The 55,958-nt window shown below is 74.1% G+C and carries 49 protein-coding genes and 2 pseudogenes (1 of these 51 running past the window's edge); 22 read left to right on the top strand and 29 right to left on the bottom strand.

What is annotated here, in order from left to right:
* The 3 genes in view from QIS99_RS02735 to QIS99_RS02725 are tightly spaced (at most 2 nt apart) and all read right to left on the bottom strand, a layout consistent with a single transcriptional unit that may run on beyond the window.
* Window positions 1–817: the beginning of a xanthine dehydrogenase family protein molybdopterin-binding subunit gene (locus QIS99_RS02735; protein WP_282510011.1), read on the bottom strand. Its footprint begins 1,580 nt before the window's first position; the window shows 817 of its 2,397 coding nt (coding positions 1–817); its start codon is at window positions 815–817; the stop codon falls past the left edge of the window.
* Between the two features lie 2 nt (window positions 818–819).
* Window positions 820–1,416 carry a (2Fe-2S)-binding protein gene (locus tag QIS99_RS02730; RefSeq protein WP_282510009.1) on the bottom strand — a complete coding sequence of 199 codons (597 nt, stop codon included), beginning with the start codon at window positions 1,414–1,416 and terminating at the stop codon, window positions 820–822.
* A 2-nt stretch (window positions 1,417–1,418) separates the two neighbouring features.
* Window positions 1,419–2,315 (bottom strand): FAD binding domain-containing protein, encoded by an 897-nt coding sequence (locus QIS99_RS02725; protein WP_282510008.1) that lies wholly within the window; start codon window positions 2,313–2,315, stop codon window positions 1,419–1,421.
* 306 nt (window positions 2,316–2,621) lie between these two features.
* Here QIS99_RS02725 and QIS99_RS02720 point away from each other — a divergent pair, with 306 nt between their 5' ends.
* The 3 genes from QIS99_RS02720 (at window position 2,622) to QIS99_RS02710 (ending at window position 6,732) form a co-directional block, all read left to right on the top strand.
* Window positions 2,622–4,367 (top strand): PucR family transcriptional regulator, encoded by a 1,746-nt coding sequence (locus tag QIS99_RS02720; protein ID WP_282510007.1) that lies wholly within the window; start codon window positions 2,622–2,624, stop codon window positions 4,365–4,367.
* A 723-nt stretch (window positions 4,368–5,090) separates the two neighbouring features.
* Complete coding sequence (locus tag QIS99_RS02715) at window positions 5,091–5,918, top strand: hypothetical protein (protein ID WP_408909467.1); 828 nt, start codon at window positions 5,091–5,093, stop codon at window positions 5,916–5,918.
* Window positions 5,919–5,961: 43 nt separating this feature from the next.
* A complete protein-coding gene (locus QIS99_RS02710) occupies window positions 5,962–6,732 on the top strand; it encodes an SDR family NAD(P)-dependent oxidoreductase (RefSeq protein WP_282510001.1) in 771 nt (256 codons plus the stop codon).
* Window positions 6,733–6,751: 19 nt separating this feature from the next.
* Here the strand turns inward: QIS99_RS02710 and QIS99_RS02705 are convergent, their stop codons facing one another.
* On the bottom strand, window positions 6,752–7,477 hold the full coding sequence (locus tag QIS99_RS02705; RefSeq protein WP_282509999.1) for a GntR family transcriptional regulator: 726 nt from the start codon (window positions 7,475–7,477) through the stop codon (window positions 6,752–6,754).
* 163 nt (window positions 7,478–7,640) lie between these two features.
* Here QIS99_RS02705 and QIS99_RS02700 point away from each other — a divergent pair, with 163 nt between their 5' ends.
* Complete coding sequence (locus QIS99_RS02700; RefSeq protein WP_282509997.1) at window positions 7,641–8,516, top strand: (2Fe-2S)-binding protein; 876 nt, start codon at window positions 7,641–7,643, stop codon at window positions 8,514–8,516.
* A 240-nt stretch (window positions 8,517–8,756) separates the two neighbouring features.
* The gene (locus QIS99_RS02695; protein ID WP_282509995.1) at window positions 8,757–9,890 is read left to right on the top strand and encodes a DUF2637 domain-containing protein; all 1,134 of its coding nucleotides are present in this window, start codon (window positions 8,757–8,759) and stop codon (window positions 9,888–9,890) included.
* Window positions 9,891–10,004: 114 nt separating this feature from the next.
* Here the strand turns inward: QIS99_RS02695 and QIS99_RS02690 are convergent.
* The 3 genes and pseudogenes from QIS99_RS02690 to QIS99_RS02680 form a co-directional block, all read right to left on the bottom strand.
* A pseudogene (locus tag QIS99_RS02690) lies at window positions 10,005–10,427 on the bottom strand (ATP-binding protein); the annotation flags it as partial.
* A gap of 201 nt (window positions 10,428–10,628) precedes the next feature.
* Window positions 10,629–12,371 (bottom strand): pyruvate dehydrogenase, encoded by a 1,743-nt coding sequence (locus QIS99_RS02685; RefSeq protein WP_282509991.1) that lies wholly within the window; start codon window positions 12,369–12,371, stop codon window positions 10,629–10,631.
* Between the two features lie 125 nt (window positions 12,372–12,496).
* Window positions 12,497–14,080 (bottom strand): protein phosphatase 2C domain-containing protein, encoded by a 1,584-nt coding sequence (locus QIS99_RS02680; protein ID WP_282509990.1) that lies wholly within the window; start codon window positions 14,078–14,080, stop codon window positions 12,497–12,499.
* A 483-nt stretch (window positions 14,081–14,563) separates the two neighbouring features.
* Between QIS99_RS02680 and QIS99_RS02675 the strand changes: the two genes are divergently transcribed.
* Window positions 14,564–15,541 (top strand): helix-turn-helix domain-containing protein, encoded by a 978-nt coding sequence (locus QIS99_RS02675; protein WP_282509988.1) that lies wholly within the window; start codon window positions 14,564–14,566, stop codon window positions 15,539–15,541.
* Window positions 15,542–15,589: 48 nt separating this feature from the next.
* Window positions 15,590–16,072 (top strand): DUF456 domain-containing protein, encoded by a 483-nt coding sequence (locus QIS99_RS02670; RefSeq protein ID WP_282509986.1) that lies wholly within the window; start codon window positions 15,590–15,592, stop codon window positions 16,070–16,072.
* Window positions 16,073–16,157: 85 nt separating this feature from the next.
* Here the strand turns inward: QIS99_RS02670 and QIS99_RS02665 are convergent, their stop codons facing one another.
* Window positions 16,158–16,646, bottom strand: coding sequence for a methylated-DNA--[protein]-cysteine S-methyltransferase (locus QIS99_RS02665; protein WP_282509984.1), 489 nt, complete (start codon window positions 16,644–16,646; stop codon window positions 16,158–16,160).
* Entirely contained in the window at window positions 16,643–18,049 is a 1,407-nt protein-coding gene (locus QIS99_RS02660) for a bifunctional transcriptional activator/DNA repair enzyme AdaA (RefSeq protein ID WP_282510711.1), read from the bottom strand. Before QIS99_RS02660 ends, QIS99_RS02665 begins: the two co-directional genes overlap by 4 nt.
* 169 nt (window positions 18,050–18,218) lie before the next feature.
* On the opposite strand from QIS99_RS02660, the gene QIS99_RS02655 reads away from it, so the two are divergent.
* Window positions 18,219–18,710, top strand: coding sequence for a hypothetical protein (locus QIS99_RS02655; protein ID WP_282509982.1), 492 nt, complete (start codon window positions 18,219–18,221; stop codon window positions 18,708–18,710).
* 240 nt (window positions 18,711–18,950) lie between these two features.
* Here the strand turns inward: QIS99_RS02655 and rsgA are convergent, their stop codons facing one another.
* Entirely contained in the window at window positions 18,951–20,018 is a 1,068-nt protein-coding gene (rsgA, locus tag QIS99_RS02650; RefSeq protein ID WP_282509980.1) for a ribosome small subunit-dependent GTPase A, read from the bottom strand.
* Window positions 20,019–20,509: 491 nt separating this feature from the next.
* Between rsgA and QIS99_RS02645 the strand changes: the two genes are divergently transcribed.
* On the top strand, window positions 20,510–22,123 hold the full coding sequence (locus tag QIS99_RS02645; RefSeq protein ID WP_282509978.1) for a hypothetical protein: 1,614 nt from the start codon (window positions 20,510–20,512) through the stop codon (window positions 22,121–22,123).
* 16 nt (window positions 22,124–22,139) lie between these two features.
* On the opposite strand, the gene dgoD is transcribed toward QIS99_RS02645, so the two are convergent.
* The 3 genes from dgoD to QIS99_RS02630 are packed head-to-tail and all read right to left on the bottom strand — an operon-like array spanning window position 22,140 to window position 25,053.
* Window positions 22,140–23,288: a galactonate dehydratase gene (gene dgoD / locus QIS99_RS02640; protein WP_282509976.1), complete on the bottom strand. Its 1,149-nt coding sequence runs from the start codon at window positions 23,286–23,288 to the stop codon at window positions 22,140–22,142.
* A complete protein-coding gene (locus QIS99_RS02635) occupies window positions 23,285–23,992 on the bottom strand; it encodes a 2-dehydro-3-deoxy-6-phosphogalactonate aldolase (protein ID WP_282509974.1) in 708 nt (235 codons plus the stop codon). The genes dgoD and QIS99_RS02635 overlap by 4 nt, the downstream gene beginning before the upstream one ends.
* Window positions 23,989–25,053, bottom strand: a complete 1,065-nt coding sequence (locus tag QIS99_RS02630) for a 2-dehydro-3-deoxygalactonokinase (RefSeq protein WP_282509972.1) — start codon at window positions 25,051–25,053, stop codon at window positions 23,989–23,991. Before QIS99_RS02630 ends, QIS99_RS02635 begins: the two co-directional genes overlap by 4 nt.
* Window positions 25,054–25,131: 78 nt before the next feature.
* On the opposite strand from QIS99_RS02630, the gene QIS99_RS02625 reads away from it, so the two are divergent.
* Window positions 25,132–25,896: an IclR family transcriptional regulator gene (locus QIS99_RS02625; RefSeq protein ID WP_282509970.1), complete on the top strand. Its 765-nt coding sequence runs from the start codon at window positions 25,132–25,134 to the stop codon at window positions 25,894–25,896.
* Window positions 25,897–25,948: 52 nt separating this feature from the next.
* Here QIS99_RS02625 and QIS99_RS02620 read toward each other — a convergent pair whose 3' ends face one another.
* Entirely contained in the window at window positions 25,949–27,157 is a 1,209-nt protein-coding gene (locus QIS99_RS02620; protein WP_282509968.1) for a D-alanyl-D-alanine carboxypeptidase family protein, read from the bottom strand.
* A 202-nt stretch (window positions 27,158–27,359) separates the two neighbouring features.
* On the opposite strand from QIS99_RS02620, the gene QIS99_RS02615 reads away from it, so the two are divergent.
* Window positions 27,360–28,862: a SulP family inorganic anion transporter gene (locus QIS99_RS02615; RefSeq protein WP_282509967.1), complete on the top strand. Its 1,503-nt coding sequence runs from the start codon at window positions 27,360–27,362 to the stop codon at window positions 28,860–28,862.
* A gap of 111 nt (window positions 28,863–28,973) precedes the next feature.
* Here the strand turns inward: QIS99_RS02615 and QIS99_RS02610 are convergent, their stop codons facing one another.
* The gene (locus QIS99_RS02610) at window positions 28,974–30,284 is read right to left on the bottom strand and encodes a hypothetical protein (RefSeq protein WP_282510709.1); all 1,311 of its coding nucleotides are present in this window, start codon (window positions 30,282–30,284) and stop codon (window positions 28,974–28,976) included.
* Between the two features lie 281 nt (window positions 30,285–30,565).
* On the opposite strand from QIS99_RS02610, the gene QIS99_RS02605 reads away from it, so the two are divergent.
* Together QIS99_RS02605 and QIS99_RS02600 are read left to right on the top strand one after the other, a co-directional pair.
* Window positions 30,566–31,831, top strand: a complete 1,266-nt coding sequence (locus tag QIS99_RS02605) for a molybdopterin-dependent oxidoreductase (RefSeq protein WP_282509965.1) — start codon at window positions 30,566–30,568, stop codon at window positions 31,829–31,831.
* Window positions 31,831–32,361, top strand: coding sequence for a hypothetical protein (locus tag QIS99_RS02600; RefSeq protein WP_282509963.1), 531 nt, complete (start codon window positions 31,831–31,833; stop codon window positions 32,359–32,361). Before QIS99_RS02605 ends, QIS99_RS02600 begins: the two co-directional genes overlap by 1 nt.
* A gap of 182 nt (window positions 32,362–32,543) precedes the next feature.
* Here the strand turns inward: QIS99_RS02600 and QIS99_RS32260 are convergent.
* The 3 genes and pseudogenes from QIS99_RS32260 to QIS99_RS02585 all read right to left on the bottom strand — a co-directional run.
* Window positions 32,544–32,771: pseudogene (locus QIS99_RS32260) on the bottom strand (methyltransferase domain-containing protein); the annotation flags it as partial.
* Window positions 32,772–33,046: 275 nt separating this feature from the next.
* Entirely contained in the window at window positions 33,047–33,685 is a 639-nt protein-coding gene (locus QIS99_RS02590; protein WP_282509962.1) for a TIGR04282 family arsenosugar biosynthesis glycosyltransferase, read from the bottom strand.
* A complete protein-coding gene (locus QIS99_RS02585; protein ID WP_282510707.1) occupies window positions 33,682–34,356 on the bottom strand; it encodes a glycosyltransferase family 2 protein in 675 nt (224 codons plus the stop codon). Before QIS99_RS02585 ends, QIS99_RS02590 begins: the two co-directional genes overlap by 4 nt.
* 234 nt (window positions 34,357–34,590) lie before the next feature.
* On the opposite strand from QIS99_RS02585, the gene QIS99_RS02580 reads away from it, so the two are divergent.
* Together QIS99_RS02580 and QIS99_RS02575 are read left to right on the top strand one after the other, a co-directional pair.
* Window positions 34,591–35,529 (top strand): response regulator transcription factor, encoded by a 939-nt coding sequence (locus QIS99_RS02580; protein WP_282509961.1) that lies wholly within the window; start codon window positions 34,591–34,593, stop codon window positions 35,527–35,529.
* Entirely contained in the window at window positions 35,529–36,641 is a 1,113-nt protein-coding gene (locus QIS99_RS02575; RefSeq protein WP_282509960.1) for a sensor histidine kinase, read from the top strand. Before QIS99_RS02580 ends, QIS99_RS02575 begins: the two co-directional genes overlap by 1 nt.
* An 88-nt stretch (window positions 36,642–36,729) precedes the next feature.
* Here the strand turns inward: QIS99_RS02575 and QIS99_RS02570 are convergent, their stop codons facing one another.
* Window positions 36,730–37,734 (bottom strand): NAD-dependent epimerase/dehydratase family protein, encoded by a 1,005-nt coding sequence (locus tag QIS99_RS02570; RefSeq protein WP_282509959.1) that lies wholly within the window; start codon window positions 37,732–37,734, stop codon window positions 36,730–36,732.
* A 254-nt stretch (window positions 37,735–37,988) separates the two neighbouring features.
* Here QIS99_RS02570 and QIS99_RS02565 point away from each other — a divergent pair, with 254 nt between their 5' ends.
* Entirely contained in the window at window positions 37,989–39,035 is a 1,047-nt protein-coding gene (locus QIS99_RS02565; protein WP_282509957.1) for a slipin family protein, read from the top strand.
* 42 nt (window positions 39,036–39,077) lie between these two features.
* Here the strand turns inward: QIS99_RS02565 and QIS99_RS02560 are convergent, their stop codons facing one another.
* On the bottom strand, window positions 39,078–39,980 hold the full coding sequence (locus tag QIS99_RS02560; protein WP_282509955.1) for a hypothetical protein: 903 nt from the start codon (window positions 39,978–39,980) through the stop codon (window positions 39,078–39,080).
* A gap of 158 nt (window positions 39,981–40,138) precedes the next feature.
* Between QIS99_RS02560 and QIS99_RS02555 the strand changes: the two genes are divergently transcribed.
* The 3 genes from QIS99_RS02555 to fes all read left to right on the top strand — a co-directional run bounded on the left by QIS99_RS02555 (window position 40,139) and on the right by fes (window position 42,326).
* Complete coding sequence (locus QIS99_RS02555; RefSeq protein WP_282509953.1) at window positions 40,139–40,354, top strand: hypothetical protein; 216 nt, start codon at window positions 40,139–40,141, stop codon at window positions 40,352–40,354.
* Window positions 40,355–40,456: 102 nt separating this feature from the next.
* Window positions 40,457–40,906, top strand: coding sequence for a VOC family protein (locus tag QIS99_RS02550; protein WP_282509952.1), 450 nt, complete (start codon window positions 40,457–40,459; stop codon window positions 40,904–40,906).
* A 166-nt stretch (window positions 40,907–41,072) separates the two neighbouring features.
* On the top strand, window positions 41,073–42,326 hold the full coding sequence (fes, locus tag QIS99_RS02545) for an enterochelin esterase (RefSeq protein WP_282509951.1): 1,254 nt from the start codon (window positions 41,073–41,075) through the stop codon (window positions 42,324–42,326).
* Here the strand turns inward: fes and QIS99_RS02540 are convergent.
* The 9 genes from QIS99_RS02540 to QIS99_RS02500 all read right to left on the bottom strand — a co-directional run bounded on the left by QIS99_RS02540 (window position 42,310) and on the right by QIS99_RS02500 (window position 52,867).
* Window positions 42,310–43,083 carry a 4'-phosphopantetheinyl transferase family protein gene (locus tag QIS99_RS02540; protein WP_282509949.1) on the bottom strand — a complete coding sequence of 258 codons (774 nt, stop codon included), beginning with the start codon at window positions 43,081–43,083 and terminating at the stop codon, window positions 42,310–42,312. The two genes, fes and QIS99_RS02540, sit on opposite strands and share 17 nt — an antisense overlap.
* A complete protein-coding gene (locus QIS99_RS02535) occupies window positions 43,080–43,283 on the bottom strand; it encodes an MbtH family NRPS accessory protein (RefSeq protein ID WP_282509947.1) in 204 nt (67 codons plus the stop codon). Before QIS99_RS02535 ends, QIS99_RS02540 begins: the two co-directional genes overlap by 4 nt.
* The gene (locus QIS99_RS02530) at window positions 43,280–47,248 is read right to left on the bottom strand and encodes an amino acid adenylation domain-containing protein (RefSeq protein WP_282509945.1); all 3,969 of its coding nucleotides are present in this window, start codon (window positions 47,246–47,248) and stop codon (window positions 43,280–43,282) included. The genes QIS99_RS02535 and QIS99_RS02530 overlap by 4 nt, the downstream gene beginning before the upstream one ends.
* The gene (locus QIS99_RS02525) at window positions 47,245–47,484 is read right to left on the bottom strand and encodes a phosphopantetheine-binding protein (protein ID WP_282509943.1); all 240 of its coding nucleotides are present in this window, start codon (window positions 47,482–47,484) and stop codon (window positions 47,245–47,247) included. The genes QIS99_RS02530 and QIS99_RS02525 overlap by 4 nt, the downstream gene beginning before the upstream one ends.
* Before the next feature lie 5 nt (window positions 47,485–47,489).
* Window positions 47,490–48,122, bottom strand: a complete 633-nt coding sequence (locus tag QIS99_RS02520) for an isochorismatase family protein (protein WP_282509941.1) — start codon at window positions 48,120–48,122, stop codon at window positions 47,490–47,492.
* Window positions 48,123–48,142: 20 nt separating this feature from the next.
* The gene (locus tag QIS99_RS02515) at window positions 48,143–49,771 is read right to left on the bottom strand and encodes a (2,3-dihydroxybenzoyl)adenylate synthase (RefSeq protein WP_282509939.1); all 1,629 of its coding nucleotides are present in this window, start codon (window positions 49,769–49,771) and stop codon (window positions 48,143–48,145) included.
* Window positions 49,768–50,955: an isochorismate synthase DhbC gene (gene dhbC / locus QIS99_RS02510; protein ID WP_282509937.1), complete on the bottom strand. Its 1,188-nt coding sequence runs from the start codon at window positions 50,953–50,955 to the stop codon at window positions 49,768–49,770. The genes QIS99_RS02515 and dhbC overlap by 4 nt, the downstream gene beginning before the upstream one ends.
* Window positions 50,956–51,101: 146 nt before the next feature.
* Complete coding sequence (locus tag QIS99_RS02505) at window positions 51,102–51,893, bottom strand: 2,3-dihydro-2,3-dihydroxybenzoate dehydrogenase (RefSeq protein ID WP_282509935.1); 792 nt, start codon at window positions 51,891–51,893, stop codon at window positions 51,102–51,104.
* On the bottom strand, window positions 51,890–52,867 hold the full coding sequence (locus QIS99_RS02500; RefSeq protein WP_282509933.1) for an ABC transporter substrate-binding protein: 978 nt from the start codon (window positions 52,865–52,867) through the stop codon (window positions 51,890–51,892). The genes QIS99_RS02505 and QIS99_RS02500 overlap by 4 nt, the downstream gene beginning before the upstream one ends.
* A 124-nt stretch (window positions 52,868–52,991) precedes the next feature.
* Here QIS99_RS02500 and QIS99_RS02495 point away from each other — a divergent pair, with 124 nt between their 5' ends.
* The 3 genes from QIS99_RS02495 to QIS99_RS02485 form a co-directional block, all read left to right on the top strand.
* Entirely contained in the window at window positions 52,992–54,080 is a 1,089-nt protein-coding gene (locus QIS99_RS02495) for a FecCD family ABC transporter permease (RefSeq protein ID WP_282509930.1), read from the top strand.
* Window positions 54,077–55,174: a FecCD family ABC transporter permease gene (locus QIS99_RS02490; RefSeq protein ID WP_282509928.1), complete on the top strand. Its 1,098-nt coding sequence runs from the start codon at window positions 54,077–54,079 to the stop codon at window positions 55,172–55,174. Before QIS99_RS02495 ends, QIS99_RS02490 begins: the two co-directional genes overlap by 4 nt.
* A gap of 5 nt (window positions 55,175–55,179) precedes the next feature.
* The coding region (locus QIS99_RS02485; RefSeq protein ID WP_282509926.1) for an ABC transporter ATP-binding protein at window positions 55,180–55,958 on the top strand (779 nt) is incomplete at its 3' end.

Genomic DNA, 55,958 nt, shown 5'->3' with positions numbered 1-55,958 from the left:
TGTCCTCGCGCCCGCCGAAGGCGCCGCCGACGCCGGAGAGCGTCATGCGCACCTTCTCCTCGGGCAGGCCGAGGACCGGGGCGATCTGCTCCAGGTCGGAGTGCAGCCACTGGGTGGCGACGTAGAGGTCGACGCCGCCGTCCTCGGCGGGCACGGCGAGGCCGGACTCCGGGCCGAGGAAGGCCTGGTCCTGCATGCCGAAGGTGTACTCGCCCTTGACGACGAAGTCGGCCTTCTTGGCGGCCTCTTCGGCGTTGCCGCGGATGATCGGCTGGTTGTGGACGATGTTCGGGTGCGAGACCCACTCGATGTACTCGTCGTCGCGGCCCTCGTGGACGAGGACGGCGTCTTCCGCCAGAGCCGACGCCTCGTCGGTGATGACGGGCAGCTCCTTGTACTCGATGTGGATCTTCGCGGCGGCGCGGCGCGCGGTCTCCGGGTGGTCGGCGGCGACCAGGGCGACGGGCTCGCCGTGGTGGCGGACCTTGCCGTGCGCGAGGACCGGGGTGTCCTGGATCTCAAGGCCGTAGTTCTTCATCTCGGCCGGGAGGTCGTCGTACGTCAGGACCGCGTGGACGCCGGCCATGGCGAGCGCTTCGGAGGTGTCGATGGAGACGATCTCGGCGTGCGCGACGGTGGAGCGCAGCGTCTGGCCCCAGAGCATGTCCTCGTGCCACATGTCCGAGGAGTACGCGAACTCGCCGGTGACCTTGAGGGTGCCGTCGGGCCGGAGGGTGGACTCGCCGATGCCGCCCTTGTTGTGCTTCTGGGTGACGTCGGTGGGCGCACCGGTCGTGGTGGTCTTGGTGCCAGCCATGGTCAGACCGCCTCTCCCTGGCGGGCGGCCGCGAGGCGGACCGCGTCCAGGATCTTCTCGTATCCGGTGCAGCGGCAGAGGTTGCCGGAGAGCGCCTCGCGGATGTCCGCGTCGGACGGCGAGTCGTTGCGCTCCAGGAGCTCGTCGGCCGCGACCAGGAGTCCGGGGGTGCAGAAGCCGCACTGGACGGCGCCCGCGTCGATGAACGCCTGCTGGACGGGGGAGAGTTCGCCGCCCTCGCCGGTCTGCGAGTCGGTTCCCTTGGCCCGCCACTGCTGGGCGTCCTGGAGGGTCGTACCGCTCTCGGAACCGCAGGCTCCGGTGGCGCAGCCGCCGTGCTCGGCGCGCTGCTTGGCGAAGTCGGCGAGGCCCTCGACCGTGACGACCTCGCGGCCCTCGGCCTGACCGGCGGCGACCAGGCAGGAACAGACCGGCACGCCGTCGAGACGGACCGTGCAGGAACCGCACTCGCCCTGCTCACAGGCGTTCTTCGAGCCCGGCAGGCCCATGCGCTCGCGCAACACGTACAGCAGGGACTCGCCCTCCCACACGTCGTCGGCTTCCTGCTGACGGCCGTTGACCGTGAAATTGACGCGCATCGTCACGCAACTCCTTCCGCGCCACGGCCCTTGCCGCTGCGGTACGACTCCCAGGTCCAGCCGAGCGTGCGGCGGGCCATGATGCCCACGGCGTGCTTGCGATAGCTCGCGGTGCCGCGGACGTCGTCGATCGGGTTGGCGGCGCCGGAGCAGAGCTCGGCGAACTGCTTCGCGACCGACGGGGTGATGATCTTTCCGTTGTCCCAGAAGCCGCCCTCTTCCAGCGCGGCGTTCAGGAACTCCTCGGCCGCCTTCGCCCGGATCGGGGTCGGGGCGGCGGAACCGATGCCGGTGCGGACCGTGCGGGTCTCGGGGTGCAGGGCGATGCCGAAGGCGCACACGGCGATGACCATGGCGTTCCGGGTGCCCACCTTGGAGTACTGCTGCGGTCCGTCGGCCTTCTTGATGTGCACCGACTTGATCAGCTCGTCGGCCTCCAGGGCGTTGCGCTTCACGCCCGTGAAGAACGCGTCGATCGGGATGAGCCGGCTGCCGCGGGCCTGCGACTCGACCTCGACCTCGCAGTCGGCGGCGAGCAGCGCGGGGTGCGCGTCACCGGCGGGCGAGGCGGTGCCGAGGTTGCCGCCGACGCCGCCGCGGTTGCGGATCTGCGGGGAGGCTACGGTGTGCGAGGCCAGCGCGAGGCCGGGCAGCTCGGCCCGCAGATTCTCCATGATCTTGGTGTACGGAACGGAGGCGCCGAGCTGGACGGTCTCCTCCCCCACGTGCCAGTCCTGGAGCTCGGTGACGCGGTTGAGGTCCAGGAGGTACTCGGGGCGACGGTGATCGAAGTTGATCTCGACCATCACGTCGGTGCCACCCGCAATCGGCACGGCTGTGGGGTGCTCGGCCTTGGCGGCGAGCGCCTCCTCCCAGCCGGCGGGGCGAAGGAAGTCCATGAGCGGCTCTCTTCTTCGTATCGGGTCGTGGTGCGAGTCTTCGTAACGGGTCGTTCTGTGCGGGCCTCGGGCCCATCGACCCTGGTGCTCGGCTGACTCGTTCATGTGCTGTTAACGCGGAATGGCGCTAGTACACCGCTCTACTGCGTCCCAGGGTCAGTCACCGAAACCATGAAGGAGTTGGCTGGTGGCCCGGCCCATCTTGTAGATTCGTATGAAAGCCGGGGGTCGGCAATCCCGACAGATTCCAGCTGACACCCTGCTCAAGATCAACGACAAGTTCGAGACAGGATCGGCGGCGAACGCATGCGGCTGCGCGCACTCCTTGAAACCGACGTGCTGGGGCTGCGGCTGCTCGGCGGCGAGGACGAACTGGACCGCACGGTCCGGGGCGTCATGACCACCGACCTCCGCGACCCCAGCCGCTACCTCTCCGGCGGCGAACTGGTGCTCACGGGCCTGGCCTGGCGCAACGACGCGGCCGACTCGGAGAAGTTCGTACGCATCCTGGCCCAGGCGGGCGTCGCGGCGGTGGCCGCGGGCGAGGCCGAACTGGGCGCGGTCCCGGAGGACTTGGTCGACGCCTGCGCCCGGCACCGGCTGCCGCTCTTCGCGGTCAACGAGCGGGTCGCCTTCGCCACGATCACCGAGCACGTGGTCCGCCAGGTCTCCGGCGAGCGCGCGGGCGACCTGGCCGCGGTCGTCGACCGGCACCGCCGCCTGATGACCTCGGGCCCGGCGGGCGGCGGCCCGGACGTGGTCCTGGACCTGCTCGGCACCGACCTGGACCTGCGGGCCTGGGTGCTCTCCCCCACCGGCCGGCCCATCGCGGGCTCCGCCGGCGCGGGCGCCGTGCTGCCGGCGCCGGTCTGCGCCGCGCTGGCCGCCGAACACCTCACGGCTTCCCGTACGGGCCGCAGGGGTCCGCACCGGGTGACGATCGGAGGGGGCGGTCCGAAGGGCGTCGGTGAGGGGCGGCGGCCGGGTGACGCGTCCGGCGGAGCGACGTACTCGCTCTTCCCGATCCGCAGCAGCGGCCGCGGTACGGGTTCGGGTACGGCGCCGGCGCCGGCGCGTGACGTACGCGAGACGGTGCTGTCCGACTGGTTCCTCGCCGTCGAGGCGGACGCGGGCGACTGGCCGGAGGAGCGCCTGGACCTCCTCCAGGGCGTCACCCAGCTGATCGCCGTCGAGCGCGACCGCCGCGACGCGGCCCGTACGGTGCGCCGCCGGCTCGCCCAGGAGGTCCTGGAGCTGGTCCAGACGGGCGCGGCCCCCGCGGAGATCGCCGCCCGGCTGCGGGTCGCGGCGCCCGTGCTGCTGCCCGGCCTGGGCGCGGCCCCGCACTGGCAGGTCGTGGTGGCCCGGGTCGAGTGGGACGGCGGGGACATCGAGGGCGGCCCGGTCGCCCAGTCGCTCCTGGAGGAGATCCTGGTCGACCCGCTGGCGTCCGGCCCGGAGCCCTCCGACCGGATCGCCGTCGCGCACACCGGGGACGAGGCGATCGCGCTCGTACCGCTCCCGGCGGTCGCCGCCGACCACGAAGGCGAGGAGCCCGGGCTGCTCGCGGACGCCCTCCTCGACACGGTCCGCGACCCGCTCTCCGGCGGCCTCGACGGCGACGGGCGGCTCACGCTCGGGGTCAGCGCGTCCGTGCACTCGGCGGAGGGGCTGCGGGGCGCACTGGAGGAGGCCCGGCACGCCCGCCGGGTCGCGGCGGCACGGCCCGGGCGGGTCTGCGCGGCCGGCCACCAGGAGCTGGCGTCCCACGTCCTGCTGCTTCCCTTCGTCCCGGACGACGTACGCCGGGCGTTCACGGCCCGCCTCCTGGACCCCCTGAGGGACTACGACCGCCGCCACCGCGCGGAGCTCGTCCCGACCCTGGAGGCGTTCCTCGACAGCGACGGCTCCTGGACGCGCTGCGCGAGCCGCCTGCATCTCCACGTCAACACGTTGCGTTACCGGGTCGGCCGCATCGAGCAGCTGACGGGCCGCGACCTGTCCCGCCTGGAGGACAAGCTGGACTTCTTCCTGGCGCTGCGGATGAGCTGAGGCTTGGGGGTGCGGCTGCCTTTTCCCCACCCCGCCCCTTCCCGGCTGAATCACGCAGGCAATTGACGGACCCCGCCAGGCTCACACCGCGAGCCGGGCCCCAACAGGGGCGCGGGGAGCCCCAACAGGGGCGCGGGGAACTGCGCGACCAGCCACGACGGCGCAGCACCCAAAACACAGCGGGGCCGGGGGGCGCAGCCCCAAAGCCGCTGCAAGCTTTCGGGAAGGGGCGGGGCGGGGAGAAAAAACAGGCCCGCAGGGCGTCCAGGACCGGGGCGAAGCCCCGGGAACTGGAGCCGCAGGAGCGAACGGGATCCGGGCCGAAGCCCTGATAATTCAAGCCGCAAGGGCAAACGGAGCCCGAGGCGAAGCCCCGGGAACTCAAGCCCGCGGGCAAACGGAGCCCGGGCCGAAGCCCCGGGAACTCAAGCCGCAGCCGCGAACGGAGCCCGAGGCAAAGCCCCGGGAACTCAACCCGCAAGGGCGAACAGAGTCCGAGGCGAAGCCCCGGGAACGCAAGCCGCAAGGGCGAAAGAGGTCTGGGGCGGAGCCCCAGGTTGGGGGGCAGGTCGAGGCTGGACGAGGGCTACTTTCCGCATGACGGAAGCAACCCGTTTGTGAATTCCTTCACCCACCCCCTTGGCGCCCCGCAGGATTCCATGCTGAGATGCACGCCACAGCTCAATGACGCGCTCCGGGGAGGGGAATGTGGCGGACACCGCCATGTCTGATTCTGGTCCCGTGTCCACACCCGCACCGAGCGGCAGCGACAGCCGCAGCGGCCCCACACCACACGGCCCCGCCCCGGGCGCCCGCGCCGAAGCGGTCCAGAACGCGGTGTGGCGGCTGCGCTCCCGGGGCTGCTGGACCGACGCCGCGGCCCTCCTGGAGCCCGACGACAGCCCACCCGCCGCACTCCAGCGCACCGCACTCCTCGTCGAGCGCTGCCTCTTCACCGAGCAGGGCTGGAGCGACGCCGAGGACGCCCTGCGCGCCGCCGAAGCCCTCGCAGGCACCGACGACGAACGCGGCGCCGCCGCCTGCGAGCGCGGCCAACTCGCGTACGCCGCAACGGTCCTGGGCGTCCGCGACCGCTCCGACGAGGCCCGCGCCGCCCTCGGCCGCGCCGCCGCCCTGATCGCCCCGGGCGCCGCCGCCCGCCCCCTGCTCGACTACCGGCGGGGCCTGATCGCCGAACACCTCGCCGACTCACCGCAGGCCGCCCGCGCCGCCTACCGCCGCGCGCACGCCGGCGCCACCGCGCACGGCGACCGCCTGCTGCTCTCGTCCACCTGGCGCCATCTGGCCGGACTCGCCCTGCGCGACGGCGAGTTGACCGAGGCCCGGCACGGTTTCGCGGAGTCGCTGCGGATCCGGGAGGAACTGGGCTTCCTGGTCGGCACGGCACCCGCGCTCAGCTCGCTCGCCGAGGCCGAGTCGGAGCCGGAGGCGGCCCGGCTGCGCGCCGAGGCCGCCCGGCTCTTCCGGCTCCTCGGCAACGTACCGACCTGGCTGGCGGCCCAACTCGCCCCGCCCGCGCCCGCGGCGTGAGACGGGACGACGCGGGAACAGGCGGGCCCGGCAGACTCGCCGCATGGACTACCTGGAACAACACTTCGGCCTCGCCGGGCGCACCGCCCTCGTCACGGGCGGCAGTTCCGGCATCGGCCGGGCGATCGCCGGCGCGCTGGCGGGCGCCGGAGCGCATGTCGTGCTGCTCGCCCGCCGCGAAGAGCCCCTGAAGGAGACGGCGGACCACCTCGACTCCCTCGGCGGCAGGGCGAGCTGGGTGGCCGCCGACCTCGCGGACCGCACCGCCCTGCGGGCCGCCGCCGACCGCGTGGCCGAGGCGTACGGGGAACCCGACATCCTCGTCACCTCGGCCGGAGTCAACCTGCGGCCGCCGCTCGGTGAACTGAGCGAGCGGGACTGGGACTTCACCATGGCGGTCAACGTGGACGCCCCGTTCCTGCTCGGGCAGCGCTTCGGGCCGAAGATGGCCGAGCGGGGCTGGGGCCGGATCGTGCACCTCGCCTCGCAGCAGTCGATCCGCGCCTTCGGCGACAGCGGCGCGTACGGCGTCTCCAAGGCGGCGATCTGCGGCCTGACCCGTTCCCAGGCGGAGGCCTGGGCCCCGTACGGGGTGTGCGTGAACGCCCTCGCGCCGGGGTTCATCCGCACGCCGCTGAGCGAGCCCGCGTTCTCGGTCCCGGGCCGGGCCTGGGAGATGGCCGCCCGCACCATGGCGGGGCGCAACGGGGAGCCCGAGGACTGCGCCGGGGCCGCGCTGTTCCTGGCGAGCGACGCGGCCCGCTATGTGCAGGGCCAGACGCTGTTCGTGGACGGCGGGTTCTCCGTCCACTGAGCCGGGGCGGACGGCAGGATCACTCCGCCTGCGTGAAGTGCTCCCGTACCAACGCGCCCACCACCGCGAGATCCTGGGCCACCAGGGCGTCGAGGAGCGCGGTGTGTTCCGCCGCGTCGGCCACGAGGTCGGCCCGGCGGCGGTGCACGGGGCCGGAGGCCGGGGGCCACTGCGAGCGGCGGTGCAGGTCGTCGGCGATCAGGAGGAGCTGCCGGTTCCCGGCGAGGGCGAGGATCGCGTGGTGGAAGGCGCGGTCCGCGTCGACGTACGCCGCGAGGTCGCCGCGCGCCGCCGCGGCCGAGGTCCGCTCGGCGAGCGGCCGCAACTCGGCCCAGCGCTCCGGGGGTTGCGTACGGGCGAGCCGCAGCATCACCGGCACCTCCAACAGGGCCCGGATCTCGGCGAGTTCGGCCAGCTCGCGCGGGCTGCGCTCGGCGACCCGGAAGCCCCGGTTGGGCACCACCTCGACGGCACCCTCGTGCGCGAGCCGCTGCATCGCCTCGCGCACCGGGGTCGCCGAGACCCCGAACCGCTCGCCGAGCGCCGGTGCCGAGTAGACCTCGCCGGGCACCAGTTCGCCGCTCACCAGGGCGGCCCGCAGCGCCTCCAGGATCTGGCCGCGCACCGAGTGCCGCCGCACCTGCCGCGGGGTCCCCGTACGGGTGTCTTCGCCGCGCGCCTGCTCCGGGACGCGTCCGTGCGGCACCGGGGGTCGGCCGGTGGGCCGCGGTCCGGCCTGCTCCACTCGGGTCCTCCTCGGTGCGGTCTCGGCGCGGGGTACGGGTCGGGGCGCCGGGTCGGGGCGCCAGACAGGGACCCTATGCGGGCGGGGCTCCAGTTCAAACCTCCGATCGGTCGGGTAAGGTAAGGCTTACCTGCAAACGATCGCTAGAAATCGGTGGTCCCGCATGCTCCTGCCCGCCCTGGCCCCCGGCGCCGCACGGCCGGCCGTACGTCCGGCCGCCTCGCCCGTCGCGGAGGCGTACGCCCGCCTCACGGAGGTCTTCCCCGGGCTGCGGTTCCAGGAGCTGAGGGCGGACGAGCAGGCCCCGCAGGACGGCGGCTGGGTCCCCGCCGCCCGGCTCGCGGACGGCGGGGCCGACCTTGACGCGTTCCTCGCGTGGGACAACGCGCAGATCCTGCGGGACTACGAGCAGCAGGCCCGCCCCGATGTGATCGCCAGCTTCGGGCTGCACCGGTACGCGTGGCCGGCCTGCCTGCTGATCACCGTGCCGTGGTTCCTGCTGCGCCGGGTGCCGCGGTTCCCCGTGGCGAACGTCACCTTCCAGCGCTCCCTCGGCCGCATGGCCGTACGCGTCACGGAGTTCGCCTGCCTGCCGGACGACCCGGCCGCGGACACGCCGGGCGCCCGGGTCGTGCCCGACGAGGAGGCGCTGCGCGGCGAGGTGCGGGCGGCCGTCGCCGAGCACCTGGGCCCGGTCCTGGAGGGCTTCCGCCCGCGGATGCGGCGCGGGCCGCGCGCCCTGTGGGGCATGGCGACGGACGAGATCGTCGAGGGCCTCTGGTACGTGGCCCACCTCCTCGGCGAGGAGCACCGCGCCATGGCGGACCTGGAGCAGCTGCTGCCCGGCACCACGAAGCCGTACGTGGGCGCGGCCGCGTTCCGCGAGCTGACCGGGCCGAACGGCGAGGCGCTGCCCACCCGGGACCGGGCGAGCTGCTGCCTCTTCTACACGCTGCGCCCCGAGGACACCTGCGTCACCTGCCCGCGCACCTGCGACGCGCAGCGCGTGCGGCGGCTGACCGCGGCGGCCGCCCGCTGAACCACCCCCCAGGGGTAGCGCCGTTCGAACCCGACTCGGCACTCTCGACGGCCAGTTCGAGGACGTGTCCCCCATCCGCGCCGTGCCGCGGCCTCATTTCCCCCTCTTGCGCCGAAAGCGCCTGGGCGACATTCCGGTTGAGCCAATATGGCGCCCGACTAGCCCGCCCGTCACCCACCCCCACCCTTCCAACGAAGCGCATTCGCGCGCCCCTTTGAATTTGCGACGCAAGGGACCCCCATGAGAATGACCGACATATCGCTGGACTGGCTGCTTCCCGGCGGCGTTCTGCTCCTGGGCCTGCTTGCGGCGGTGGCGGTGGTCGCACGCGGGAAGCGGGCCGGGGAGAAGGCCGCCGAGGACTCCTGGGAGCGCAGCGAGGAGCGCCGCAGGCGCAAGGAGGCCATCTACGGCACGGCCTCGTACGTACTCCTCTTCTGCTGTGCGGCGGTGGCCGCGGCCCTGTCGTTCCACGGCCTTGTGGGCTTCGGGCGGCAGAACCTCAACCTCTCCGGGGGCTGGGAGTACCTGGTGCCGTTCGGCCTGGACGGCGCCGCGATGTTCTGCTCGGTGCTCGCGGTGCGCGAGGCCAGCCACGGGGACGCGGCGCTCGGCTCGCGGCTCCTGGTGTGGACGTTCGCGGGGGCCGCGGCCTGGTTCAACTGGGTGCACGCGCCGCGGGGGCTGGGCCACGACGGCGCCCCGCAGTTCTTCGCCGGCATGTCGCTCAGCGCGGCGGTCCTCTTCGACCGCGCCCTGAAGCAGACCCGCCGTGCGGCCCTGCGCGAACAGGGCCTCGTACCGCGGCCGTTGCCGCAGATCCGGGTGGTGCGCTGGCTGCGCGCGCCGCGGGAGACCTTCGGCGCCTGGTCGCTGATGCTCCTCGAAGGCGTACGCAGCCTGGATGAGGCGGTCGAGGAAGTGCGCGACGAACGCAAGCAGAAGACGGAGACCCGGCAGCACCGGCGCGAGCAGGAGAAGCTGGAGCGGGCCCACCTGAAGGCGGTGAGCCGGGGCCAGCGCACCCTGACGGGCAAGATCGGCCGCCTCGACGCCCGCGAGCCGCAGCCGCAGGCCGCCGCGCTCACCGGACAGACCCCGCAGGCCGTACTGCCCGCGCAGGGCCAGCCGCAGGCGGTGGGCGCGGGCCCGACGGGCCAGGGTGCGCAGGGCGGCGACCCGTCGGGCGGCGCGGACCCCGCCATAGCGGCGGAACAGCTGCCCGTACGATCCAGACCCTCGCTGCAGTCCGTGAGCGGCGGTGAGGCGGCCGCGGAGCCGGTCGACCTCACCGCCGAGGACGACACGCAGACGCTGCCCCGGCTCGACTCCCTGGAGCAGAAGCTCAAGGACCTGGAGCAGCAGTTCGGTTGACCGGTCCGGACCGGGGCGGAGGGTTCAGGCGAGCCCTCCGCCCGGCTCGAACCCGCCCGGCTGGAATCCGCCCGGCTGGAATCCGTCCGGCTGGAATCCGTCCGGCTCGAATCCGTCCAGCTCGAACCAGACCGCCTTTCCGCCGTCCTGGGTGCGCACGCCCCAGGCGTCGGCCAGTGACTGGACGAGGAGCAGGCCCCTGCCGCCCGTACCGTCGTCGGCGTGCGGTACCCGCGGGGTCGGCCTGCGGCCGACGAAGTCCCTGACCTCGACCCGGAGCCGGTGCTCGCGGAGCGTGGCCGTCAGGACCGCGTCGTCGTCGGTGTGGACCAGTGCGTTGGTGACGATCTCGCTGGTGAGCAGCTCGGCCACGTCCGTGCGTTCCGGTTTTCCCCAGTGCAGCAGCAACTCCCTGATCGCGCGCCGGACTTCGGACACCGTCCGCAGGTCGGCGCGCCCGAGTCTGCGGTGCAGCCGCTCCGGATCCCCCACCGCCGCATCGCCCGAGATGGTGCTTTCCTGTGCGTGGCTTGTCATGACCCCCGCCCGTAGGCTGTCGGCTCTTCCCTTCACGGACATCTCACGTCGAACACGTACACGGTGATGCATGCCCCTGCCGGGAAAGCGGCACGCCTGCCGATTCCGCACGGTCTCGGGACACCCCTCCGGCCCTGACGGTGTGGCACGCGCCGGGCGAGCCGGTGCCGGTGGCGGAGGCGCTACGGGCGCGACGGGACCCTAAGGCCGCGGCACATTGCGGAGGTTGGAGCGGGCCATCTGGACCATCCGCCCCACACCCCCGTCAAGGACGATCTTGCTGGCCGACAGCGCGAACCCGGTCACCATCTCCGCGCTGATCTTCGGCGGAATGGACAACGCGTTCGGGTCGGTCACCACGTCCACCAGCGCGGGCCCCTTGTGCTTGAAGGCGTCCTTCAGCGCGCCCGCGAGCTGCTTCGGCTTCTCCACCCGCACCCCGTACGCCCCGCAGGCCCGCGCCACGGCCGCGAAGTCCGGGTTGTGGTTGCCGGTGCCGTACGAGGGCAGCCCGGCCACCAGCATCTCCAACTCGACCATTCCCAGGGAGGAGTTGTCGAAGAGGACGACCTTCACGGGCAGGTCGTACTGGACCAGGGTCAGGAAGTCGCCCATCAGCATCGAGAAGCCGCCGTCGCCGGACATCGACACGACCTGCCGCCCGCGGTCCACGAACTGTGCGCCGATGGCCTGCGGCAGCGCGTTCGCCATCGAGCCGTGCGAGAACGAGCCGATGACGCGCCGCCGGCCGTTGGGCGAGAGATAGCGGGCCGCCCACACGTTGCACATCCCGGTGTCGACGGTGAACACGGCGTCGTCGTCGGCGAGTTCGTCCAGTACGGAGGCCACGTACTCGGGATGGATCGGCACATGCTTCTCGACCTTGCGGGTGTACGCCTTGACGACGCCTTCCAGGGCCTCGGCGTGCTTCTTCAGCATCTTGTCGAGGAACCGCCGGTCGCTCTTGGGCCGGACCCGAGGCGTCAGACAGCGCAGCGTCTCGCGTACGTCGCCCCACACCGCGAGGTCCAGCTTCGAGCGCCGGCCGAGGTGCTCGGGCCGGACGTCGACCTGGACGATCTTCACGTCGTCGGGCAGGAACGCGTTGTACGGGAAGTCCGTGCCGAGCAGGATCAGCAGGTCGCACTCGTGGGTGGCCTCGTAGGCGGCGCCGTAGCCGAGCAGTCCGCTCATGCCGACGTCGTACGGATTCTCGTACTGGATGAATTCTTTCCCGCGCAGCGCGTGTCCCACCGGGGACTTGACGGTCTCGGCGAACTCCATGACCTCCTTGTGCGCGCCGGCGGTGCCGCTGCCGCAGAAGAGGGTGATGCGGTCGGCCGCGTCGATCAGGTCGACCAGCTGGTCGATCTCCGGGTCGCCGGGGCGGACGCTGGGCCGCGCCGTGACCAGGGCGTGCTCGGGGGCCTTCTCCGGGGCGGGCTCGGACGCCACGTCGCCGGGGAGCGCGACGACGCTGACGCCGCCCTGGCCGACGGCGTGCTGGATCGCGGTCTGCAGCAGCCGGGGCATCTGCTTCGGGGTGGAGATCAGCTCGCTGTAGTGGCTGCACTCGCGGAACAGCTGGTCGGGGTGGGTCTCCTGGAAGTAGTTGAGACCGATCTCGCTCGACGGGATGTGCGAGGCGAGGGCGAGGACCGGGGCCATGGAGCGGTGCGCGTCGTACAGGCCGTTGATGAGGTGCAGGTTGCCGGGCCCGCAGGAGCCCGCGCAGGCGGCGAGTCTGCCGGTGATCTGTGCTTCCGCTCCGGCGGCGAAGGCGGCGGTCTCCTCGTGCCGCACCTGCACCCAGTCGATGTCGCCGGTGCGGCGGATCGCGTCCACGACGGGGTTGAGGCTGTCGCCGACGACTCCGTACAGGCGGCGTACCCCCGCGCGCACGAGGATGCCGACGAACTGTTCGGCGACGTTCTGCTTGGCCATGGGGGTGCACCTTTCCTGCGGGGCGCTGGGCAGGGTCTCGTGCCCCATCCACTCACGGGGTGCTTACGGTCGCCTGTCGAAAATCTCCCCGGAGAGGCGGAAACGTCAGCCCCTCCGGCGAACGCTCACGCCTCCCACAGCCCGCAGGCCGTCCGGTCGTCCGCATACCCCTTCACCCGCACCCGCACATCCGCCAGAAACTCCGTGAGCCCGGGCGGCTCGGGCGCCGACCACTGCCCCAGGAGATGCCCGGCGAGGGCGGGCTCACCGCGCAAAGGTTCCGCCAGGCCCCCGCTGCACAGCAGCAGCCGGTCGCCGGGGCGGGCCGCCGAGGCGCGGAAGCGGAACGGCTCGCCGGACTCCTCGGGCAGCGCGCCGAAGCCCCTCACCGGCTCCCCGACCGCCTCACTGACCTGCGGCTCGATGTCCTGCCAGGCCCCGTCCCTGAGCCGGAAGAGCCCACCTGAGCCGATGCCGAAGAACACCCGCGTACGGCACTGCGGATCGGCCGGTACGAGCAGGCAGCGCAGTGTCGTCGCGCTGTACTCCTCGGGTTGCAGGCCCTGTTCGGCGGCGGCCGCGCGGAGCTTGCCGAGGGTGCGGGCGGTGAGCCGGTGCAGGCCGGACTTGAGGTCGCCGCGGCGGCCCGCGCGGATGTCGTCGGCGAGCCGGGCGTGGCTGCGGCCCACGGCGCCGCCGATCCAGTGGCAGGCGTCGGCGGCGGCGAGGTGCGCGGCGGAGGCGGTGCGGGCGCCGGTGGCGAGGGCGACCAGGACGAGCCCGTCGCGCACCTCGCCGCCGCCGAAGCGTGCGGTGAGCAGGGCGTCGCGGCGCGGTTCGCCGCGGTAGCGGGCGGAGTCGCCGCGCACGGACGCGGCGCGCAGCGTGCACGACCCGTACCGGGCGCCGTCGAGCACGGTGTCGGCGACGAGCCCGGCGAGGGCGTCGGGGTCGGCCGGCGGCAGCGCGGTGGGCTCCGCCTCGTACGTCGGCGGCCCGTCCCCGACGTACCCGGCACGGGGCCGCGCGGCGGCGCCGGGCGCGAGGACGGCGGCCCGCGGGGTGGGCGGCCCGGGTTCGGGGGCAGGCCCGGGTTCGGGGGCGGGCCCGGGTTCGGGGGCGGGCCCGGGTTCGGGGGCAGGCCCGGGTTCGGGGGCAGGCCCGGGTTCCGGCGGGGTGCGCGCGGGGCCGAACGTGGTCGGCGCCCCCGGGTCCGCCGGGTCCGCCGGGTCCGCCGGTGGCTCCCAGGGGGCGCGCAGCGGGGCGTAGGGCGCGGCGTCGGCGGCGGGCGGGCGGGGTGCGAGGGCGGCGGGGGCGGTGGGGGCGGCGGGTTCGGCACCCGTCGGCATTCCTGGGGGGTGCTCCGTACCGCCGCCGCCGAGGGTGTCCGTGGCGGAGGCGAAGCGGTCGTCCAGGGTGTCCGGGGCAGGGACGGGTCCGGTGTCCTCGGTGGCCGCGTCATACAACCGCCCCCACCAGTCGGCCCGCTGGTCTGGCTGGCCGACCTGGTCTGCCTGGCCGTCCTGGCCTCTCCGGCCGTCTGCCTGGCCGCCCTGGCCTCCCTGGCCGTCCCGGTCTCTCCGGCCGTCCCGGTCTGCCTGGCCGTCCCGGTCTCCCCGGCCGTCCCGGTCTCTCCGGCCCCCCTGGCCGTCCTCCGCTCCCTGGCCGGAGTTGTGTGTGTGCCTGTGCCTGTCCCCCTGCTGGCTCATGCCCTTATTGTCCACAGGACGGCCGCCCCGAAACGGCCCTTCCTGAAATACCGCCCACGCCTCGAACTCCCTTGCCGCATGGGGCACATGCGTACGAGAGAGGCCCGCCGGGCGGCCCCACCCCCCACGGGAAGGACGCCCGGCGGGCCGGTCGTGGTGGCCGCGCCCCCGCGGGGCTCCGGGCGTGCGCGCGCCCGGGTCGCGGCGGGCGGGCCACACACGCCGCCGGCACCTGCCGAACACCCCCTGGCCTGCGGCTCCGTGGAACCGCCCGGCTCCGGCAACCGGTGGCGACACCTTGGCAGAGAGGTGGGGGATACGGGGATGATGTTGGGCGGCGGGTTTGCGCCGTGGCTGTTTTCCGCCACGGGCCGGGGTTCGCGCCTGTCGTACGCCCGGGCGCAGGACGGGAGTTCGCGCCTGTCGTACGACGGGTGGGCGTACGGGAGTTGTTCGCACGGCAGTGGGGAGGGGCAGCGGCCCATGTTGGGTGCCATAGGTCTGGACGAGATGCAGGAGTCGGCGTACCGGGCGCTGGTGTCGCTCGGCGTCGCCGACGTGGCCGACCTCGCCGCCAGGATCGGGCTCGGTGCGGGCGACACGGAGCGGGCCGTGCGGCGGCTCGAACAGCAGGGGCTCGCGGCGCAGTCGTCGGCGCGGCCGGGGCGTTGGGTGGCGGCCCCGCCCGGGGTGGCGCTCGGCGCGCTCCTCACCCAGCAGCGGCACGAGCTGGAGCAGGCGGAGCTGGCGGCGGCGGTCCTCGCGGAGGAGTACCGCGCGCAGGACACCGGGCCCAGCGCGTACGACCTGGTCGAGGTGGTGACCGGCGCCGCCGTGGCCCGCCGCTTCCTGCAGCTGCAGCTGGGCGCGAGCCACGAGGTGTGCGCCCTGGTGACCGGGCGCCCGGCGGTCGTCACGGGCACCGACAACGATGCCGAGGAGCAGGCGACGGAGCGCGGGGTGCGGTACCGGGTGGTGGTGGAGCGGGACGTGCTGTCGCTGCCGAACGGCCTGCGCGAGATGTCGGCGGCGCTCGGGCGGGACGAGCAGGTTCGGATCGTCGACCGCGTCCCCACCAAGCTGGTGGTGGCCGACGGCCGGCTGGCGATGGTGCCGCTGACGTCCCGTACGTCGGAACCGGCCGCGCTCGTCGTGCACGCGAGCGGCCTCCTGGAGTCGCTGTCGGGCCTGTTCGAGGCGGTGTGGGGGCAGGCCCTGCCGTTGCGCCTCGGCGAGGGCGGCACGGTGACGGAGACGACCCCGGCGGGCCCGGACGGCACGGACCTGGAGATCCTCTCCCTCCTCCTGGCCGGGCTCACGGACGCGAGCGTCGCCAAGCAGCTCGACCTCGGCCTGCGCACCGTCCAGCGGCGCGTGAAGGGCCTGATGGAGCTGGCGGGCGTGACGACGCGGCTGCAGTTGGGGTGGCATGCGTACGACCGGGGGTGGGTGGCGCGGTAGCGGGGCCGCTGACCTGCGCGGGGCCCGCCCGTCCGGCACTCTGGGCAGATGAGCGTGTGGGAGCTGCTGCTGGTCGGGGCGGTGCTGCTGCTCGGCCTCGTCGGCCTGCTCGTCCCGGGTGTGCCCGGCACGCTCCTGGTCTGGGGCGCGGTGGTGTGGTGGGCGCTGCAGGACCAGTCGGGCGTGGCCTGGGGGGTGCTCGTCGGGGCGACGGTGCTGCTGCTCCTGCAGCACGCGGTCCGCTGGCGGCTGCCGCCGCGCCGCATCCGGGGCGTGGGCGTCACCCGCCGCATGGTGGTGGGCGCGGGCCTCGGCGCGTTCGTGGGGTTCGTCGTGGTACCGGTGATCGGTTCGGTGCCGGGTTTCATCGGCGGCGCCTACCTGTCGGAGCGCCGCCGCCTCGGCAGCCACGGCGCGGCCTGGTCCTCGACGCGTGCGGCGATGCGCGCGGTGGGCACGAGCGTCCTGGTGGAGCTGTTCGCCTGCCTGCTGATCGTCGGGGCGTGGCTGGGGGTGCTGATCTGGGGCTGAGAACTTGGGAACTTGGGACTTGGGAACTTGGGACTTGGGACTTGGGACTTGGGACTTGGGAACTTGGGAACTTGAACCTTAAACGTTACTGAATCTGCACCCCCTCAAGCCCCAGCAGCATCCGCTTGCGCTCCAAGCCCCCCGCGTACCCCGTCAGGGAACCGTCCGCGCCGATGACGCGGTGGCAGGGGCGGACGATCAGGAGGGGGTTGGCGCCGATGGCGCCGCCGACCGCCCGGACCGCGGCGCGGGAGGCGCCGATGGCCGCCGCGAGGGCGCCGTAGCTCGTCGTCGCGCCGTACGGGACCGCGTCCAGGGCGGCCCACACGCGCTCCCTGAACTCGGTGCCCTCGGCGCGCAGAGCGAGGTCGAACTCCTTCAGCTCCCCGGCGAAGTACGCCCGCAGCTGCTCCGTCGCCCCGGTGAACGCGGCGGGCTCGCGGCGCCAGTCCGGCTGCACCGTGCGCCCGCCCTTCTGGCCGGGCACGGAGAGCGAGCCGAGCGCGCCCGATCCGTCACCGGCAAGCAGCAGCTCGCCGAGGGGGCTTTCGAGGGTGGTGTAGTACGTGGTCACGGCTGCTCCAGCCAGGTCGAGTCGGTCAACTTGCCGTCGGTCCACAGGTGTTGGAGGGCGTACGAGCGCCAGGGGCGCCACGCCTCGGGGGCCGGGAGGCCGGGCACGGCCACGTCCGGATCGCCGAGGGCCCGCATGCGGAGGTGCGCCGCCGTGGCCGCGTCCACGCCGGGCACCGCGCACAGCGCCCGCTCGGCGTCGTCGCGGTCGGCGCCGGTGTCGAGGCGTACGGAACCGTCCTCGAACGCGGCCGCGAGCGGCAGGTGTTCCGCGAGCGCCTTCGGCTCGGGGAAGACATGGGTGAGCGCGCCACAGGGCACATCGAGGAGCCGGCCGAGCTCCGCGACCAGCCGCGCGGCCCCGGCGCGCCCGACGACCGCGCGGACGGCGCACTCCTCCGCGTCCGCGGCGCCCGGCGAGCGGAGCCCTGGCCGGGCGGCGACGAGCGCGGCCAGGCCGGGCACGGCGCCGAGGCGCTCGTCGACCGCCCGCGGGTCGGCGTCCAGGTCGAACAGGCGGCGCAGGCGCTGCACGGCCGTGGTCAGGTCGCGCAGGTCGGTGAGGTGCAGCCGCGCGTCGAGCCAGGGTCCGGCCGCGGCCTCGTCGACGGCCACGATGCCGGAGCCGTGCGGGAGCCGCAGCGTACGCCGGTAGGTGCGGGCACCCGGCGCGCCCGTCAACTCCTCGACGCCGGCGACCACTTCGGCCGCGAGCCGGTCGAAGATCGCGGGCCGGTGGTACGGCTCGCGGTACGCGAGGCGCAGCGGGACACCGGCGAGCGGGGCGGCGGCGAGCGGGGCGGCGGGACCGTCGGCCGGGGGTGCGGACGGCGGCTTCGGCAGCCTCGTACCCGCTTCGGCGCGGAGCGAGGTGGGGGTCCGGGCGTAGATCTGCCGGACCGTGTCGTTGAACTGCCGCACGCTCGCGAAGCCCGCCGCGAACGCGATGTCGGTGACGGGCAGCCGCGTCGTCTGAAGCAGCAGCCGCGCGGTGTGCGCGCGCTGCGCGCGGGCGAGCGCGACCGGCCCCGCGCCCACCTCCGCGGTGAGCTGCCGCTGCACCTGCCGCGCGCTGTAGCCGAGCCGCAGCGCGAGCCCCGGGACGCCTTCGCGGTCCACGACCCCGTCGCCGATCATGCGCATGGCGCGGCCCACGACGTCGGCCCGTACGTTCCACTCGGCGGAGCCGGGGACCGCGTCGGGACGGCAGCGGCGGCAGGCGCGGTAGCCGTGCCCCTGGGCGGCGGCGGCCGTCGGGTAGTAGCGGACGTTCCTGCGCTTCGGGGTGACGGCGGGGCAGCTGGGCCGGCAGTAGATGCCGGTGGTCTCGACGGCGAAGAAGAACTCCCCGTCGAAGCGGGCATCGCGGCTGCGCACCGCCTCGTATCCGGTCTCTTCATCGATCACGGGTCCAGTGTGCGCCCCGGCGGTGACGGCGGCTGGCGGAATTCGGACACGGCGCTCGCGGCTCCCGCCGTGACGAACGTCGTACTGATCCGACTTTGCTTTTGCCTTAAAGAGCGGGCAAAGTTACCCAGGCTCACTGTCAGCCGTTGCCAGAACAGGACCTGCCATGTCTGCTTCCGTCCGCCCCCAGCGGCGCCGTCTCGCCGCCGTCGTCGCGGGTACCGCGCTGCTCGCCCTCTCCGCCACCGCCTGCGGATTCGAGGACCAGGCCGCGGTCGGCATCGTGACGTACGAGCCCGTCGCCGCCGCCCCGGCCGAGGGCCACGGGGAGGCCGGTCACGGTGCGGAGGCGGGTGCCGGCGGTCACGGTGCGGAGGCCGGTTCCGCCGAGGAGGCCGGTCACGGTGCGGAGGCCGGTTCCGGCGGTCACGGTGCGGAGGCGGCCGAGGCGGAGGGCGTCTCGGAGACCAACCCGCGCCTCAAGGGCTGCCACGTCATGAAGGGCGGCGCCGGGAAGATCGAGAACCACACGATGGCCGACCTGGTCGCGTACGTCGGCACGGACTGCACCGGCGAGTCCAAGCACGTCGGCAGCAAGCTCACGGGCGACATCGCGCCGGACGCCGACGCCTGGAACAGCTACCGCTTCGTCCAGTAAGGCTGGTCCAGCAAGGCTGGTCCAGTAGGGCTTTCTGGAGGCCCGGAAGGCTTCTGACGGCTTCCTGGAGGCTTCCTGGAGGCTTCCTGAGGGCTTCCTGAGGGAGCGAAACGGGCCCGCCGGCCAGGCCGCCACAGCCGGCCGACGGGCCCTCTCCCCGGTGCCCGGCCAGGCACCGGCCCCTTCGGGTACGGGGTTCGCGCCCCGTACCCGAAAGTCTTTCCGCACCGGCCGCGTGCGTCAGAGGCGGCGGCCGCGCTTGGCCTCCATCGCGGCCCGGCCCTGCGCCTGCCTGACGCGCCACTCACGGCGGAGCTCGTGCCGCATCCGGGCGTCCGTCTTGGCGACGATCCGCCGGTTCTCGCGCAGCAGCTTGCGGTAGCTGTGCAGCCGCCGCTCCGACAGCGAGCCGTCGTCGAGCGCCGCGAGCACCGCGCAGCCCGGCTCGGCCTCGTGCGCGCAGTCCTGGAACCGGCAGTCGGCGGCCAGTTCCTCGATCTCCGCGAAGACCTGTCCGACGCCCCCTTCGGCGTCCCACAGCCCCACTCCGCGCAGCCCGGGGGTGTCGATCAGCACGCCGCCGCCGGGCAGGACGAGCAGGTTCCTGGTGGTCGTGGTGTGCCGGCCCTTCCCGTCGACCTCACGGGCGGCCTGCACCGTCATCACGTCCGCCCCGAGCAGGGCGTTGGCCAGCGTGGACTTTCCGGCGCCGGACTGTCCGAGCAGCACACTCGTACCGCCCGCGACGACCGCGGCGAGGACTTCGGTGCCCTGCCCCTCGGCGGCGCTGACGGGCAGCACCTGCACGCCGGGCGCGGCGGACTCGACGTCGGCGACGAGGTGCCCGCGCGTGACGGGGTCCGGCACCAGGTCGGCCTTGGTGAGCACGACCACGGGCTGGGCCCCGGACTCCCACGCGAGCGCGAGGAACCGTTCGATACGGCCCAGGTCGAGCTCGGCGGCCAGCGAGACCGCGATCAGGGCGTGGTCGACGTTCGCGGCGAGGATCTGCCCCTCGGACCGCTTGGACGAGGTGTTGCGCACGAACGCGGTACGCCGCGGCAGCAACTCCCGGACGTACCTCGGATCGCCGCCCTCCGGATCGAGGACGGTCCAGTCCCCCGTACACACGACCCTGGCGGGGTCACGCGGCACGACGAACTCGGTGTCGGCGCGGACCGTCCCGTCCGGCGTGACGACATCACACTGCCCACGATCGACCCGCACGACCCGACCGGGCACGAGTCCTTGCTCGGCGTACGGGAGGAACGCGGCGTCCCAGCCCTCGTCCCATCCATACCGGGACAACGGGTGAGACGGAAACGAGAGAGAAGAATGAGACGGAAACGAGAGAGAAGAAACAGAAGAGGAAATCAAGGGGAACCCTTCACAGGGTGGCCCCGGCTGCGCCCGAACGGCGCGGTGTCAGTTGATGGTTCAGCCGGTGACCACAGAGGTGGAAGTGACGAACTTCTGAACACGGGCAACACCCGCCACAGCGACAGTCATCAGTCACACCTCCCGGTACACATGGCTGGCCAGGACCACCTGGAGCGGCCCCTTCGGACATGACCCCACGATAGGCAGCCGCGCCGACCGGGCACCAACGATTTTCCGGTCCCGGGGGCCCAGGCCAGTCGCCGGTTCCCTCACCTCTTCGGGAACCGGCGCTCCGCCGGTTGGCACGCCCGGGGTGGTGGACCGCCGCGGGGGACGGCAGCGTTCAGGTGCGGACGCATGCCGCCGATCCGAGCTCTGGCCAGGGCCCTCGGGTCGAACCGCTGAGAAGGGCCGGGGCCGTGCAAGAACCAGATCTGTTCACCGGCTCTCCCCTCGGCGGGCCGCACGACGCACAGCGACAACCACCGCCGGGAGAGAGCCGCGGAGCCCGCGGACGTCCCGACGCACGCCGACAGGCGCCGGAAGACGAGCGGGCCGTCGCCCGGGGCGCGCGGCCGCTGCCGTGGCTGGCGGCCCTCGCCGCCGCCTTCACCCTCGGCCAGCTCGTCCTCGTCGTACCGGGCACGGGTCTCGGCTGGGACGAGACGGTGTACATCAGCCAGGTCAGCCCGCAGGCCCCGGCGGCGTTCTTCAGCGCACCCCGCGCCCGAGGGATCACGTTCCTCGTGGCGCCCGTCACCGAGCTGACCACGTCCGTCCTGGCGCTGCGCGTCTACCTCGCGGTCCTCTCCGGCCTCGGACTGTTCCTCGCCCTGTGGGTGTGGCGGCGGCTGCTGCCGACCGCCGTACTGGCCGTCGCCGGCACCTTGTTCGCCACGCTCTGGATCACGGCGTTCTACGCCTCGCAGGTCATGCCCAACCTCTGGGTCGCGTACGCGGCGATGGTCGCCGCCGGCTGCTTCCTGCGCGCCACCCGCGAGCCGGACCGCCGGATGCTGCTCAGCGTGGCCGTGGCCGTCGCGGTGGCCTTCGCCGCACTGGTACGTCCGGTCGACGCCGTGTGGCTGACCCTCCCGCTGGTCCTGACGGCCCTGCTGACGCGAGCACGTCCCCTGCTGCCGCTCCTCCTCGCGCCGGCGGTCGGTCTGATCGCCGGCTGGGCGGAGTGGATCATCGAGGCGTACGTGAGATACGGCGGCTTCTTCGCCCGGCTTGAGCGGGCCAGCGAGATCCAGGGCCATCTGGGCGCGTACTTCGCCGTCGACGACCATGTCCGCGCGCTGTCCGGCCGCGCGCTGTGCCGCCCCTGCGACGTGCCCTGGGAACACCCCGTCACCGGCGTGTGGTTCCTGCTGCTGCCCCTGTTCGTCGGGGCCGGCGTCTGGGCCGCGGCCCGCACCCGGTACCGGGGCGCGATCCTGCTTGCCGCGGGGACCGGAACGGCGTTGGCCGTGCCGTACTTGTTCGCCGTCGGTTACGCGGCGCCCCGCTTCCTCCTGCCCGCGTACCTGCTGGTGAGTCTGCCGGTGGCGCAGGCCCTGATCCGGGTCGTGGGAGCCGCACGGGCGCGGTCGGTGTGGCGCCGGGCCGCTGCCGCCGGTCTGGTCCTCGCTCTCGTCGGGCACCTGGCGATCCAGTACAAGGTCCTGGACGGGCTGACCAATCGCGTCCGCAAGGACAACGCCCTGCACACGCGTATCGCCGCGGAACTGCGCGCCCAGGGCATGCGCCCGCCGTGCGTGATCACGGGTTATGAGTCCATCCGTGTCGCGTTCCGCGTCGGCTGTTCCTCTCGCCAGCCCGGCGGCCACGACAAGAGCATCACGCCCGCCGGTCTCGCCGCGGCGGCCCGTCACCAGCCGGTCGCCCTGCTCCTCTTCGGCGACCAGCGACCCGCGGCCTACGCCCGCGACTGGCGCGTCCATCCCCTCCCCGCTCCGCACCACATGCCCGGCTACCGCGCCTACCTGTCGCCCAAGGCGTCCCCGCTCCCCGGACACGGCGACGGCTGAGCCCCGGCGGTTCCGCTCACCACTCCGCGACGGAGCCGTCGGAGTGCCGCCACACGGGGTTGCGCCAGCGGTGTCCTTCGGCGGCGCGCTCGGCGACGTACTCCTCGTCGACCTCGATGCCGAGGCCCGGGCCGTCGGGGATGGCCACCCGGCCGTCCCGGTAGGTGAACACCGAGGGGTCCGTCAGGTAGTCGAGCAGGTCGTTGCCGGTGTTGTAGTGGATGCCCAGGCTCTGTTCCTGGATCGTCGCGTTGTAGCAGCCGGCGTCGATCTGCAGGCAGGCCGCGAGCGCGATCGGGCCGAGCGGGCAGTGCAGGGCCAGGCCCACGTCGTACGCCTCGGCCAGGTGCGCGATCTTGCGGGCCTCGGTGATGCCGCCGCAGTGCGAGGGGTCGGGCTGGATGATGTCCACGGCCCCGGAGGCGAGGACGGACCTGAAGTCCCAGCGGGAGTAGAGGCGTTCGCCGAGCGCGATCGGGATGGGTGAGGTGCGCAGTACGTCGGCGAAGCCGTCGACGTGCTCGGAGAGGACCGGTTCCTCGACGAACATCAGCCGGTACGGCTCCAGTTCGCGCAGCAGCACCTTGGCCATCGGCCTGTGCACGCGGCCGTGGAAGTCGACGCCGATGCCGATGTCCGGGCCCACCGCCCGGCGCACCGCGTCCACGTTGGCGATGCACCGGTCCACCTTGTCCCAGGTGTCGAGGTAGGACAGCTCCTCGGTGCCGTTCATCTTCACGGCGGTGAACCCGCGGTCCACCACGTCACGCGCGGCGCGGGCGGTCTCGGCGGGGCGGTCGCCGCCGATCCAGGAGTACACCTTGATCCGGTCGCGTACCCGGCCGCCGAGCAGTTCGTGCACGGGTACGCCGAGGGCCTTGCCCTTGATGTCCCACAGGGCCTGGTCGATGCCGGCGAGGGCGCTCATGTGGATGCCGCCGCCGCGGTAGAACCCGCCGCGGTAGAGGACGGTCCACAGGTCCTCGATGCGCGCGGGGTCCTGGCCGATCAGGTAGTCGGAGAGCTCCTCGACGGTGGCGGCCACCGATGCGGCCCGGCCCTCCAGGACGGGTTCGCCCCAGCCGGTGACGCCGGCGTCGGTCTCGATCTTCAGGAACGACCAGCGGGGCGGCACCTGGTAGGTCGTCAGCGATGTGATTCTCATGGGTTCCGCACTCCTGGAGCGGTGTCCTCCGCCGGGTCCTCCGCGGGGTCCTCCGCCGGGTCCTCCGTCGGTCGGCCCACGGCTTCGTGCCAGATCCGGCTGAGCTCACGGGCCCGGGCGCCGACCTCCGCTGCGGTGTCGCCCGGCCGGTAGAGGCCGGAGCCGAGCCCCGCCCCCGCCGCGCCGGCCGCCGCCCACGCGGCCAGGTTGGTCCCGTCGACCCCGCCGACCGGCACCAGGCCGACGTCCGGCGGGAGCACGGCCCGCCACGCCTTCATCCCGCTGATGCCGACCGCGTCGGACGGGAAGAGCTTGAGGTGGCGGGCGCCCGCGGCGATCGCGGCGAACGCCTCGGTGGGTGTGGCCACGCCCGGGTACGGCGTCAGGCCCGCCTCGACGGCGGCGCCGATCACGGCCGGGTCGCAGTGGGGCGCGACGACGAGCCGTGCCCCGGCCTCCCGTACCCGCCCGACGTCCGCCACGGTGAGCACGGTGCCCGCGCCGATCGCGCACCGGTCGCCCAGCGCGTCGGCGAGCAGCCGCACACTCGTGTACGGGTCGGGCGAGTTGAGCGGCACCTCGATGGTGGTGACGCCGGCCGCGGCGAGGGCGCGGCCGACGCCGACCACCTCGTCGGGCCTGACGCCGCGCAGGATCGCGATCAGCCCTGTGGTGGTCGGACCTGTCCTCTTCGGACCTGTCATCGTGTCGGTCTCCCATCCGGAACTTCTTCGTCGTGACGGCCGAGCAGCCCGGCCTGGTCCGCGATGCGCCACAGTCCCCGCGCGGTGATGTCCTCGCTCAGCACGGTGGCCCGTACGCCGTGCCGGGCGAGCGCCGTGGCGTAGCGCCGGCACAGGTCGGCCGTGCCGCAGAGCACCACCTCGGTCGCCGCGCCGGGCAGCAGGTGCGCCACCTCGTCGGCGATGAGCACGCCCGAGAGGTAGTCGGGCAGGGCGGCCGGGGCCAGGACCCCGTCGAGCACCAGCGGGCGCGCCGCGAACAGCTCCGCGGCCAGGCCCCGGGACCGCCCGGCGGCAAGGCCCCGCTCGAACGCGGCATCGTCCCGTCGCACGGAACCTGCTGCGGTCTCGGCGGTACGGGCGGACCCGGCGGTACGGGCGGTCTCGGCGGTACGGGCGGACGCGGCGGTACGGGCAGTCTCGGCGGTACGGGCGAGGATGCCGTGGGCGGTGAGCAGGCCGTACAGCTCGCCCGACATCGCGGTGCTGAAGCCCGTGACCCGGCCGCCCTCGACGCGGGCCCACTTGGTGTGCGTCCCGGGCAGCACCACCGTGCACGGCTCCCCGCGGTCGCCCAACGCATCCAGGAGGCCGACGAGTTGGGTCTCCTCGCCGCGCATCACGTCGCCGGGCGCCTCGCCCGAGGGGATCCGCAGGCCCGGTACGAGGTGCAGTACGCCCCCGCGATGCCGTACGGGCACGAGCGCCGTGAAGTCCACCGTCGCCGGGACCGTCCGGTAGCCGCTGTCGGCCCAGCCCCGGTCGCTGCCGACCATGCCGCACGCGACGGCGGGCAGCTGCGGGTACGCGGTGAGCCAGTCGCCGCACGCCTCGTGCAGCGCCGCCTCGTGCGCGGCCGCGCGCGCGTCCCGGTCGTGGGCGTCGATGCCGTCGGTGGTGGCGAGCAGTCCGCGCCCCGACCTGCGGGTGTCGAGGATGCGGCCGCCCGCGTCGAGCAGCCAGGCCCGCCGGCCGGAGGTCCCCCAGTCGAGCGCGACCAGGGCCGGTTCGGTGTCCGTCATGGCCGTCACTCTGCGGCCGTGTTCCCCATAATACGAACACCGTCCCGATATGTAGGACAGTGCCCGTACGATGGTCGCATGAGCAACCCCACGGCGCCGCCCGGCACCCAGACCCTCGCCCGCGGCCTCGCCGTCGTCCGTGCCGTCGCCGACGGCGCACTCGACCTGCGCACCCTCGTGGAACGCACCGGCCTGGGGCGCAGCACCGCGCACCGTCTGGTGCAACTCCTGGTCGCCGAGGGCTACCTGCGCACCGGCCGGGACGGCTACACGCTCGGCCCCACCCTCATCGAGCTCGGCTTCCAGGCCCTGCACGGCAACCCGCTGCCCGTGGTCGCCAGGTCGGTCCTCGAAGAGCTGTCCGCGCAGCTGCGCGACACCGTGCACCTCGCCGTGCGCGACGGCGACTCGGTGCTCTACCTGGACAAGCTGCCCGGCACGCGCGGCGCCGAGATGCGCTCCCGCATCGGCCACCGCATGCCGCTGACCCGCACCGGCGTCGGCATGGCGCTGCTCCTCGACTCCGCGCCGGAGTGGCCGTCCCTGTACGAGGCCGAGGCCCCCGTGAAACCCGGTCGGGCCCGCCGGGAGGACGTCGACGCGTTCCTGACGCGGATGCGCGCGTACGCGGAGGCGGGCGTCGCCATGGACCTGGAGGACAACGAGCCGGGCATCCGCTGCGTGGCCGCCCCGCTCCACGACGCCACCGGGGCGATCGCAGGCGCCGTCAGCGTCTCCGCCACCCGCCCCTACATGCCCGCCGCCCGGATGCGCGGCCTGGCCGGGGTGCTCACCCGCGCCACCCAGCGCATCTCGGCGGGCCTCGGGCACCGGGAGCCGTGACGCCCGAGGCCCGCAGGCGCTCGCCGAGCGGCCCCGCCCGATGCCCCTGCCCCTACCCCTCCCCCCGCACCACCTCCCGCCGCACCCGCCTCCGTCGTACGGCGTAGGCCGCCCACCCGGCGAGGACGACCACCGCCAGGCCCGTGGCCGCTCCGCCTGCCGTGGGCCAGGTCTCGCCGTCGTCATCGGCGGCGGCCGTCGGGGCCGCTGCGGGCCCGGGGCCCGCCTGGGCCTTCGGGGCCGGGGGCTTGAGGGAGCCGACGGGGTGTACGTGGCCGTCGGCGGCGAAGCCCCAGTCGAGCAGGGAGCGGGCCTCCTCGTACACCTCGAAGGCGCCGCCGTCCTGCGGGTTCATGACGGTCACCACGAGGGTGCGGTCGCCGTGCTTCGCGGCGGCGATCAGGGTGTGCCCCGCGCCGCTCGTGTAGCCGTTCTTGACGCCGAGGAGACCGCGGTACGGGGCGACCCCGTCGGCGCCGGTGAGCAGGCGGTTGGTGTTCTGGATGTCGTACGACCACTCCCCCTCGGGGAAGGTGGCCAGCGCGGTCGAGCAGTAGCGGCGGAACTCCGGGTGCTGCAGGCCGGCCCGGCCGAACACGGCGAGGTCGTACGCGGAGGAGACCTGGCCGGGGGCGTCGTAGCCGTCGGGGGAGACCACGTGGGTGTCGTGGGCGCCCAGGGAGCGGGCCTTGGCCTGCATGGCGCGGGCGGTGGCCGCCCAGCCGCCGTTCATCTCGGCGAGGACGTGCACCGCGTCGTTGCCCGAGCTGAGGAAGACGCCGCGCCACAGGTCGGCGGCCCGGTAGGTGCGGCCGGCGTCGACGCCGACGAGGCTGCTGCCCTCGCCGATGCCCTCCAGTTCGGCGTCGGTGACGGTGTGGCGGACGGTGCCGGGGACCTGGGGCAGGACGGTGAGGGCGAACAGGGTCTTGAGGGTGCTGGCGGGCGGCAGCGGCTCGTGGGCGTTCTTCGCGGCGAGGACGTCGCCGCTGTCCGCGTCGGCCACGAGCCAGGACAGCGCCGAGATGTCGCCGGGCAGGGCGGGCGCGGCCGGCTGTGCCCTGACCTGGGTGCCGCTGCGGTACAGCCACCCGGGCGGGGCGGCCGGCGCCGGGCGGGGCGGGGTGGGTTCCTGACGTGGGCCGGCGGCAGCCGCGGGGGCCTGGGCGGCGGGGGCGGGGGCCGGGGTGAGGAGTGGGGCGCCGAGCACCGAGGCCAGGGCGCCTGCGAGGACGACACGCGCGAGGGCGGGGAAGGTCATCCGATAAACGTAGGAATCACCCGGGTTGCTCCCCGGAACCCCGGGCCGCGGGCCGGACTCCGGCACTCGGATGCCGTGCCGACCGGGGCATTGCCTCGCGGGGGCGGGGAGGGTGCGGTACGGGGCGGTGCGCCGGAGTGAGACGCCGCCTTCCGTGGCGCCCTTAGAATTGCGAGGTTGTTCGACTGAACGGAAACGGTTGATGCCCACGCAGTCCCTGTCCCCGCGCCCGTCCCGGCGCCTGTCCCGGCCGGACTGGCTCGCCTCGCCGAAGGTGTTCCGTACCGAGGTGCTCGGTGGACTCGTCGTCGCGCTCGCGCTGATACCCGAGGCGATCTCGTTCTCGGTCATCGCCGGGGTCGACCCGAGCGTCGGCCTGTTCGCCTCGTTCACGATGGCCGTCGTCATCTCCGTCGTCGGCGGGCGCAAGGCCATGATCTCGGCGGCGACCGGTGCCATCGCGCTGGTCATCGCACCGCTGAACCACGAGTACGGCTTCGGGTACCTGGTGGCCGCGGTGATCCTCGGCGGCGTCTTCCAGGTCGCCCTCGGCGCCCTCGGGGTGGCCCGGCTGATGCGGTTCGTGCCGCGCAGCGTGATGGTGGGCTTCGTCAATGCGCTCGCGATCCTGATCTTCATGGCCCAGGTGCCGGAGATGCGGGACGTGCCCTGGCCCGTGTATCCGCTGATCATCGGCGGGCTTGTCCTGATGGTGCTGTTCCCGAGGATCACGAGGGCCGTGCCGGCGCCGCTGGTGTCGATCGTGATCCTCACCGTCATCACCGTGGGCGCCGGGATCGCCGTGCCGACCGTCGGCGACAAGGGCGAGCTGCCCTCCTCGCTGCCCGTGCCCGGCATCCCGGACGTGCCGTTCACCCTGGACACGCTGACCACCATCGCCCCGTACGCGTTCGCCTTCGCGCTCGTCGGCCTGATGGAGTCGCTGATGACGGCCAAGCTGGTGGACGAGATCACGGACACGCGCTCGAACAAGACCCGGGAGTCCGTCGGCCAGGGCATCGCCAACATCGTCACCGGGTTCTTCGGCGGCATGGGCGGCTGCGCCATGATCGGCCAGACCATGATCAACGTCAAGGCGTCCGGGGCCCGGACCCGCCTCTCCACGTTCCTGGCCGGGTCGTTCCTGATGGTGCTGTGCATCGTCTTCGGGCCGGTCGTCTCCGACATTCCGATGGCCGCCCTGGTGGCGGTGATGATCCTGGTCTCCGTCTCCACCTTCGACTGGCACTCGGTCAAGCCGAAGACCCTCAAGCGGATGCCGGCCGGCGAGACCGCCGTCATGGTCGTCACGGTGGTCTGTGTGGTCGCCACCCACAACCTCGCCGTCGGTGTGGTCGTCGGCTCCCTCGCCGCGATGGTCGTCTTCGCGAAGCGCGTCGCACACCTCGCCGAGGTCACGGGCGTCGTCGACCCCGACGGCAAGCAGGTCGTGTACGCGGTCACCGGCGCGCTGTTCTTCGCCTCGTCCAACGACCTGGTCCACCGGTTCGACTACCGGGGCGACCCGGACGACGTGGTCATCGACCTCACCGACGCGCACATCTGGGACGCCTCGTCCGTGGCCGCCCTCGACGCCGTGGAGCACAAGTACGCGGAACGCGGCAAGAAGGTCACCCTCGTCGGCCTGAACACACCGAGCGCCGACATGCGCGACCGCCTCGCGGGACAGCTCGGCGGCCACTGAGGCGGGACAGCAGCCACCGGGCTGGGGCGGGCGCGGCTTGCGGAGGCGTTGGCGTCGGGCTTGGCGTTGGCGTTGGCGTCGGGCTTGGCGTCGGCGTTGGCGTACGCGCGCTCACCACCCCGTCAGCAGCAGATGGTTGACCGTCAGCGCCAGTACCCCCTGGGCCGCAAGCCAAGGCCGGGGGCGGGGCAGGAGTGCTCCCGCTGCGAGGAGCCATACGGCGAACGGCAGCCAGATGCGTTCCGTCTCGGCCTTGCTCATGCCGGACAGGTCTGCGATCAGGAGGGCAAGCAGCGACCCCGCGAGCAGCACCGCGAACGCGGACCGCTCCCGCAGCAGCGCCACCCCCGCCCTCCGCAACCCCGCCACCGTCGCGAGCCCCACCATGAGCACCGTGCACGCGAGGTTGCCCCACACCCAGTACGCGTACGGCCGCACCCCCGCCGCCCCCTGGTAGTAGCGCTCCACCAACAGGTGGTACGCCTCCCACCAGTTGAAGCCGTACGCGGTGAACACCAGGGGCACGACGGCCGCCCCGAGCAGCACGTACGGCAGCACCCGCAGCCGGACCCCGGCGGGCCCTGGGGAGACGCCCCCCAGCAGCAGCACGGTCGCGCCGATCACGGCGATCAGCGTCAGGCCGTACGACAGGTAGCAGGTCAGGCCGAACAGGAGCCCTGCGCCACCGGCCGAGCCGCGGCGCGCCCACCTGCGGCCCGCCGTGAGGGACAGGGCGAGGAGCGCCACCGACCAGGCGGCGACGGCGGCGAAGTAGCCGTCGGCGGACGTGCCCGCCCAGACCGCCGCCGGGGCCAGGGCGAGGAACGGGGCGGCGCGGCGGGCGAGTCGCTCCCCGGCGAGCGCGCGCACCGTGACGAGCACCGCCACCCCCGCGGTCGCACCTACGGTCAGGCACCACACCCCGGCCCAGGCGCCCCCGCCGAGCCCGATCCGGTCGAGCAGCACGAAGGTGAGGGTCGCGCCGGGAGGGTGCCCGGCCACGTGTGCGGGCCAGTGGTCGGGCGAGTCGATCAGGATGTGCCGGGTGAACTCCCTCAGGGTCTCCGGGATGTTCTGGAAACGGTCGGTGGCCTGCAGATACTCGTACTTCGTGGTGAGCCTGCGGGCGATGCCCCAGTGCCAGCCGTCGATCAGCGCGAGCGACCAGGTCCACGCGGACGCGGCGGCGTACGCGGCGCCGAGCAGGCCGCGCCACGGGAGCCGCGCGGCCAGCGGCGGCCCGTACGCGACGAGCAGTACCGCGACCGCGAGCGCGGCCGGGGTGCCGGGGCCCACGTGGGGCAGCCAGTTGGCGTACAGCGGCGGCCAGCTGACCCGCAGGGTGCCGTCGCGCTGCTGGATGTCGTGGCCGACCACGACGGCGGCCACGACGAGGAGGACGGCGGCGGCCGCGGCGTACAGGTCACGGCGGGCGCCGGAGCGGGCAGGCTCTTCGGAAGGGCCGGGAACAACATCGGAACGGCCGGGAACAACATCGGAACGGCCGGGGTCTTCGGAACGGCCGGGGTCTTCGGGGCGGGCGGGGGCTTCGGGGCGGGCGGGGTCTTCGGGGCGGGGTTCGCGGTGCACGGGGGGAACGCTAGGCCGGGCGGCGGCCCGCGCGGCGGTCACCGGCCGCGACGTCAGCGTTTCGTCATCGTCGCCGCACCGGTCGGCGCACGCTTCCGGCCTACCGTCGGGACATGGCCCGCTTCCCCTCCCCCTTCTCCTTCCCCTCCTCCCCCGCCTTCTGGCGCAGTCCGGTGCGCGGGGCGCGGTTCACCTCGGTGCTCGGTCTGGTGCTGCTCGCCGGGATGACCGTGCTGTTCGTGACGGGGCTGCTGTCGTACGCCGCGTACAACCCCGATCTGCACCGGGTCAACGACCAGACGCCGGGCAAGGGCCTGTTGGGGTTCTTCCTGTTCGCGTGGCCGACCGACCCGCACTGGCTGTACCGGCTCACCCAGGGCGTGCACGTCACGCTCGGGCTCGCCCTGGTGCCGGTGCTGCTCGCCAAGCTGTGGTCGGTGGTGCCGCGCCTCTTCGCGCTGCCGCCGGTGCGCTCCCTCGCGCACGCCCTGGAGCGGGTCTCGCTGCTGCTCCTGGTGGGCGGCGCGCTCTTCGAGTTCGTCACGGGCATCCTCAACGTCCAGCTGGACTACGCCTTCCCGGGCTCCTTCTACCCGCTGCACCTGTACGGTGCCTGGGTCTTCTTCGCCGCGTTCCTCGCCCATGTCGCACTGAAGGCGCCCACGGCGGTGCGGAACGTACGGGCGATGCGCGCGGGCCGGGAGGAGCAGCGGGAGGACGACGTGCTGGCGGCTCCGCGCCCCGATCCGCCCACCGTGTCGCGCCGGGGTGCGCTCTGGCTGGTCGGCGGGGGCTCGGCGGTGCTGTTCGGCACGTCGGCGGGGCGCAGCTTCGACGGGCCGCTGCGCGCGACCGCCGTCCTCTCCCCGCACGGCGGCCCCGAGCCGGGTGAGGGCCCGAACGGCTTCCAGATCAACAAGACGGCGGCGTACGTGGGGATCGACCCGCGCGAGACGCGCCCCGAGGCCTGGCGCCTGGTCGTCACCGGACGCTCCGGCACCGTACGGCTGAGCCTCGCCGAGCTGCGCCGGCTGCCGCTGCACAGCGCGGCGTTGCCGATCGCCTGCGTGGAGGGCTGGTCGACCTCCGACCAGTGGTGGCGGGGCGTCCGGCTGCGGGACCTGGCGGCGCTGGTCGGGTACGACGCGTCCGACGACCCGCCGGACGTCCTGGTGGACTCACTGCAGCGGAGCGGCCCGTTCCGGCGTGCGGCCCTGCGCGCCAACCAGGTCGGCGACGCCCGCTCGCTGCTCGCCCTTGACGTCAACGGCGAGCCGCTGAGCGCCGACCACGGCCGCCCGGCCCGGGTCATCGTGCCCGCGGCGCCCGGCGTGCTCAACACCAAGTGGGTGGCCCGGCTGGAGTTCGGAGAGCTGTGATGCGTACGCGAATCCGTGGGCGCCGCTCGCTCCGCGAGCTGACCGGCAGCCCCTACCAACTCCTGCTGCTCGCCTGCTCGTTCGCGCTCGCCGGATACGCGGGGGTACGGCTGCTCGCGGGCGAGGCGGTGCCGGTGGCGCTGTGGTTCGCCGGCTCGGCGCTGCTGCACGACCTGGTGCTGCTGCCCTGCTACGCGGCCCTCGACCGCGCGGCCGTCCGGCTCCTCGGCGCCTGCGGCAGGCGGACGTGGCTGCCGTACGTCCGGGGGCCCGCACTGTTGTCCGGGCTGCTGCTGCTCGTGTGGTTCCCGCTGATCAGCGGGCGGGTCGAGGAGCGTTACGCGGGGGCGACGGGGCTGTCCGGCGACGACTTCCTGGCGCGCTGGCTGCTGGTCACGGCCGCTCTGTTCGCGGGTTCGGCGCTGTTGCTCGCGGCGCGGTCGCGGTCCGAACGGCGGTCGCGGTCCGGGTCCCGGCGGCGTTCGCGGGCGCGCAGCGCGACGAAGGCGCGGCCGCCGGCCTCCCAGTGAGCCTCGGCCCGCCAGCCGAGGGCGCGGGCGCGGCGCAGGAGGGCGGGCGTGCCGAGCCGCGCCCAGCGGAACGGGGCGCTGACGGCGCCGGTGCCGACCAGGCGCACCTCCACGCTCTCGTCCACGTCCGCCGGCTCGGTCTCGACCATCAACAGGCCCTGCGGGGCGAGGAGTCGGGCCATCCGGTCGAGCAGGGCGGGCACGTCGCCGCCGATGCCGAGGTTGCCGTCGGCCAGCAGGGCCGTCCCCCAGCGGCCCTCGCCGGGCAGCGTCGCGAACACGCAGCGGACCAGGGCCTGCCCGCCGAGCGCGACGGTACGGGCGACGGCGGCCTCGCTGACGTCGACGCCGAGCGCGGTCCGGCCCCGGGCCGCGAGTTCCGCGACGAGCCGGCCGGGCCCGCAGCCCACGTCGAGCACGGCGCCCTCGCACCGTTCGAGCAGCGCCAGATCCGCGGCGTCGGCGGCGCCGCACCACCGCTCCACGTCGAGGGGCAGCAGCCGGCCGTCGGCCCGCCGCAGGAACAGCGGCCCCCGGCCGACCCGCAGCGCGTCCGCGTAAGGGTCGGCGTCCGGGTCCGCGGCACGGAACGCGCTGGGGTCCAGGTCCGCGGCACGGAACGCGCTGGGGTCGGCGCCCCAACTCCGCCCCGTCGCAGGGCCGGAGCGCCGGCCGGACACCGCGCTCACCGGCCGTGCACCTGTGCGCCCGCGGCCCGGAGCCGGGACAGTTCGGCGGCGAAGCGGCCGTGCGGGGCGCGGGCGGCGACCGCGGTCGCGTCCGCGGCCGTGTCGACGTCGCGCAGGCGTGGCAGGTCCCGTACCCGCAGGCCCGCGTCGACGAGGCGGGCGCGCTGCACGGCGCCGGTGTCCGGGGACGACATGGGCACGCCCCGGACGAGTGCGGGGTCGGGGGCGGCCAGGCCGAGCGCCCAGAAGCCGCCGTCCTCGGCGGGCCCGAAGCACGCCTCGCCGTCGGCGAGCGGGACGTCCAGGAGCTCGGGGGTGACCTGCGGGGTGTCCATGCCGATGAGCAGGGCGGGCCCGGCGCAGGCGGCGAAGGCGTCGGCGAGGCGCGCGTCGAGCCCGCCCGCGGACTGCGGCACGACGTCGAAGCCGGGCGGCAGCCAGGGTCCGGGGCGGCCTTCGAGGACGAGGAGGCGGCGCCGGGCGGGGGCCGCGGCGACGGCGCGCAGGGTGTCGACGAGCGCCGCCTCGGCCAGGCGGGCGGCCTGCGCGGGCGTGAACGGCGGGGTGAGCCGCGTCTTGACCCGCCCCGGCAGCGGCTCCTTGGCGATGACGAGCAGGGTGAGGGAAGCGCTCACCGTCGGCCTCCGATCGGGCGGGTGCGGGCGGGCGGTGGTTCGGCCAGGACGCCGCGCATGTCCCGTACCGCCTGCCAGGTCCCCCGCCAGGTGCCGGTGACCTTGGAGCGGCCGGTGCGCGGCAGGTACGGGACGGCGTGCTCGGTGACGCGCCAGCCAGCGTCGGCGGCGCGGACGACCATCTGCAGCGGGTAGCCGCTGCGCCGGTCGGTGAGGCCGAGGCCGAGCAGCGGCGTGCGGCGGGCGGCGCGCAGCGGGCCGAGGTCGTGCAGGCGCAGGCCGGTGCGGCGGCGCAGCATGCGGGCGAGGGCGAGGTTGCCGAGGCGGGCGTGCGACGGCCAGGCGGCACGGGCCTGCGGGCGTCTGCGGCCGAGCACCAAGTCCGCCTGCCCGGCGCGCACTTCGCGTACGAAGGGGACGAGCAGCGACGGGTCGAGGGAGGCGTCGCAGTCGCAGAAGCACACGATGTCGGCGGTGGCGGCGGTCAGGCCCGCGTGGCAGGCGGCGCCGAAGCCGCGGCGCTCCTCGCGGACCACGGTCGCGCCGTGCGCGCGGGCGATTTCCGCCGAGCCGTCGGTGGAGCCGTTGTCCACGACGAGGGCGCGCCAGCCGTCCGGGATCCGGGCCAGCACCCAGGGCAGGGCCTCGGCCTCGTCCAGGCACGGCAGGATGACGTCGACATCGGGGGGCGCGGGCGCGGCGCCGGGGTGCGGGGCCGGGCCGGGCGTGGGGCTCGGGGGCGGGCTGGGCGTGGGGCTCGGGGTGGGGCTCGGGGTCGTCACGGATGTCACCCTACGAAGCAGACTCCGACATTACGGACACCACGTCCTTACGGAACGCGGACGTCCACCCGCACCCCGCCCCCGTGCGCGACGCCCGTCCGCGCGCGGTGCGAGGCTGTGGGCATGGAGCAGCAGCCGTACGAAGCGACGCCGGGAGCGACCCCCGCGGGCCCCGCGACCCCCGCGGACCTCACGGACCCCGCGACCCCCGCGGACCTCACGGACCCCGCGACCCCCGCGGACCTCACGGACCCCGCGACCCCCGCGGACCTCACCGCCTCGGACCGCCCCCTGGTCCTGGTGGTGGACGACGACCCGACGGTCGCCGAGGTCGTCGCCGGATACCTGGACCGCGCCGGGTACGCCGTGGACCGCGCCGCCGACGGGCCCGCCGCCCTCGACCGGGCCGCCGCGCGCCGCCCCGACCTGGTGGTGCTCGACCTGATGCTGCCCGGCATGGACGGCCTGGAGGTGTGCCGCCGGCTGCGCGCGCACGGGCCCGTACCAGTGATCATGCTCACCGCGCGCGGCGACGCGGAGGACCGGATCCTGGGCCTCGAAGTGGGCGCCGACGACTACGTCACCAAGCCGTTCAGCCCGCGCGAACTGGTCCTGCGGGTCGCGTCGGTGCTGCGCCGGGCCCGCCCCGCCGAGGGCACGCGACCGCTGAGCGCGGGCGGCCTCACGGTGGACCCGGCCGCGCGCCGCGCCACCAGGAACGGCGCCGAACTCGCCCTCACCCTGCGCGAGTTCGACCTGCTCACCCACTTCCTGCGGCACCCGGGCCGCGCCCACAGCCGCGAGGACCTGATGCACGAGGTGTGGGGCTGGGACTTCGGCGACCTGTCGACGGTGACGGTGCACGTCCGCCGCCTCCGCAGCAAGGTCGAACAGGACCCGGCCCGGCCACGGCTGATCCGCACGGTGTGGGGCGTGGGGTACCGGTTCGAGCCGGAGGGGGCGGACGGCGAACCCGCTCCGGACGGGCCGCACATGGCTGGCGGCGTGCCGGAATCCGGCGCCGTGACGGCGGAGTTCCCGTCCGACCGAGGGGGGCAGTGATGCGCGAGATGCTGCTGATCGCCCTGTTCGCCCTCCTGGGTGCGGGTGTCGCCGGGCTGCTCGGGGCGGGCGTGTTGCGGCTGCTGCGGCACCGCTCGCTGACCGTGTCCGTCGCCGTCGTGGCCGTCGTCGCCGTGACCGCGATGCTCGCCGGGACGCTCGCCGTGGCGTGGGCGATGTTCCTGTCCCCGCACGACCTGAGCGTCGTCACGACGGTGGTCGCGATGGCCGCCGTCGTGTCGCTCGCGACGGCGCTGCTGCTCGGCCGCTGGGTGGTCGCCCGCAGCCGCGACCTGCAGCTCGCCGCCCGCTCGTTCGGCGACGGCGGCGCGTACACCGCCCCCGAAGGCCCCGTGCCCGGTGAACTCGCCCTGCTCAGCAGCGAGTTGGCCGCCACCAGCGCGAGGCTCGCCGAGTCCCGGGACCGGGAGCGGGCCCTTGAGGCGTCCCGGCGCGAGCTGGTCGCGTGGATCTCGCACGACCTGCGCACCCCGCTCGCCGGTCTGCGCGCGATGGCGGAGGCCCTGGAGGACGGGGTCGCCGCCGACCCGGAGCGCTTCTTCCGGCAGATACGGACCGACGTGGAGCGCCTCAACGGCATGGTCGGCGACCTCTTCGAGCTGTCCCGCATCCACGCGGGCGCCCTGACGCTCTCGCTCTCCCGGCTCTCCCTGTACGACCTGGTCGGCGACGCGCTCGCGGGCGCCGCCCCGCTCGCCCGCGAACTGGGCGTACGGCTGGTCGGCGAGCGGGTCGAGGCGGTGCCCGTGCAGGCCGACGGCAAGGAGATGAGCCGCGTCCTGGGCAACCTCCTGGTCAACGCGATCCGCCGCACCCCGGCCGACGGCACGGTCGAGGTGGCCGTGGAACGCCGCGCGGACGGAGCGGTGCTCTCCGTCTCCGACGGCTGCGGCGGCATCCCCGAACAGGACCTGCCGCGCGTCTTCGACACGGGCTGGCGCGGCTCCGACGCCCGTACGCCTCCGGCCGGCGCGGGCCTCGGGCTCGCCATTGTGCGCGGCATCGTCGAGGCCCACCGGGGCCGGGCCGCGGTCCGCAACATCTCCGGCGGCTGCCGCTTCGAGGTGACGCTGCCGCTGGCGGAGTCCTGAACCCGGCCGTCTTCTCCCCTCCCCGCCCTTGTCTCCTCCCCGCCCTTGTCCCCTCCCCCGCCCCTTCTCCCCTCCCTGCCCTTCTCCCCTATCGGGCCCCCCGGAGCTCCGCTCCCGCGAACTCCCGTACGCCCGCCGCGAAGCCGACCTCCGGGTGCCAGCCGAGTTCGGTGCGCAGCCGCGCGGAGTCCGCGGTGATGTGGCGGACGTCGCCGAGGCGGTACTCGCCCGTGACGCGCGGCGCCGGGCCGCCGTGCGCCGCCGCCAGCTCCGCGGCCAGCTCGCCGACCGTGTGCGGCTCGCCGCTGCCGGTGTTGTACGCGGTGAGCGCGCCGCCCGCCGGGTCCGCCTCCAGGGCCAGGGCGTTGGCCGCCGCCACGTCCCGTACGTGCACGAAGTCCCGCCGCTGCGCACCGTCCTCGTACACCGTCGGCGCCTGCCCGCGGGCGAGCGCCGAGCGGAAGAAGGAGGCCACGCCCGCGTACGGGGTGTCGCGGGGCATCCGGGGGCCGTAGACGTTGTGGTAGCGCAGCGAGACCGCCGTGCCCCCGGTGTCCCGCGCCCACGCGGCCGCCAGGTGCTCCTGGGCCACCTTGGTCGCGGCGTACACGTTCCGCGGGTCCAGCGGCGCGTCCTCGCCGACGAGCCCCGGCGCGAGCCACGCCCCGCACTCCGGGCACCTCGGCTCGAACCGGCCCGCGTCCAGGTCCTCGACGGTGCGCGGCCCGGGGCGGACCCGGCCGTGCCGGGCGCAGTCGTAGCGGCCCTCCCCGTACACGACCATCGAGCCCGCGAGGACGAGCCGGCGCACGCCCGCCCCGGCCATCGCGGCGAGCAGGACGGCGGTGCCGACGTCGTTGTGCGAGGCGTAGTCGGGGGCGTCGGCGAAGCCCGTGCCGAGGCCGACCATGGCCGCCTGGTGGCAGACCGCGTCGGCCCCGGCGAGGGCGCGGGCCACGGCCGCCCCGTCCCGTACGTCCGCGCCGGGGTCGACGCGGGCGTCGAACACGACGGGCTCGTGGCCGCGCGCGGCCAGCGCCTCGACGACATGGGACCCGATGAACCCGGCTCCGCCGGTGACCAGTACACGCATGCCCGCACGCTAGGCCGCCCGGCGGGCGCGGCGGCGGGGCCGCGCCCGCCCGTCATGGATCGGTAAGACGGCGCACGGATCGGTATGGCAGCGCACGGGGCCGTGAGGCGGCGCACGGGGCCGTGAGGCGGCGCACGGATCGGTACGGCGGCCCGGGCGCGGCGGGCCGGCGGATGCGTGCAAGACCCTCGACCAACGGGCATAACCGCCATACCGTGGTAAACACCAGTGACTCGGACCCGAGGGGGTCGGCCATGGTTCAGGAACTGATCCTCGCTGCCGGGGCGGCCGGATCCGCCGGAGTGCTCTACGTGATGGCTGCGGCACGGGTCGTGAAGCAGTACGAGCGCGGTGTGGTCCTGCGTCTCGGACGGCTGCGCCGCGAAGTGCGCCAGCCCGGGTTCACGCTGATCGTCCCGATCGTGGATCACCTCCGCAAGGTGAACATGCAGATCGTCACGATGCCCGTGCCGGCCCAGGAGGGCATCACCCGCGACAACGTCACGGTCTGTGTGGACGCGGTGGTGTACTTCAAGGTCGTGGAGGCCGACAAGGCGATCGTGAACGTCGAGGACTACCGTTTCGCGGTCTCGCAGATGGCGCAGACCTCGCTGCGGTCCATCATCGGCAAGAGCGACCTGGACGACCTGCTCTCCAACCGCGAGAAGCTCAACCAGGGCCTGGAGCTGATGATCGACAGCCCGGCCGTGGGCTGGGGCGTGCAGATCGACCGCGTCGAGATCAAGGACGTGTCCCTGCCGGAGACCATGAAGCGTTCGATGGCCCGCCAGGCCGAGGCCGACCGTGAGCGCCGCGCCCGCGTCATCAACGCCGACGCCGAGCTGCAGGCCTCGAAGAAGCTCGCCGAGGCCGCCCACCAGATGTCGGACGAACCGGCCGCCCTGCAGCTGCGGCTGCTGCAGACCGTGGTGGCCGTCGCCGCCGAGAAGAACTCCACGCTGGTGCTGCCCTTCCCGGTCGAACTCCTCCGGTTCCTGGAGCGCAGCACCCAGCAGACGACAGCGCCCGGCGAGGCGGCACAGCCGGAGACGGCGCAGCCGGAGACGGCGCAGCCGGAGACGGCACAGCCGGAGGCGCCGCACGCCGTGCCGGCCGACCTGCTCCCCGAGGAGGTCATGGACCAGATCAGGGACCAGGTCGGGGCCGCCCCCGCCCCGCCCGACGCCCTGCCGCGCGGCCTCACCCCGGTGCGCGAGGCCGCCGACGACGCCGACCACGCCGACGACTCCAACGACGCCTCCGCGACCGGACCGGCGACCGGGACCGCACCTCGGGCGTGAGCACCCCGGACGTGAGCACCCCGGACGTGAGCACCCCGGACGTCAGCGGCCGCCGCCGAAGCGCTGCGCCACCGCCTGCTCCAGGGTGAGGCCGCTCGCGTCGTCGTCCGGTTCGAGGAAGGCGTGGATCACGGCGAGGGCGAGCGTGCCCATCAGGGAGCGGCCGCGGGCGTGGTCGACGACGCCCGAGCCGGGGTCGCCGACGGCCCGCAGCGTCGTGCCGTCGTTCGTCGCGGACAGCGCGTCCGCCAGGTCGTCCAGGGTCAGGCCGGGGCGCAGCCGCAGTCCGCGCTGCCTGAGGACGTCCGCGTACAGCTCCTTCCACGAGCCGAGGTAGTCGCGGTAGATCCCGGCGACGATCTGCGCGACCTCCTCGTCGCCGTCCGCGGCGAGCATCAGGGTCAGGCCGAGGCGTACGGAGGGCGACTCCACGCCGTCGGCGGCGTGCCGGTAGCCGATGTCGTGCACGGCCCGGACGAAGTCGGTGCCGCTGCGGCCGTGCACGAGGCGGTGGAGCGTGCCGGCCCGCTGGGCGCGGAACTCCGGGCGGTAGTTCTCCTTCCACACCGCGAAGTTGATGAGGTCGACGACGAAGTTCGCGTGCGGGTCCCAGCGGTCCCTGAGCATCGACTCCGCGCGCCCGTCGCGCGGGAACGGCGGCCGGTTCGCCCGGAACGCCGCCGCCACGCCGCGCTGCGACAGCGGGCCGAGCAGCAGCCGCTCGCTGGTCACGGGCAGCCCGGCGCCGGGGCCGAGATGCCGTTCGAGCAGCCGCATCCCGGCGGCGAGGAACCCGGCGGTGACCTTGTGGTTCGCGAGGCTGCTGCGGCCTCGGCGGGTCCGCCGGTTGAGGTGCCGCAGCACGCCGGAGAGATCCTGGTCGTACGGGTAGGGCAGCTCCCGTTTGCTGCGGGGGCCCGGGCGCGGCTCGTCCTTGTCGTCCATGCGGGCATCGTGCCGAGGCGGCTCGGCTTCAACAACCGCGCGGGTGCGGGGAGTTGTGGGCCGGGTTTTCAGCGCTGGTGCGGGGAGGCGGGGCGGGGCGGGGGCGGCGTACACCTGGGGTCCCTGTCCACCTCGCCCCCCTCCCGGAAGGTGCCCCGATGTTCACAGGACTCGCCCTCTGGCTGCTCGCCGGCGCCGCGGTGACGGGCGCCCTGGTGCGCCTGCTCCTCGCCGCCCTCACGGCCCACGCCGCGCGCAGGGCGCTGAGCCCCGACCGTACGAATGCGCGCGTACGGGCCCACCAGCGGGCGGTGCTGCGGATGCTGGTGGAGGGGCTGACGGCGACGAACGGGCGGCGGGGGCCACGGCGTTGAGGCGTGCCGCCGATCGTGGCCGCCCACCCGCAGATCAGGACCAGGGTGCCGGGGTGGATCGGGCGCCTCGCCCACCCCGTCGCCGCGTCCCATACTGGACATATGGTTCCCCGCCCAGAGAACGCCCCGCAGACCTCGTCCGACGACGCCCGGCCCGCGCCCACCGTGTGGCCCACCCTCCTCGCGCACGACGCTCCCGCCCTGATCGACTTCCTGGTCGACACCGTCGGCTTCGAGCGCACCGCCGTCTACGAGGACGGCGGGAAGGTCGCCCACGCCCAGCTCGACTGGCCGGAGGGCGGCGGCATCATGCTCGGCAGCTACGACCCGGAGAAGAAGGGCCCATGGACGCTGGAGCCGGGCACCCTGGGCGCGTACGTCGTCACCGACCACGTCGACGAGCTGTACGAACGCCTCACGGCACCCGGCTCCGGGGTGCAGATCCTGATGGAGATCGTGGATCAGCCGTACGGCAACCGGGAGTTCGCGATCACCGACCCGGAGGGCAACAAGTGGTCCTTCGGCCCGTACCGGGGCGAGCCGCGCCGTTGACGCCTCCGGGCGCCTCCGGGGTGCCTCCGGGTCGCCTCCGGGGCGCCTCCGGTCAGCGCGGCACGAGGGGCCGGACTGCGCCCGAGCGGCAGGCCAAGAACAGGTAAGGTGAGCCTTACTTACGAGCCTTACTTGCCCCGTCCCGTCGCCGCCCGGAGGCCGAGCCATGCCCGAGTCCGTGAAACCCAGCCGGCCGCCGCGCCTCCCGCGGCCGCACCCGGTGGCGCGGGCGGCGAGCGCGCGGGTCGCGGCGCTCGCGGCGGGCGAGGTCGGCGAGGCGGAGTTCTGGCGGGCGGCGGCGGACGCGGGCACGCCGCTCGTGGAGCCGGACGGGGACGGCCACGCGGTCGTGACGTTCCTGTGGCGCGGCTCCCCCGCGACGCGGGCCGTGCTCGCCCTGCCCAACAAGGTCATGGACCCGGCCGACCCGGCGGCCAACCTGATGGCGCGGGTGCCGGGCACGGACGTGTGGCACTGGTCGCTGCGGATGCGGGACGACTGGCGGGCCACGTACAGCCTGTGCGTCGACGAGGGCGGCGCACCGGCCGCGCCGGGCACGCCCGAGCACGCGGCGTGGCTGCGCCGCCTGCACCGCGTCGACCCGCTCAACTCCCGCTCGCTGCAACGGCGTTGGGGCGCGGACCCGATCTCGTACGTGGAGCTGCCCAGGGCGCCGCGCGCGGATGACTGGCGGGTGCGGACGGACGTGCCGGCCGGCGCGGTGCGCGTGCACACGGTGCGCAGCGAGCGGCTGGGCAACGAGCGGCGGGTGTGGGTGTACACACCGCCGGGCCACGAGGCGACGCGGGCGGACCTCCCCGTCCTGGTCCTCTTCGACGGCGAGTCCTGGCAGCCCGCGCTCGGCCTGGCCACGCTGCTCGACAACCTGATCGCGGACGGCCGGGTCCCGCCGCTGGTGGCGCTGCTCCCGGAGGCCCTGGACAACGACACCCGCTGGGCCGAACTCGGCTGCGACGACCGCTTCGCAGGCTTCCTCGCCGACGAACTGCTGCCCTGGGCGGCGGACCGGCTGCCGGTCACCTCCGACCCTGCGCGCACGGTCCTCGCGGGCCAGAGCCTCGGCGGCCTGACGGCGGCGTACGCGGCCCTGCGCGCGCCGCACCGCTTCGGCAACGCGCTTGCGCAGTCGGGGTCGTTCTGGTGGCCCTCGGGCGAGGCCGGGGCGGAGCTGGTGACCGGCCTGGTGCGGGAGTCGCCGCGGCTGCCGGTGCGCTTCTGGCTGTCGGCGGGCGAGCAGGAGTGGGCCCTGCTGCCGTCCGCCCGCCGCCTGCGGGACGCGCTGCGCGAGCGGGGCTACGCGGACGCGGTGTACGGGGAGTTCAACGGCGGCCACGACTGGCTGTGCTGGCGTACCGAACTGGCCGACGGGATCGTGGGGTTGCTCAGCGGCGGACGCTGACCGCCCCCACATACCCCTCGGGCACCGCCACATCCGCGAGCGCCCAGCCGGTGACGGGTTGCGGTTCCGGGCCCGTGCCGACGTACGTGTCGTGGAGGCCGTCGCCCGTGATGCCCTCGCCGGTGCCCTTCAGGCAGGCCTCCTTCCGCGTCCAGCAGCGCGTGAACGCGGCCGTACGGAGCGGGCCCGGGGGCAGCAAGGACAGCTCCGCGTGCTCGCGCGGGTGCAGGGACGCCGCCACGTCGTCGACGAGCGCGTCCGCCGCGAGCGCTTCGAGGTCGACGCCGACCGGCCGGTCGGCGAGGCCGATCAGGGCGTACTGGCCCGAGTGCGAGAGCGAGAAGTGGACCGGCGTGCCCGGCAGGGCGGGGCGGCCGTGCGGGGCGCCGCAGCCCGGGCACGCCTCGCGGACGAAGCGAAGGCCGGCCGGGTCACGGTCCAGGCGGGCGCCGAGCAGACGGCGCAGCAGGGCGTGCGCGGCGACGTACACCTGCCGGTCGGCGGCGCGGCGAAGGCGCTCGGCGCGGGCCCGTTCGCCGGCGTCGAGCAGCCGGAAGCCGTCCGGGTCGGGGGCGCCGGTGAGCCACAGCTCCACGCCCGCCAATTCCCCGCCCGCCAACTCCCCGCCCGGCAATTCCCCGCCCGGCAACTCCACGCCCGCCAATTCCCCGCCCGGCAACTCCACGTCCGCAGAGCCGAGTCGGAGGCCCGGCGGCACGTTCAGCCGCCGGGCCGCGACCGGTGCGGGCCCGCTCAAGCCGTCGCCGCCGCACCCTCGATGTGCGCCGCGCACTCCTCGTACGGGGCGGGGCCGTGCGTCACCCGCCAGCCCTCCGGGCCGGGGGTGTGGGCGGGCCACAGGGAGTGCTCGGCGCGCATATTGCGCAGCACCAGGTGGGTGGGCGCTTGGCCCCGCTCCCCTGTCGGCTGGTCGAAGGGGCCGGGTCCGGCGGTCATCGGTCGAGCTCCTTGAGGCGGCGGCTGAGGACGTCCACGATCTCGTCCAGGTGGGGGGCCTGGGTGAGGTGCGGGTGCAGGCAGTCGATGGCGTGCTCCGTCAGGGTGCCACCGATGTACGGCCGCCAGGAGTCCGGGGTCAGCCAGTGCTCCGGGCGGGGTGCGGCGGCGGTGAAGAACAGCACGTCGCCGTCGAAGCGCCGGTGGCGGTGGGCGCGCATCAGGTGGGCGTTGTTGACCACGATGTCGACGACGGCGGTCAGGGTCGTGTCGCTGAGCCCGGCCAGGGCGCTGCCCTCGCGGTGCAGGGTGGCGAGCACGTCGTCGCGGGTCAGCTCGTCGGTGCGCTCGTACCCGGCCATCCGCAGGAGTGCGGTGAGCGCGTCGGCCTCGGCGGGGACGGCCTGGTCCTGCCACTGGTCGGACGGGTAGGCGTCGAGCAGCGAGAGCAGTTCGACCTCCTCGCCCGCCTCCTGGAGGAGTACGGCGACGGTGTGCGCCACGACCCCGCCGACGGACCAGCCGAGCAGCCGGTACGGGCCGTGCGGCTGTACGGTGCGCAGTTCCCGTACGTAATCGGCGGCCATCTCGGCCATGGACGCGGGCAGGTGGGCATCGGCCTCGGCGAGCAGTCCGCGTGCCTGGAGTCCGTACACCGGCTGGTCCGGGTCGAGGCGGGCGAGCAGCCCCGAGTAGCACCAGCTGAGGCCGCCCGCCGGGTGGAAGACGAACAGCGGGGTGCGGCTGCCGGCGGTGCGCAGCGGGAGGAGCGTGCGGAGCACCGCGTCGTTGCCGAGCCCGGCGTCCAGCTGGGCGGCGAGCGCGGCCGGGGTCTGGGCCTGGAACAGCGCGCCGATGGCGAGGTCGGCGCCGAGGGTGTCGCGGATGCGGCGGACCAGGCGGGCGGCGAGCAGCGAGGTGCCGCCCAGGTCGAAGAATCCATCGTCCATGCCCACGCTCAGTCGGTCCTGTCCCAGGACTTCGGCGAAGAGCCGGGTCAGGGTCTCCTCGCGCGGGTCCCGGGGCGCGCGCCCGGTGCCGGTGGCGGCCTGCGCGGGCGCGGGCAGGGCCTTGCGGTCCAGCTTGCCGTTGGGGCTGAGCGGGAAGTCGTCGAGGACGACGAGGGCGCCGGGGACCATGTAGTCGGGCAGGGTCTGCGCGAGGCGGTCGCGTACGGCGTCAGCGTCAAAGGCCTCTGCATGGGGCCCGGTCACGTAGCCGACGAGGCGCTGGTCGCCGGGCCGGTCCTCGCGGACCAGGACGCAGGCGCCGGTGATGCCCTCGCGGGCGGCCAGCTCGGTCTCGATCTCGCCGAGTTCGATGCGCAGTCCGCGCAGCTTGACCTGGTGGTCGGTGCGGCCCAGGTACTCGATCTCGCCGTGCTCGGTCCAGCGCGCCAGGTCGCCGGTACGGTACATGCGGCTGCCGGCCGGTCCGTACGGGTCGGCGACGAAACGGGACGCGGTGAGGGCGGGGCGGCCCAGGTACGCGGTGGCCAACTGGACGCCCGCGAGGTGGAGTTCGCCGGGCACGCCGGGCGGGCACGGCTGCAGCGCCGCGTCCAGGACGTAGAGGCGGGTGTTCCACACGGGCTTGCCGATCGGTACCGGCCCCGCGACGGCAGGCCGGGTGTCGCACGGGTGGTACGTGACGTCGACGGCGGCCTCGGTCGGCCCGTACAGGTTGTGCAGCTCCACCTCGGGCAGGGTGCGGCCGAACTCCTGGACGGTCTCGCGGGGCAGGGCCTCGCCGCTGCAGAACACGCGGCGCAGGCCGGTGCAGTCGGCGGCGCCCGGCTCGGCGAGGAACACCTGGAGCATGGACGGCACGAAGTGGCAGGTGGTGACCGCCTGTTCGCGGATGGTGCGGGCCAGGTAGGCGGGGTCCTTGTGGCCGCCGGGCGCGGCCATCACGATCGTGGCGCCGACCCGAAGGGCCCAGAAGAACTCCCACACGGACACGTCGAACCCGGACGGCGTCTTCTGCAGCACCCGGTCGCCGGGCCCGAGCGGATACTCCGCCTGCATCCAGCGCAGCCGGTTGTCGATCGCCCCGTGCGGCACGACGACGCCCTTGGGGCGGCCGGTGGAGCCGGAGGTGTAGATGACGTACGCGGGATGCTGCGGGGTGAGCGCGCGCGGCGGGTTGACCGGCAACTCGCCGCTCACGTCCAGACCCTGGAGAACCACGGCCGGTACGCCGACCCCGGCGGGAACGCGGGCGGCGGTGTCCGCGATCACGACGGCGGGCCGGGCGTCCTCGACCATGTGGGCGAGGCGTTCCGCCGGGTAGTCCGGGTCGAGCGGCAGATAGGCGCCGCCCGCCTTGGCCACGGCGAGCAGGGCGACGACCAGGTCGAGGGAGCGCGGCACGGCGACGGCGGCGAGCGCCCCCGGCCGCACACCCAGCTCGGCGAGGTGCCACGCGAGCCGGTTGGCGCGGGCGTTGAGTTCGCCGTACGTGAGCGTGCTGCCGTCGAAGACGAGCGCGGGCGCGTCCGGGGTGCGGGCGGCCTGGGCCTCGATGGGGCCGATGAGGGTGGTCGGGGGCACGTCCCGCGCGGTGGCGTTGAACTCGTCGAGGACCAGGGCGCGTTCGGCGCCGGTGCAGATGCCGTGGCGGGCCAGCGGCTCGTGCGGGTCGGCCGCGGCGATCCGGGCCAGGAGTGCGAGGAAACGGCGCTGGTGGACGCCGAGTTCGTGCTCCTTGTACAGGGCGGGGTTGCCGTCGTGGTCGATGCGCAGGCCGCTGCCGTCGGCGCGGTCGTAGATGTTGACGGTGAGGTCGTCCACCGGGCCCGCGGACAGGTTGTGGGCCGTGCTCGGCGCCCCGGCGAAGGTCAGGCCGTAGTCGAACGGCATGACGTTGACGAGCGGGCCGACCAGGGCGCGGCCCTCGCCGAGCAGGCCGAGGTCGCGGCGGATCTCCTCGTACCGGTAGCGCTGGTGCTTGCGGGCGGCGCGGATGCCGAGGACGACCTGCCGGGTCAGCTCGGCGAAGGTGGCGTGCGGGGCGACGGTGAGGCGCAGCGGCAGCACGTTCATGACCATGCCGGGGATGCGCAGCGCGGCCGAGCCCATGCGGCCCATCATCGGCAGGCCGAGCACGACCTCCTCGGTGTGCGTGGCGCGGGACAGGTACAGGGCCTGCGCGGCGATCAGCACCTCGGGCCAGGTGGCGCGCACCCCGGCGGCCAACTCCTTGAGCCGGTCGGAGAGTTCGGCGCCGATGTGCGCGGTGCGGCGGTGGAAGGTGCGGGACGGCAGGGCGGTGCGCCCGGCGAGGTTCACGGCCTCGGGCCGGTCCGCGAACGCCGCGTTCCAGTGCGCGCGGTCCGTCTCGTACGCCTGGGAGCTGCGGTACGCGGCGTCCTCGGCGACGAGGTCGGTGAGGCGGCCGAAGGGGCTCGGGCCCGGCTCGTCGCCGGCGGCGAGCGCGGTGTAGACCTCGGCGGTGCGGCGGGCGAGCAGCGAGTAGCCGAAGCCGTCCATCACGGCGTGGTGGACGCGCTGGAACCAGAGCCGGCGCTCGTCGGCGACCCGGAACAGGGCGTGCTGGAACAGCGGCCCGGCGGCCAGGTCGAAGGGGCGCGCCAGGTCCTCGCGCATGCGGGCGCGGGCGGTGGCGTCCGGGTCGGCGGCGCCGCGCAGGTCGTACTCCTCGAACGGGAAGCGGGCCGGGTCCGCGGGGTCGTCTGAGCCGAGGGCGAGCGGGAGCTGGCGCGGCCCTTCGGCGGTCTCGGCCAGCCGGACCCGCAGCGCGTCCGCCTCACCGGCGACGCGGCGCAGGGCCCGCGCGAACAGCCGGGGCTCGACGGGGCCGTGGATCTCGATGCACTCGGCGGTGTTCTGCGCGGGGCTCTGGGGGTCCAGGGCCTGCGCGAACCACATGCCGGACTGGGCGGCGGTGAGCGGGAGCCCCGCCACCGGCAGGGCCTCGGTGGCGGGTTCGAGCAGGGCGGTCATGCCGTCACTCCGAGCAGCGGTGCCCAGGCCTCGATCGCGGGCTGTTCGGCGAGGTCCACGAAGGTGGCGTCGGCGCCGTGGTCGCGGCGCCAGCGCTCCAGGAGGGCCATGATGCGGACGGAGTCCAGGCCGTAGTCGACGAGGTTCTCGTCGACGGGGATGTCGGCGATGTCCTCGCCGAGCGCGTCGGCGACGTCGGCGCGTATCTGCTCGACGGTCAGTGTGCTCGTTGCCATGCTGCTCAGGCCCCCTGGAAGGTGGTTCCGGTCGTGGTGACGACGGCGCACTTGGCGGCCGCCCAGCGCAGCGCCAGGTCGTGGTCGGCGCGGGAGAAGTCGGCGACGGCGTCGGCGACGAGGAAGGCCTGGATGTCCTGCATCCAGGCGTCGCAGGCGGACATCAGGACGCCGATGTGGGCGTACACGCCGACGATCACGAGCTGGTCGCGGCTCTGTTCCCGCATCATCTGCGCGAGGTCGGTCCGTACGAACGCGCTGTACTTCCACTTGGTGAGGACGGTGTCGCCGTCCTCGGGTGCGACGGCCGGCGCGATGGCCTTCGCGGACGCGTCGTCGGGCAGCCCGGGGCCCCAGAAGTCCTGCTGGAGCCCGCGCTCGGCCGGGCTCTGGCCGCCGGGCTGCGCGGAGTACACGACCGGCACGCCGAGCGCACGGGCCTGGCTCGCCAACTTCCCCACGTTGCCGAGGAGTTCGGTGACCGGCGACTGGTCCTGCTCGAAGGCGCGCAGGAAGTAGTTCTGCAGATCGTGCACGAGCAGCACGGCACGGGACGGGTCGACGGTCCACGCGACGCGGTTCGCGGGCAGTTCGTCCGCGGTGGGCAGGGGGTACGGGGAGATGGCGGGGAGGGCCATGGTGTGGGGGCCTTTCGGTGTTACTGGTCGGCTGCGGCGGTCGTACGGAGGTCCTTCTTGGAGACCTTGCCGATGCCGGTCTGCGGGAACGCGTCGACGAACTCGACCCGGTCGGGGACCTTGAAGGCGGCGAGCCCGTGCTCCCGTACGAACTTCTTGATCGCGACGGGCCTCAGGGGTTCGGCGTCGGCGCGCAGGATGACGTACGCGCAGGTGCGCTCGCCCAGATACGCGTCGGGCACGGCGACGACGGACACGTCGTGCACGGCGGGGTGGCCGAGGACGACGTTCTCGACCTCCTCCGGGGCGACCTTCTCGCCGCCGCGGTTGATCTGGTCCTTGGCGCGGCCCTCGACGACGAGATGTCCCCTCTCCATCATGCGGACGACATCCCCGGTGCGGTAGAAGCCGTCCTCGGTGAAGGACCGCTTGTTGTGCTCGGGGGCGCGCCAGTAGCCGCGGATGGTGTACGGGCCACGGGTGAGAAGGTGCCCGGTCTGACCGGCTTCAAGATCCTGGTCGTTGTCGTCGACGACGCGGATCTCGTCGTGGGCGGAGATCGGGCGGCCCTGTGTGGCGACGATCGTCTCCACCGGGTCGTCCAGACGCGTGTAGTTGACGAGCCCCTCCGCCATGCCGAACACCTGCTGGAGCGTGCAGTTCAGGGCGGGCCGTACCCGGCGGGCGGCCTCCTCGCTGAACTTGGCGCCGCCGACCAGGAGGACGTCGAGGCTGGACAGGTCGTACCGGGCGGTCGGCCCGGCCTCGGTCCACACCAGGGCGAGCGGCGGCACGAGTCCGGTGATCGTGACGCCCTCGCGCTCGATGACCGGGAAGGCGGTCTCCGGGTCGGGCTGCGGGCACAGCACCACCCGCCCGCCCGCGTAGAGGACGCCCAGCGAACCCGGCGAGGAGAGCGGGAAGTTGTGCGCGGCGGGCAGCACGACGAGGAACACGGAGTCCTCGTCGACGCCGCAGATCTCGTTCGATCCCCACAGCGAGTAGATGTAGTCGTCGTGGGTGCGCGGGATCAGCTTGGGCACACCCGTGGACCCGCCGGAGAGCTGCAGGAACGCCAGGTCGGAGGGTTCGGGCTCGTCGTACGGGACGAAGTCGTCGCGGGCGACGTCGGTGAGCGGGGTGTGCGGGCCGGGCTCGCCGGCCACGAACACGTCGCGCAGGGCGGGCGCTTGGGCCTGGACCTTTGCGGCCAGCTCACGGTGGTCAAAGCCCGCGACGACATCCGGAATGACGTACGCGACGGCCTCGGTGAACTCGCAGAAGTACCGGATCTCCGTCTCGCGGTGCGCGGGCAGCGCGAAGACCGGCAGCGCCCCGATCCGGAACAGGCCGAAGATCACCTCGAAGAACTCGGCCACGTTGGGGAGTTGGACGACGACCCGGTCGCCCTTGCCGATGCCGCGCGCGGCGAAGCCGTTCGCGAGGCGGTCGGCGCGCCGGTCGAGCTCGCCGTACGTCCAGCGGCGCTCGCCGTCGACGACCGCGATCCGGTCGGGGTGGGCGGCGGCGCGCTCGTGGAGCAGGGCGCCGAAGGTCTCGCCGCGCCAGTAGCCGAGGGCGCGGTAGCGCTCGGCGAACTCCTCGGGCCAGGTGGGCGCGTCTGCGCTGACGGGGGCGGGGGTGGTCACAGTTCGGCTCCCACGGCGTTCAGGAAGGTACGGAACTTGGCGCCGGTCTCGGCGGTCTCGGCCTCCGGCGAGGAGTCGGCGACGACCCCGGCGCCCGCGTACAGGCGCAGCAGGTCCTGCCCGGCCTCGGCGCAGCGGATGGTGACGACCCACTCGCCGTCGCCCTGGGCGTCGCCCCAGCCGACCATGCCGGTGAACAGGGACCGGTCGAAGGGTTCGAGGTCGCGGATGACCTCACGGGCGAGCGGGGTGGGCGTACCGCACACGGCGGGGGTCGGGTGCAGGGCGCACGCCAGCTCCAGGGCGGACGCGGCCGGTTCGCGCAGCGTCCCGGTGACGGTGGTGGACAGGTGCCACATGGCGGCGGTCCGGACGAGGGTGGGCCGCTCGGGCACGTCGAGGTCGTCGCAGTACGGGGCGAGCGCGGCCCGTACCGCGTCCACGACGACCGCGTGCTCGTGCAGGTCCTTCGGCGACCGAAGGAGCGCGGCGGCGCGGCGCACGTCCTCGGCGAGGTCGGCGCTGCGCGGCGTGGAACCGGCGAGCGGGTTGGCGACGAGCCGGCCGCCGCGCCGGGACACGAGGAGTTCGGGGCTGGCGCCGAGCAGGGTGCGGCCGGGGCCCGACGGCACGGCGAAGGTGTAGCCGGAGGGGTCGCGCCGGGCGAGCCGCTGCAGCAGTGCGGGCAGGTCCAGGGGCTGCGGCGAGCGGAGTTCCAGGGTCCGGGCGAGGACGACCTTGCTGAACTCCCCGGCGCGCATGCGCTGCACGGCACGGGCGACGGACGCGGCGTACTCCTCGGGCGCGGGCACCTGGCACACGTCCCAGTCGGCGTCGCCGGGCGCCTCGGCGGGCACACCGATCAGCGGGTCCCGGTGCAGCGCGGGCGCCCAGCGGACGGCCTCGGGCACGGCGAGCGCGGCCGGCTCCTCGTGGTCGAAGGGGATGGCCCCGACGACGACGGGCGCGGGGTTCCCTGCGGCCATCTGCTCCCGCAGGGCCGCGGCGACCCGCTCGGCCAGCGGCCGTGCGTCGTGCGGGACTTCTGCGCGGGTTCCGTGGGCGAGGAGGGTACGCGTCGGCGAGGCGAAGAAGCGGTCGTCGCCGGGTTGATAGGCGTCGAGCAGCGCGGTGGCGGCCCCGACGGTGGGCGCGGCGGGGGCGACGTCCTGGGTGGATGTCACGGGTAGGTCTCCTGAGGGGGGTGAGGGGGGTGGGTCCAGCCCGTTCAAGGGGGGGCAATCCAGCCCGTCCGGCGTTTGAGGACGAGGCCGCAGGCCGATCGACGGCAACCGGGTCAACGGTGCGGAACGGCCGGCGTAAGACCGGTTCAGGCCCGCAACGTCGCCCCACCGTCCACGTACAAGTCATGCATCGTGATGTGCCGAGCCCGGTCGGAGACGAGGAACACCACCGCCTCCGCGATGTCCGCAGGCTCGGCGATCCGCCCGAGCGGAATCCCGACGCGGTACGCCGAGGGGTCACCCTCGATGACGCGCCGAGCGGACGACTCCGCGTCCTCGCCCCACAGCTGCCGCTGCATCGCGGTGTCCGTGGAGCCGGGCGAGACCACGTTGCACCGCACCTGGCTGCGGGCCAGTTCGAGCCCGAGGCACTTGGTGAACATGGTCGCGGCGGCCTTGGACGCGGCGTACGCGGCCATCGAACTGCGCGGCACCCCGGCCGCGTTGGAGCCGACCGTGACGATGCAGCCGGCCCGGCGCTCCCCCATGCGGCGGGCGGCGGCGCGCGAGGTGTGGAACACGCCGGTGGTGTTGACCGCGAACGTCTCGGCCCAGTCGGCGTCGGTGAGCTCGACGACGGGCGCGGGACGCAGCACCCCGGCCACGTTGACGAGGATGTCGAGCGGCCCGACGGTGCGCTCCACGTCGTCCACGAGCGCGTCGACGGCGGACGCGACGGTGACGTCCAGCTCCCGTGCGAGCACCCGCCCGTCGGGGACGTCGTCGGCGAGCCGCTTGATGCCGTCCGCCTCGCGGTCGACGGCCACGACGCGGGCGCCGCGGTCGACGAGCGCGCGGGTGACGGCCGCGCCGATGCCCTGGCCCGCACCGGTCACGAGGGCGGTGCGGCCGGCGAGCTCCCCTACGGCGGCGCTCACTTGGCCATCGCCTTCTCGATGTCGTCCAGGACGGAGACGGCCGCGTTGGCGCCGCCGAGACTGGTCCACTTGGAGCCGTCGATCTCGGTGACGTGCCCGTCCTTGACGGCGTCGAGCTGCTTGTACGCGGCCTTGTCCTTGAGCTCGCCGAAGAGGTCGGCGTCCTTGCCGGTGGAGGCGAGGGTGCCGATGAACAGCCAGTCGGCGTCGATCTGCTTCAGGTCCTCCTCGCTGAGCGGCGTGGAGTGGCCCTGGCCCTTGTCGTTCTGGATGCCGGGCCGCTTGAAGCCCAGGTCGTTGAGGACGTCGGAGATGAACACGCCCTGCTGCATGACGGCGGTGCCCTTGGCGGAGTAGCGGGCCACGGACACGGTGGCGCCTGCGCGGTCGCCGAGGTTCTTCTTCAGCTCGGCGGCCTTCTTGTCGTAGTCGGCGAGGAAGCTCTTGGCCTCGTTCTGCTTGCCGAGGACCTGGCCGGTCAGGGTGAGGGCCTTCTTCCAGTCCTTGTCCTTGCCGACGGTGACGACGGTCGGGGCGATCGCGGACAGCTGTCTCAGCACCTGCGGGTCGGCGAGCTGCCCGGCGAGGATGACGTCCGGCTCGGCCTGCACGACCTTCTCGATATCGGGGCCGGTGACGGCGCCGACCACGGGAATGCCCTTGGCGTCGTCGGCCAGGTACTCGGGTGCGCCCTTCTGGCCGCGGCCGGCGGTGAGTCCGACGGGCTTCACGCCGAGGGCGAGCGAGGAGTCGAGGTCCATCTCGCTGAGCGCGACGACGTTCTTCGGCGCGGCCGGGACCTGCACCTTCTTGCCGGTGGCGTCGGTGACCGACACCTTCTTCGCGTCGCCCTTGCCGGCGTCGGCGGTGGTGGCGCCCTTGTCCGATCCGCAGGCGGTGAGCGTGAGCGCGGAGGCGAGGGTGACGGCGGCCACCGCGGCCGGCCGGGCGCGAGGGGTGGGGTGCTGGGACATGGGTGATTCTCCGAAGGTCAGGGTCACGTGCTGGTCCGACACGTCACCGGCGACGCATTCCGGGCATGGCGGGGCATCCACCCCAGGCATCAGCCCGCTGCGGTACTTAGGTTAGGCTAAGTTTATGTCGATCACGCAAGTGGGTGAGCCACCCAGGGCTCAGGCCGAACCGCCGGCAGCCCTGCCGAAACGGATACACCGCCCAACTCTCCTGGCCGCGGCCACACTTGTGGCGCTGCTGTTCCTGCTGGCCCTGGCCTCGCTCCTGATCGGCACCGGCTCCACCCCCGTCGGCCGCGCCTGGGACTTCCTCCTCGGCGACCCCACGGCCCGCGCGGACGCCCAACTCCGCCTCGCCGTACTGGACGTACGCCTGCCGCGCACCGTCGCCGCCGTCCTCGTCGGCGTCTCGCTCGGCGCCGCGGGCTGCCTCCTGCAGGCCGTCACCCGCAACCCGCTCGCCGAGACCGGCCTCCTCGGCGTCAACTCCGGCGCCGCGCTCGGCGTGGTGACCGGTCTCACGTACTTCGGCGTCAACTCCCCCTACGCGATGCTGGTCTGGGCCCTCGCCGGCGGCATGGCCGCGAGCGCCGTCGTCCTGCTGCTCGCCGCCTCCGGGCGCGCGGCCGGCTCCCCGCTGCGCCTGGTCCTCGCCGGGTCCGCGCTCGGCGCGACCTTCCACGGACTCACCTCGTACGTGCTGCTCAGCACCCAGTCGACCTTCGACACCTACCGCTACTGGACCATCGGTTCGCTCGCGGGCATCGAGACCGCCGACACATATCCGCTGCTGCCGCTGATCGCCCTCGGCCTGCTCGTCGCCTTCGGCTGCGCCCGGCCGCTCGGCGCGCTCGCCCTCGGCGACGACAGCGCCCGCTCCCTCGGCCACCACCCGGGCCGCATCCGGCTCGTGGTCGCCGCGGCGGTGACGCTGCTCGCCGGCAGTGCGGTCGCGCTCGCCGGCCCGGTCGCGTTCCTCGGGCTGCTCGCGCCGTACGCGGCCCGTACCGTCAGCGGGCCGCGTATCGCCTCCCAACTCCTGCTCTCCGCACTGGTCGCGGCCAATGTGCTGATCGTCGCCGACCTGCTCGCCCGCGTCGTGATCCGCCCCTGGGAGACCCCGGTCAGCGTGCTGCTCGCGTTCGTCGGCGGCCCGCTGCTGATCTGGATCGCGCGCACGGACCGGATGTCCACGGCAGGGGCGTCGGCATGAGCACTCCTACGAGAAAGACCACCGCGCCCGGCACCGGCACCGCCCTCGACATCACCCCGCCCGACTCCACCGTCGTCCGGATGGGCACCCTCTCCTGGCTGTTCCCGCACCGCAGCGCGCTCGCCGCCCTCGGCCTCGGGGTGCTCCTCGTCCTGATCACCGCCCTCGGCACCTTCGCCTCGTCCACCGGCATGGGCTTCGCCGAAACCCTCAAGGGACTGCTCGGGACCGGCGATCCGGCCATGGTCATGCTGGTCCAGGACTTCCGGCTGCCGCGGATCGCGGTCGGCCTGATGGTCGGCGCGGCCCTCGGGATCTCCGGCTGCCTCACCCAGACCCTGGCCGGCAACCGGCTCGCCACCCCCGACGTCATCGGCGTCAACGAGGGCGCCACCGCGGCCGTCGTCGCCTCCGTGGTCGGGTCGAGCACCGGCCTGCTCGGCGACTGGTGGCTCGGCCCGCTCGGCGCGGTCGGCGCCGCGGTCCTCGTCGTCCTGTGCGCGGGCGGGGTGGGCGGCCGCGGCTACCGCCTCCTCGTCGTCGGCATCGGCGTCTCCACCGTCATCGGCGCCGTCACCGACCTGGTCATGTCCCGCGAGAACGACAACACCGCGGGCGGCGTGTTCCTGTGGACGGTCGGCAGCCTCAGCGGCCGCGACTGGGCCGTCGGCACGCCTCTCCTCGCCGCCCTGACCGTCCTCGTACCCCTCGCCCTGGTCGCAGGCAGCCGCCTCCAACTCCTCCGCTTCGACGACGACATGGCGAGCACCCTCGGCGTGGACCTGACCGTCGTACGGGCCACCACGCTCGCCCTGGCGGTGGCGCTCGCGGGCGTCGCCGTGGGCATCGGCGGCCCCATCGCCTTCGTGGCCCTCGCCGCCCCCGTGATCGCGGGCCGGCTCAGCGGGCCGACGCGGGTCCCCGTGCTCGGCTCGGCGCTCGTGGGCGCGGCGCTGATCGGCACGGCGGACACGCTCGGCCGGGTCGTCGCGCCGGTGGAGATCCCCGTAGGCGTCATCACCAGTGTGCTCGGCGGGCCGTTCCTGCTGTGGGTGCTGTTCGGCGCCAAGAGCACTGTTTCCGGAAAGGCCTGACCCCCATGCACCTCACCGTGGACCACCTCACCGCGGGCTACCCGGGCCACACCGCCGTAAGCGGCGTCGACCTGTCGGTGCCCGCCGGGCAGGTCGTGGCGATCGTCGGCCCCAACGGCTGCGGCAAGTCGACGCTGCTGCGCGCCATCGCCCGCCTGCACAGGCCGAGTTCGGGCAGCGTGCGGGCCGGGGACGCCGACGTCTGGCAGCTCCGGCAGCGCGCCGCCGCCCACCGCGTCGCGCTCCTCCCGCAGGCCCCGCAGGCCCCGGAGGCGGTGACGGTCGCGGGCCTCGTCCGGTACGGCCGCCATCCGCACCAGGGCCTGTTCCGCCAGTGGTCCCGCGCGGACGAGCAGGCCGTACGGGACGCCCTCGACGCGACCGGCACCACCGAGCTCGCCGCCCGCCGCCTCGACCGGCTCTCCGGCGGCCAACGCCAGCGCTGCTGGCTCGCGATGGTCCTCGCGCAGGAAACCCCGGTCGTCCTCCTCGACGAGCCGACCAGCGCCCTCGACCTCGGCCACGCGGTGGAGGTCCTGGAACTGGTCCGCGAGGTCGCGGCGGCGGGCCGCACGGTGGTGATGGTCCTGCACGACCTGGGCAGCGCGGCCCGTTACGCGGACACGGTCGTCGCGATGAACGCGGGCCGGGTCGTGGCCCAGGGCCCGGCCCACGAGATCGTGGACGCGTCGCTGGTGCGGGAGCTGTACGGCATCGAGGCGGACATCCTGGCGGCCCCCGGGGACGGGTCGCCGGTGGTGGTTCCGGTGGGGCGGGTGCGGGC

This window comes from Streptomyces solicavernae (assembly GCF_029968095.1).
Lineage (GTDB): Bacteria > Actinomycetota > Actinomycetes > Streptomycetales > Streptomycetaceae > Streptomyces > Streptomyces solicavernae.
Note: the sequence above shows the minus strand (reverse complement) of the source record. Positions and strands in the feature narration are given on the sequence as shown.

Excerpts from the sequence above, each read along its gene's own strand:
- QIS99_RS02730 (WP_282510009.1), bottom strand. The coding sequence starts at position 1,416 with ATGCGCGTCAATTTCACGGTCAACGGCCGTCAGCAGGAAGCCGACGAC.
- QIS99_RS02725 (WP_282510008.1), bottom strand. The coding sequence starts at position 2,315 with ATGGACTTCCTTCGCCCCGCCGGCTGGGAGGAGGCGCTCGCCGCCAAG.
- QIS99_RS02720 (WP_282510007.1), top strand. The coding sequence starts at position 2,622 with ATGCGGCTGCGCGCACTCCTTGAAACCGACGTGCTGGGGCTGCGGCTG.
- QIS99_RS02715 (WP_408909467.1), top strand. The coding sequence starts at position 5,091 with ATGTCTGATTCTGGTCCCGTGTCCACACCCGCACCGAGCGGCAGCGAC.
- QIS99_RS02710 (WP_282510001.1), top strand. The coding sequence starts at position 5,962 with ATGGACTACCTGGAACAACACTTCGGCCTCGCCGGGCGCACCGCCCTC.
- QIS99_RS02700 (WP_282509997.1), top strand. The coding sequence starts at position 7,641 with ATGCTCCTGCCCGCCCTGGCCCCCGGCGCCGCACGGCCGGCCGTACGT.
- QIS99_RS02695 (WP_282509995.1), top strand. The coding sequence starts at position 8,757 with ATGAGAATGACCGACATATCGCTGGACTGGCTGCTTCCCGGCGGCGTT.
- QIS99_RS02685 (WP_282509991.1), bottom strand. The coding sequence starts at position 12,371 with ATGGCCAAGCAGAACGTCGCCGAACAGTTCGTCGGCATCCTCGTGCGC.
- QIS99_RS02680 (WP_282509990.1), bottom strand. The coding sequence starts at position 14,080 with ATGAGCCAGCAGGGGGACAGGCACAGGCACACACACAACTCCGGCCAG.
- QIS99_RS02675 (WP_282509988.1), top strand. The coding sequence starts at position 14,564 with ATGTTGGGTGCCATAGGTCTGGACGAGATGCAGGAGTCGGCGTACCGG.
- QIS99_RS02670 (WP_282509986.1), top strand. The coding sequence starts at position 15,590 with ATGAGCGTGTGGGAGCTGCTGCTGGTCGGGGCGGTGCTGCTGCTCGGC.
- QIS99_RS02655 (WP_282509982.1), top strand. The coding sequence starts at position 18,219 with ATGTCTGCTTCCGTCCGCCCCCAGCGGCGCCGTCTCGCCGCCGTCGTC.
- dgoD (WP_282509976.1), bottom strand. The coding sequence starts at position 23,288 with ATGAGAATCACATCGCTGACGACCTACCAGGTGCCGCCCCGCTGGTCG.
- QIS99_RS02635 (WP_282509974.1), bottom strand. The coding sequence starts at position 23,992 with ATGACAGGTCCGAAGAGGACAGGTCCGACCACCACAGGGCTGATCGCG.
- QIS99_RS02630 (WP_282509972.1), bottom strand. The coding sequence starts at position 25,053 with ATGACGGACACCGAACCGGCCCTGGTCGCGCTCGACTGGGGGACCTCC.
- QIS99_RS02625 (WP_282509970.1), top strand. The coding sequence starts at position 25,132 with ATGAGCAACCCCACGGCGCCGCCCGGCACCCAGACCCTCGCCCGCGGC.
- QIS99_RS02620 (WP_282509968.1), bottom strand. The coding sequence starts at position 27,157 with ATGACCTTCCCCGCCCTCGCGCGTGTCGTCCTCGCAGGCGCCCTGGCC.
- QIS99_RS02615 (WP_282509967.1), top strand. The coding sequence starts at position 27,360 with ATGCCCACGCAGTCCCTGTCCCCGCGCCCGTCCCGGCGCCTGTCCCGG.
- QIS99_RS02605 (WP_282509965.1), top strand. The coding sequence starts at position 30,566 with ATGGCCCGCTTCCCCTCCCCCTTCTCCTTCCCCTCCTCCCCCGCCTTC.
- QIS99_RS02600 (WP_282509963.1), top strand. The coding sequence starts at position 31,831 with ATGCGTACGCGAATCCGTGGGCGCCGCTCGCTCCGCGAGCTGACCGGC.
- QIS99_RS02580 (WP_282509961.1), top strand. The coding sequence starts at position 34,591 with ATGGAGCAGCAGCCGTACGAAGCGACGCCGGGAGCGACCCCCGCGGGC.
- QIS99_RS02575 (WP_282509960.1), top strand. The coding sequence starts at position 35,529 with ATGCGCGAGATGCTGCTGATCGCCCTGTTCGCCCTCCTGGGTGCGGGT.
- QIS99_RS02570 (WP_282509959.1), bottom strand. The coding sequence starts at position 37,734 with ATGCGTGTACTGGTCACCGGCGGAGCCGGGTTCATCGGGTCCCATGTC.
- QIS99_RS02565 (WP_282509957.1), top strand. The coding sequence starts at position 37,989 with ATGGTTCAGGAACTGATCCTCGCTGCCGGGGCGGCCGGATCCGCCGGA.
- QIS99_RS02560 (WP_282509955.1), bottom strand. The coding sequence starts at position 39,980 with ATGGACGACAAGGACGAGCCGCGCCCGGGCCCCCGCAGCAAACGGGAG.
- QIS99_RS02555 (WP_282509953.1), top strand. The coding sequence starts at position 40,139 with ATGTTCACAGGACTCGCCCTCTGGCTGCTCGCCGGCGCCGCGGTGACG.
- QIS99_RS02550 (WP_282509952.1), top strand. The coding sequence starts at position 40,457 with ATGGTTCCCCGCCCAGAGAACGCCCCGCAGACCTCGTCCGACGACGCC.
- fes (WP_282509951.1), top strand. The coding sequence starts at position 41,073 with ATGCCCGAGTCCGTGAAACCCAGCCGGCCGCCGCGCCTCCCGCGGCCG.
- QIS99_RS02535 (WP_282509947.1), bottom strand. The coding sequence starts at position 43,283 with ATGACCGCCGGACCCGGCCCCTTCGACCAGCCGACAGGGGAGCGGGGC.
- QIS99_RS02530 (WP_282509945.1), bottom strand. The coding sequence starts at position 47,248 with ATGACCGCCCTGCTCGAACCCGCCACCGAGGCCCTGCCGGTGGCGGGG.
- QIS99_RS02525 (WP_282509943.1), bottom strand. The coding sequence starts at position 47,484 with ATGGCAACGAGCACACTGACCGTCGAGCAGATACGCGCCGACGTCGCC.
- QIS99_RS02520 (WP_282509941.1), bottom strand. The coding sequence starts at position 48,122 with ATGGCCCTCCCCGCCATCTCCCCGTACCCCCTGCCCACCGCGGACGAA.
- QIS99_RS02500 (WP_282509933.1), bottom strand. The coding sequence starts at position 52,867 with ATGTCCCAGCACCCCACCCCTCGCGCCCGGCCGGCCGCGGTGGCCGCC.
- QIS99_RS02495 (WP_282509930.1), top strand. The coding sequence starts at position 52,992 with ATGTCGATCACGCAAGTGGGTGAGCCACCCAGGGCTCAGGCCGAACCG.
- QIS99_RS02490 (WP_282509928.1), top strand. The coding sequence starts at position 54,077 with ATGAGCACTCCTACGAGAAAGACCACCGCGCCCGGCACCGGCACCGCC.